This is a genomic window from Nocardioides terrigena, assembly GCF_003047265.1.
Taxonomy (GTDB): domain Bacteria; phylum Actinomycetota; class Actinomycetes; order Propionibacteriales; family Nocardioidaceae; genus Nocardioides; species Nocardioides terrigena.
Map to the genome: position 1 here is coordinate 396,456 of NZ_PZYY01000005.1, position 51,641 is coordinate 448,096.

The following is a 51,641-nucleotide window of genomic DNA, read 5'->3' on the forward strand; positions in this document are numbered from 1 at the left end:
AAGGTCCTCCAGGACGGCAAGAAGCAGGTCGCGCAGCGCATCGTCTACACGGCGCTCGAGGGCTGCCGTGAGAAGACCGGCACCGACCCGGTCGTCACGCTCAAGCGCGCGCTCGACAACGTCAAGCCCGCCATCGAGGTCAAGTCCCGCCGCGTCGGTGGCGCGACCTACCAGGTCCCGATCGAGGTCAAGGCCAACCGCAGCACCACGCTGGCGCTGCGCTGGCTCGTCGGCTACGCCGCTGACCGCCGCGAGAAGACCATGGCCGAGCGCCTCATGAACGAGATCCTCGACGCGTCCAACGGCCTCGGTGCCGCTGTGAAGAAGCGCGAGGACACCCACAAGATGGCCGAGTCCAACAAGGCCTTCGCCCACTACCGCTGGTGATGCTGGTGGAGCACGTCGCAGGCGCGGCGTGCTCCGCCTCCCACCGCCCACCAACTTTTTCGAGGGACTGAGACCCAACAGTGGCTGTCGACATCACCACCGACCTCAACAAGGTCCGCAACATCGGCATCATGGCGCACATCGACGCCGGCAAGACCACCACGACCGAGCGCATCCTCTTCTACACCGGTATCTCCTACAAGATCGGTGAGGTCCACGACGGCGCAGCCACGATGGACTGGATGGAGCAGGAGCAGGAGCGTGGCATCACGATCACCTCTGCTGCGACCACGTGCTGGTGGAAGGACCACCAGATCAACATCATCGACACCCCCGGCCACGTGGACTTCACGGCCGAGGTCGAGCGCTCGCTGCGCGTCCTCGACGGCGCCGTCGCGGTGTTCGACGGTGTCGCCGGTGTCGAGCCGCAGACGATGACGGTGTGGCGCCAGGCCAACAAGTACTCGGTCCCCCGCATGTGCTTCGTCAACAAGCTCGACCGCACCGGAGCGGACTTCTTCCGCTGCGTCGACATGATGGTCGAGCGCCTCAACTCCACCCCGCTGGTCCTCCAGCTCCCGATCGGTGCCGAGAGCGACTTCCTCGGTGTCGTCGACCTGGTCGGCATGCGCGCCCTCACCTGGCGCGGCGAGACCACGATGGGCGAGGACTACGAGGTCGAGGAGATCCCGGCCGAGCTCGCCGAGCAGGCCGCGGAGTACCGCGAGAAGCTCATCGAGACGCTGGCCGAGGCCGACGACGAGATCATGGAGAAGTACCTCGAGGGCGAGGAGAACTTCACCGTCGAGGAGCTCGAGACCGCGATCCGTCGCGCGACCCTCGCCGACAAGCTCAACCCGGTCCTCTGCGGCACCGCGTTCAAGAACAAGGGCGTCCAGCCCCTGCTCGACGCCGTCGTGAAGTTCCTGCCCTCGCCGCTCGACATCGACGGCATCCAGGGCCACTCGGTCAAGGACGAGGACGAGGTCATCGTCCGCCAGCCGTCTGACGACGAGCCCTTCGCGGGCCTCGCCTACAAGATCGCCTCCGACCCGCACCTCGGCAAGTTGATCTACGTCCGGGTCTACTCCGGCAAGCTCGAGGCCGGCACGTCCGTGATCAACTCGGTCAACGGCCGCAAGGAGCGGATCGGCAAGGTCTACCAGATGCACGCCAACAAGCGTGAGGAGATCGCGTCGGTCGGCGCCGGCCAGATCGTGGCCGTCATGGGCCTCAAGGACACCAAGACCGGGCACACCCTCTGCGACCCGCAGAACCAGGTCGTGCTGGAGTCGATGACCTTCCCGGCCCCGGTGATCGAGGTCGCGATCGAGCCCAAGACCAAGGGCGACCAGGAGAAGCTCGGCACCGCGATCCAGCGCCTCTCCGACGAGGACCCCACCTTCACGGTCAAGGCCGACGAGGAGACGGGCCAGACGATCATCGCCGGCATGGGCGAGCTCCACCTGGAGATCCTCGTCGACCGCATGAAGCGTGAGTTCCGCGTCGAGGCAACCGTCGGCAAGCCGCAGGTGGCCTACCGCGAGACGATCCGTCGCAAGGTCGAGAAGCACTCCTACACGCACAAGAAGCAGACCGGTGGTTCGGGTCAGTTCGCCAAGGTCGTCATCGACCTCGAGCCGAACATCGACCCGGAGACCGGCACCGGCGCCGGCTACGAGTTCGTCAACTCGGTCAGCGGTGGTCGCGTGCCCAAGGAGTACATCCCCTCGGTCGACCAGGGCGGCCAGGAGGCCATGGAGTTCGGCGTCCTCGCCGGCTACCCGATGGTCGACGTGAAGTTCACGCTGCAGGACGGCGCCTACCACGACGTCGACTCCTCCGAGCTCGCGTTCAAGATCGCCGGCAACCAGGCGTTCAAGGAGGCTGCGCGCAAGGCCAAGCCGGTCCTGCTCGAGCCGATGTTCGCCGTCGAGGTCACCACCCCGGAGAGCTTCCTCGGCACCGTGATCGGCGACATCAACTCCCGCCGCGGGCAGATCCAGGCCCAGGAGGAGCGTCACGGGGACATGGTCGTCAACGCCCTCGTGCCCCTCTCCGAGATGTTCGGGTACGTTGGCGACCTGAGGTCCAAGACCTCCGGGCAGGCGTCGTACTCGATGGAGTTCGACTCGTACGCCGAGGTTCCCACGAACATCGCCGAGGAGATCGTCAAGAAGGTCCGCGGCGAGTAGTTCGCCCCGGGCCCTCGGCCCCGCACCACCCCGTTCCACACCCATGAGTTCAAGTACAAACCCAACCAGGAGGAGCCCCAGTGGCTAAGGCGAAGTTCGAGCGGACCAAGCCGCACGTCAACATCGGCACGATCGGTCACATCGACCACGGCAAGACGACGCTGACCGCGGCGATCACCAAGGTGTTGCACGACAAGTACCCGAACCTGAACGAGGCCTCGGCCTTCGACCAGATCGACAAGGCTCCCGAGGAGCGTCAGCGCGGCATCACGATCTCGATCGCGCACGTCGAGTACCAGACCGAGGCGCGCCACTACGCGCACGTCGACTGCCCGGGTCACGCGGACTACATCAAGAACATGATCACCGGTGCCGCTCAGATGGACGGCGCGATCCTCGTGGTCGCCGCCACCGACGGCCCCATGCCGCAGACGCGTGAGCACGTGCTGCTCGCCCGCCAGGTCGGCGTCCCCGCCCTGGTCGTGGCGCTCAACAAGTGCGACATGGTCGACGACGAGGAGCTCATCGAGCTCGTCGAGATGGAGGTGCGCGAGCTCCTCTCCGAGTACGAGTTCGACGGCGACAACATCCCCGTCGTGCGCGTTGCCGCCTTCCCCGCCCTGCAGGGCGACGAGAAGTGGGGCGAGTCGATCCTCGAGCTGATGAACGCGGTCGACGACTCGATCCCGACCCCCGAGCGCGAGACCGACAAGCCGTTCCTCATGCCCGTCGAGGACGTCTTCACGATCACCGGTCGCGGCACGGTCATCACCGGTCGCATCGAGCGCGGCATCGTCAAGGTCAACGAGGAGGTCGAGATCATCGGCATCCGCGAGACCTCGCAGAAGTCGACCGTCACCGGCGTCGAGATGTTCCGCAAGCTGCTCGACGAGGGCCAGGCCGGCGAGAACGTCGGTCTCCTCCTCCGTGGCACCAAGCGCGAGGACATCGAGCGCGGCATGGTCGTCATCAAGCCGGGCACCACGACGCCTCACACCAACTTCGAGGCGTCCGTCTACATCCTCAGCAAGGACGAGGGCGGCCGTCACACGCCGTTCTTCAACAACTACCGTCCCCAGTTCTACTTCCGTACGACTGACGTGACCGGTGTTGTGACCCTGCCCGAGGGCACCGAGATGGTCATGCCGGGTGACAACACCGAGATGTCGGTCGAGCTCATCCAGCCCATCGCCATGGACGAGGGCCTCCGGTTCGCGATCCGTGAGGGTGGCCGCACCGTCGGCGCCGGCCGGGTCGTCAAGATCACCAAGTGATCTGATCCTCAGGCTTCACCAGCGAGGCCCCACTCCTTCGGGAGTGGGGCCTCGTTGCACGTTGCGGACCTCATCCGCGGGTGAGGTCCGCCAGGATCTCCGGCCAGTGCTCGAGGAGCGTGGCCAGGTGGGTGCTCCCCGGTCTCACCACCACCTCGGCGTGCGGGACCCGCTCGGCGAACCACGCGGCTCCCGGCAGCGCACGCCCGTCGCGCTCGCCGTACCAGAGGTGCACGGGGCAGGAGACGGAGGCGACGTCGACGCCCCACGGCCGGCAGAGCAGGGCCGCGTCGCGCAGGTAGCCGTGGTGGTCGGCGAGCGCCTCGCGGATCGAGGCGGCCACCTCGTCGACGGGCATTCCTCGGACCAGCGCGGCGTCCCGGTCCGGGAGCGCGGCGGCCCAGCGGCGGGCGAGGGCCGCGTCGTCCGGGTCGTCGGGGTGCACCCGGGCGACCCACGCCTCGAACTCGGGACGGGCCCGCTCCATCGCGTCCTCGACCGTCCCCTCGGGCGGGGTCCCGCTCATCGGCAGGGTCGCCACGACGCCGAGCGCCGTGGTGCGCCCGGGGTGCCGGACGACGAAGGTCGCGGCGTACCCGCCGCCGACGGACATGCCGAGGGCGGCCACCTCGCGGATCCCGAGCAGGTCGAGCACCGCGGCAGCGTCGTCCGCGGCGGTGGAGTACGTCGAGTCGGCGCGTGCCGAGAGGCCGTAGCCGGGACGGTTGACGCACAGCAGCCGGACGCCGACCTCGCGCGCCGCCTCCTCGCCGGACCGGGCGGCCCACCGCGTGTCGGGGGTGCCGTGGAAGAACAGCACCACCGGTCCGGTGTCGGCTCCTCCCAGCCACAGCTGGACCGGCCGGCCGTCGGGCAGGATGAGCGACTCCACGGGCCCAACCTAGGCCCGGCCAGGACCCGGCTGGGAGAATGCCGTCGTGTCCGACTCGCCCCAGGGCCCCGCCCGCCCCGCCCGTCCCCACCACAAGCTCACCGACGACGGTCGCCGGATGCGCGAGGTCCTCACCTACTCGCGACGCGGGAGCCGCTTCACCCCGCGGCAGGCGGAGGGGTGGGCCGCCCACCAGGCCGACTGGGTGATCCCGGACGAGGCCGTCGACCGCCCGGACTTCGACCTGCTGTCGTGGTGGCCGGACCGGGACGCCCCGCTCGTCGTCGAGGTCGGCTCGGGCGTGGGTGAGGCCACCGCAGTGCTGGCCGCGCAGCGCCCCGACGTCAACGTCCTGGCCCTCGAGGTGTGGACGCCCGGGATCGCCGACGGCCTGTGGCGCGTCGCGGAGGCCGGCGCCGACAACGTCCGCTTCTGCGGGGTGGATGCCGTGTGGTTCCTGGAGCACCTGCTGGCACCCGGCAGCATCAGCGAGCTGTGGACCTTCTTCCCCGATCCGTGGCACAAGAAGAAGCACCGCAAGCGCCGTCTCGTCACGGGACCCAACGCAGCGATGATCGCCGGCCGGCTCGCGCCCGGGGCGCACTGGCGCCTGGCCACCGACTGGGGCGACTACGCCCAGCAGATGATCGAGGTGCTCGACGCCGAGCCGCTGCTCACCGGTGGCCGGGTCGAGCGCTGGGCGGACCGGCCGGTGACCCGGTTCGAGCGCAAGGGTCTCGAGAAGGACCGCGAGATCACGGACCTCACCTACACGCGCACCTGAGTCGACAGGGGCCTGCGGGTCCGCGAGGGGGTCACCGCGGCGAGGTGACCGGCACGCCCGCCTGCTCGAGGAGCCACTCCGTGTGCAGGCGCTCCGCCTCCCGCTCGGTGCCCGGGGGCACCGCGGTGAGGTGGTCGGGGACGCCCAGCGCCCGGCAGGCCTCGGCGAGCACGTCGTCGTACGCCGCGAGCGTCGCGTCGCGTCGCACCTTGCTCGCCCCGGGGACCGGGGCGAGGACCTCGGCGCGGATGCGGTGCAGGTCCGCCACCACGCGCTCGAGGGGGCGTCCGACCGGCTGCGGCGGGCGGTGCCGGTGCCGGCGCGCGAGGCGACCCAGGGAGCCGGCGTACAACGCCCCTCCCACCACCAGGCCGAACACCGCGGTGCACCCCACGACGACCAGCAGGCCGATCACCATGCAGCCACGGTACGCCGCGACCGGACGGGAGTCACCGGCGTGCGGTGAGCCGGTCGCGCAGGGCCGCGTCGCGTCGCAGCCGGACCAGGTCGCGCTCGCGGCGCGACGCGACGACCGCGGCGAGGTAGGCCTGCGGGGAGGTGCCGGGCGGGGGCGGCGGCGCGACGTGGGTCGCCACCAGGTCGGCGAGGCGGACCCCCATCTCGTGGCGGTGCTGCGGGTCCAGGCTTGCCTGCCGGCCGAGGTACTGGCGGACCGCCAGGGCCAGCCCGGTCGGCAGGGCGGACATGTCCGCGGTGCGGGCCCACCGGGCCAGCTCGGGCGGCATCAGCGCCGGCGGTGCCAGCTGGAGCCGGACCCGGCTGCGCACGACGTACGTGCCGGCGGCGTAGTCCCCGAGCCGCTTGCCCTTGGACGACAGCATGGCGGAGAAGAAGGCCGGCACCCCGGAGAAGACGTAGATCTCCACGAACCCGATGAGGGCCCTCACGAAGGCGTGCTGCGCGGTGATCGGCCCGGCGTCGTCGCGCACCGTGCGCAACCCCATCGCCAGCTTGCCGAGCGAGCGGCCACGGGTGAGCGTCTCCACCGTCGTGGGCAGCACCAGGAAGACGAGGATGAGCGTGCCGATGAGGGCCACGTGCGCCAGGGCCCCGTCGGACTGCAGGGACGCGATGCCCAGGACGAGGATCGCGACGACGAGGACGGCGAGGGTGAGCAGCACGTCGACGAGACCGGAGACGATGCGGGCGCCGAGGCTGGCCGGGGGCAGGTCGAGGGCCACGGCCTCGCCGGTGACGTGGTCGTCGGCGGTGAGGCTGGCAAAGGTCGGGCCGGGCTCGGACATCGCCGCCAGCATAGGCTGGCGGCGTGGACCTCGACGCCTACGTGCTCACGCACTCGGCCGACTGGCGACGGCTCGACGAGCTCGCCGGCCGGCGCCGCCTCAGCGGTGCGGAGAGCGACGAGCTGGTCGAGCTCTACCAGCGGGTCGCGACCCACCTGTCGGTGGTGCGCACGTCCGCGCCGGACGCGAGCCTCATCGCGCACCTGTCCTCGCTGCTCGCCCGGGCCCGCCAGCGCACCGTCGGCACCCGCGCGACGACCTGGCGCGGCGTGCGGGACTTCTTCACCCAGCGCTTCCCGGCGGCCCTCTACCGGTTGCGGTGGTGGTGGCTGGGGACTCTCGCGGGCAACGTGGTCGTCATCGCCGTGATGATGTGGTGGCTTCTCGGCAACCCGGCCGTGGAGCAGTCCCTGCTCACCCCCGACGAGGTGGACCAGCTGGTCAGCACCGACTTCGAGGGCTACTACAGCGAGTACGCCGCCTCGCACTTCGCCGCGCAGGTCTGGATCAACAACGCCTGGGTCGCCGCGCTCTGCATCGCCCTGGGGATCCTCGGCGCACCGGTCGTCTGGCTGCTCTTCCAGAACATCGCCAACCTGGCGATCATCGGCTCGATCATGACGCGCCACGACCACGCCGGGCACTTCTGGGGACTGATCCTCCCGCACGGGCTGCTCGAGCTCACCGCTGTCTTCGTGGCCGGGGGAGTCGGGCTGCGGCTCTTCTGGTCCTGGATCGAGCCCGGGTCGCTGACCCGGGCCCAGTCGCTGGCCCACGAGGGACGCACGGCCGGGACGATCGCCCTCGGGCTGGTCGCGGTCCTGGCCCTCAGCGGGGTCATCGAGGGGTTCGTGACCCCGTCGTCGTTGCCCACGTGGGCCCGGGTGGGCATCGGGATCCTGGCCGAGATGGCGTTCTTCGCCTACGTCTTCGTGCTCGGGCGCAACGCGGCCCTGCGCGGGCACACCGGCGACGTCGACGCCGCCCTGCTCGAGGACCGGGTCGCCACCCAGGCCTGAGGTGCGCGGCCGCCTCAGAGCAGGCCGCGTGCCTTGAGGGCCAGGTAGTGGTCCGCGAGGAGCGGCGGCAGCCGCTCGGCGTCCGCGTCGAGCACGTCGACCCCGAGCGTCCTGAGCACGCGGGCCGCGCGCTCGCGCTCGCCGAGGACCTGCGACGCCGCGGCGGCGGCGTACACCTCGTCCAGGGATCCGCGCGTCCCCACCAGGTCGCCCAGGGCGGGGTCCTGCACGGACGCGACGACCACCCGGTGGTGGCGGACGAGCGTCGGCAGGACCGGGAGCAGTCCCTCGTAGACCGCCGCGGGCTCCAGCGGTGTCAGCAGCACCACCAGCGCCCGCTGGCGGCCGAGCCGCGTCACCTCGCCGGCCAGGGCCGACCAGTCGGCCTCGGCGATCACCGGCTCGAGGTCGGCCATCGCCTCCTGCAGCCGGGCCGCGATGTCGCGGGCCCCGGCGGCCCGGACCCGCGACCGGACGGTGCGGTCGCCGGCGAGGAAGTCGACGCGGTCGCCGGCGCGGGCGGCGAGGGCGGCGAGCAGCAGCCCCGCATCCATCGCGGAGTCCAGCCGGGGCACGTCGCCGATGCGCCCGGCCGAGACGCGGGACGTGTCGAGCACGAGCACCACCCGGCGGTCCCGCTCGGGCTGCCACGTGCGGACGACGACCGACCGGTTGCGCGCGCTGGCCCGCCAGTCGATGGAGCGCACGTCGTCGCCGCGGACGTACTCCCGCAGCGAGTCGAACTCGGTGCCCTGGCCGCGCACCCGGACCGCCGCGCGGCCGTCGAGGTCCCGCAACCGGGCCAACCGTGAGGGCAGGTGCTTGCGGGACTCGAAGGCCGGCAGCGAGCGGACCGTGCCCGGGACGTCGAGGGTCGCCTGGCGGCAGGCGAGCCCCAGCGGCCCGGGCACCCGGACCGTCACCCCCACGGCCCGCAGGTCGCCGCGGCGCCGGGGGAGCAGGGGGGTGGTGAGCAGGGCGCGGGCACCGGGACGGAGCACGACCCGGTGCCGGTTGTCGCTGGCTCCGGCGCTGGGCTGCCAGGCGTCGCGGACCAGGGCGCGCACGCCCCGGCCGGTGGCGGAGACGGTGAGGCGCGAGTCGGCGGGCGTCCCGGTCCGGACGGTGCCGGGAGGGCGGCGGGTCACCTCGAGCGTCGCGGGTCGCGGCGCCAGCAGCCAGTCGGCGGCCGTCACCAGGCCGACGAGCAGCAGCCACATCCACACGGTGCTCGCGGCGGGTCGCAGCACGACGGGCACCAGCCCGGTGAGCAGCAGGAGGGGGACGCGCCCGGTGATCGTCATGCTCAGCGCGGCACCGGGACCGAGCCGAGCGCGGAGGCGAGCACGGCGCTGACGTCCACGCCCTCGAGCTCCGCCTCGGGACGCAGCCCGAGCCGGTGGGCCAAGGTGGCGTGGGCCAGGGCCTTGACGTCGTCGGGAGTCACGAAGTCGCGACCGGTCAGCCACGCCCAGGCGCGGGCCGCGCGCAGCAGTGCGGTGGCCCCACGCGGGGACACCCCGAGCGAGAGCGAGGGCGACTCGCGGGTGGCGCGGGCGATGTCCACGATGTAGCCGGTGACCTCGGGGGAGACCTGCACCTCCCGGACGGCGTCCTGGCCGGCGGCGATGTCGTCGGGTCCCGCGACCGCGGTGACGCCGGACGCCGCGACGTCGCGCGGGTCGAACCCCGCGGCGTGCCGGCGCAGGATCTCCAGCTCGGCCTCCCGGTCGGGCACCGGGAGCACCAGCTTGAGCAGGAAGCGGTCGAGCTGGGCCTCCGGGAGCGGGTAGGTGCCCTCGTACTCGACGGGGTTCTGGGTCGCCGCCACCAGGAAGGGGTGGGGCAGCCGTCGCGACACCCCGTCCACCGAGACCTGGCCCTCCTCCATCGCCTCCAGCAGTGCCGACTGGGTCTTGGGCGGCGTCCGGTTGATCTCGTCGGCCAGCAGCAGGTGCGTGAACAGCGGGCCCTCGCGGAAGGTGAGCTCCCCGGCCCGTCCCTCGATGACCATCGACCCGGTGATGTCACCGGGCATCAGGTCCGGGGTGAACTGCACGCGCTTGGTGCCGACGGACAGCGACTGGGCCAGGGTGCGCACCAGGAGCGTCTTGGCCACGCCGGGCACCCCCTCGAGCAGCACGTGGCCGCCGCACAGCAGGGCGACGAGCAGCCCCGACACGGCGGCGTCCTGGCCGACCACCGCCTTGGCCACCTCGGTACGGACGGCCGCGAGGCGGGCGCGGGCCTCCTCGGCCCCGATGGGTCCTGCGGTCATGTGGCACGTACCTCTCTGTCGAGCTCGGCCAACGCGGTGGCCAGGCGGATGAGTTCGTCGTCGCTGCGCGGTGGGGGAGCGGTGTCGTCGAGGAGGGCGGCCACCTCGTGGGCCGGTCGGCCGACGGCGTGGGCGACGTCCCGCACGAGGGCGTCGGTGTCCTGCGGCGGGAGGCCCAGGTGGGCCGCCGCGGTGGTCCGGGTGTGCTGTCGGAGCGCGTGCACGGCGTGCTCCCGGTCGGCGGCGTCGCGGTAGAGACGTCCGCGCGCGTGGGTCGTCTCCAGCGCCCGCACCGTCACCGGGAGGGGCTCGGTGGCGAGCCGTCCGAGCCGGCGACCGCGCCACCAGGCCACGGCCACCATCGTCAGGCCGCAGAGCCACACCGCGGGGAGCAGCCACGGTGGCACGAGGCTGCGCAGGCTCACGCCGTCGTCACCGCTGAGGTCGGCCAGGTCCGGGACGTACCAGACGAGGCGGTCGTCCCCGCCGAGGAGGCGCAGGGCGGCGGTGGCGTTGTCGGCCCGCAGGACCTGGTCGTTCTCCAGGATGCCCGGGGCCCCGAGCAGCAGCAGGCCGTCGTCGGCGGAGGCGAGCCACCAGCCGTCGGGACCGCCGAAGCAGCCGGCGGTGGTGGGCCACGCGGTGGCGAGGTCCACGTCCACCGCCAGGCCCGACAGCACCTCGAGGCCGCCCTCGGTGCAGCCCGCGCTGCGCGGGGAGTCCGGGACCGCGGTGGCGCCCTCGACATCGACGCCCAGCGCGGCGACCGCCCCCGGACCCGGGCCGGCGACCACCACGGTCGCCGCACCCGCGTGGGCCAGGAGGCGTCGGGCGGTGCTGCGGCCGAGGTTGTCGGGGGAGGTGACGAGCACGGTCGTGCCCGCGTCGACCTCCGCGTCCTCGAGCTCGGCGGCCGAGCGGGCCACCTCGACGTCCACGCCCTGGTCGGCGAGCACCCGCGCCACCGCCTGGGCGCCCGTGCCGCCGGGGTTGTCGGGGTCGTGGCTGGCGGAGGTGCGGTTGCCGGTCCCGAGCAGCACCGCCACCAGCAGGGCGGCCAGCGTGCCGGCGCCGATCAGCACCGTGGTGCGGTGGCGCTCCCACCACCCCCTCATGCGGTGCCCGCCAGCTCGTCGTCGAGCGCGAGCACCGATCGCGCCTGGTCCTCGGTGGCCACGCGGTCGCCGTACAGGACGAGGTCGAAGAGCCGGGCCCCCTCGTCGACGTGCTGCGCACGGTCGGGGTACCGGGCGCGGAGGGCGACGGCCAGCTCGTGGGCGGTCGCCCCGGGGGCGTCGTCCAGCAGTCCACGCTCCACCTGGCGCACCGCCAGCGCCCGGAAGCCGTCGACCAGGGCGGTGGAGTGGTCCCCGGAGGAGTACGCCGCCTCGGCACGCGCGCGCCACTCGTCCGCGCCCACCGTGTCGTCGGGGACCGCGGCGGCCCCCTGCCGTCGTACCCCGCGGGAGGCGCGGGTGCGCGTCACCAGCCACACCAGGGCGAGCACGAGCAGCAGGCCGACGAGCATCGCGAAGAACGTGGAGAGCGGCGGCGCGGACGAGGCCGCGTCGAGCGTCCGCACGATCAGTCGCCGCACCCAGTCGAGCACCCTGCCGAGGACGTCGTCCTCGCGGTAGTCGGCCTCCAGCAGCTCGCGGCGCAGCAGCGAGCGCCCCTCGTCCGGCGAGGGGACGAGGGGCGGTTCGGCCGGCACCAGCAGGGTCACGCGCCGATGACCCCGGCCTGCTGCATGAGGGTGATGTCGTGTCCCTCGGTGCGCATCCGCAGGTCGAGGTACTGCAGCGAGGCGACGGCGGTGGTGAACGGTGCCACGAAGGCCGCGGTCACCACGGAGCCGAGCGCCTGGCTCAGGACGAGGACGAGGAGCCCGGCCTCGCTCGGCAGGCCGCCCAGCAGCGCGGCCTGGGAGAGGAAGCTGATGGGCAGGGCGAGCACCGTCCCGGCTGCCTGGGCGATGACCACGGTGAGCAGGGCGATCCCGAAGGTGCGCCAGAAGGCGCCCCGGGTCAGGTGGTAGCCCCGGCTGATCGCACCGAAGACCCCGACCGGCTCCAGCATGAGCGCCGGCACCGGCAGGTAGTAGATGCGCACCCAGAACCACACGACGAAGGCCACGAACAGCGGCACGCTGACGAATCCGTAGACCAGCGGCTCTCGCCAGCCGTCCGCCAGCAGCACGACCGGGATCCAGCTCAGCGCGTAGACGACGATGATGAGGGTGAGGGTCAGCCCGAGCGTGGCGGTGAGGCCGACGAGCCGCCACCGCTTGCCGCGGGTCACGGCCCAGGCCTGCTCGAGGCTGAGACGGCGGCCGATCGCCGCGGCGGCGACCACGTGGGCGATCATCCCGCCGACCAGGATGAGCCCGATGGTCTGCAGGGCCGTCCCGAGGCCCAGCGACCCGAGGGAGCCGACCAGCCCGCCGACGTCGCCGCTCAGCTCGCCGGTGTCGTCGACCTGCAGGGACAGGTCGAGGCCGAGGCTGAGGAACGTCGTCACGAGGACGGGGATCGCCATGGCGACCGCGGCGACGAGCACCGCGGAGCCGACGGTGGCCTTGGGGTTGAAGCGGATGATCCGGAACGCCGCGTCGTACATGTCCGAGAGCGTGAGCGGGCGCAGCGGCACCGCGCCGGGCTTGTGGGCGGCGCCGAGCATCCCGGGTGGTGCCGGGCGGGGGACCGTCGCCGGCTGCTGTCCGTACGACGCGACGTACGGCGCCGCGGGCTGGCTGCCGGGCGGTGGTGGCTGCTGCCCGGGGGACCCGGGCGGCGGGAACTGCTCGGTCATCGGACCCCCGTCTCGTGAGTGCGCCAATCCTGTCAGGTCCGGTGACACCGCGCCCCGGGACGGGCGTTCCGGTGCCGCGGACGTTTCGATTTGGCGCACTCCCGGATCTCTGCCAAGATATCCAGGTTGCTCCGGCGGGTCCCACCAGACCACGTGCACGGATGCGGCACCACATTGATCACTGAATCGCGTCTCCCGGATCGATCTCAGTGCTCTGCGTGCGCCGCACCGGCTCGATCGTCTGGCGGAGGCCCGATCAGCCCGACGAACCGGTCGGGTGCCACCCGCAACACCGTCGAGACTCGCGTCTCGTGTCGTGCCAACACCGGCGACACGCCCGACCGCGGGGGTCGGCGGAGGTGGTGGAGAGACAGGCGGTGCGGCCTCACCCGACGAGGCCGTGTCGTGAAACAAGGACCAGAACGCGGTACCTCCTGGCGGGGTACGAGATCGATAAGGACGAGAGAGACCTATGGCGGGACAGAAGATCCGCATCAGGCTCAAGGCCTATGACCACGAGGTGATCGACACCTCGGCGCGCAAGATCGTGGACACCGTCACCCGCACGGGTGCGAAGGTCGCCGGCCCCGTGCCGCTGCCGACCGAGAAGAACGTGTTCTGCGTCATCCGCTCGCCCCACAAGTACAAGGACTCACGCGAGCACTTCGAGATGCGCACGCACAAGCGCCTCATCGACATCATCGACCCCACGCCGAAGACGGTCGACTCGCTCATGCGTCTCGACCTGCCTGCTGGTGTCGACATCGAGATCAAGCTCTGAGGTATCTGCGATGACCGGAACTTTTGAACGCAATGTCAAGGGACTGCTGGGCACCAAGCTCGGCATGACCCAGCTCTGGGACGAGAACAACATCGTCGTCCCCGTGACCGTGATCGCTGCTGCGACCAACGTCGTGACCCAGGTCCGCTCGCCCGAGACCGATGGCTACAACGCCATCCAGGTCTCGTACGGCGAGATCGAGGCCCGCAAGGTCAACAAGCCCGAGGCCGGCCACTTCGGCAAGGCCGGGGTGACCCCGCGTCGTCACGTCGTCGAGATCCGCACGTCCGACGCCGCGTCGTACTCCGTGGGCCAGGAGCTCTCTCCCGAGCTCTTCGCGGCCGGCGACGAGATCGACGTGACCGGCACCAGCAAGGGCAAGGGCTACGCCGGTGTCATGAAGCGTCACGGCTTCCATGGTGTCGGTGCCTCCCACGGTGCCCACCGCAACCACCGCAAGCCGGGCTCGATCGGTGCCTGCGCCACGCCGGGCCGTGTCTTCAAGGGCACGCGCATGGCCGGTCGCATGGGTAACGACACCGTCACGACCCAGAACGTCACGGTCCACGCCGTCGACGCCGAGAAGGGCCTGATCCTGCTCAAGGGTGCCGTTCCCGGCCCCCGCGGCGGTCTCGTGGTCATCCGCTCGGCTGCCAAGAAGACGCAGGAGGCCTGAGCATGGCTGTCAAGACCGTCAAGGTTGACTTCCCCGCCGACATCTTCGGCGTCGAGGTCAACGTCCCGCTGATCCACCAGGTCGTCGTGGCCCAGCAGGCCGCGGCCCGCCAGGGCACGCACTCGACCAAGCGTCGCGGCGAGGTTCGCGGCGGTGGCCGCAAGCCCTACAAGCAGAAGGGCACCGGCCGCGCCCGTCAGGGCTCGACCCGCGCTCCTCAGTTCGCCGGTGGTGGCATCGTGCACGGCCCCAAGCCGCGCGACTACGACCAGCGCACGCCCAAGAAGATGAAGGCCGCCGCCCTGCGCGGTGCCCTCTCGGACCGGGCCCGCAACGGTCGCATCCACGTCGTGGACGGCCTGGTCTCCGGTGACAAGCCGTCGACCAAGCTCGCGCTCACCTCGCTGGCCACGCTCAGCGACCGGGTGCGCTTCCTCGTGGTGCTCGAGCGCTCCGACGCGCTGACCTGGCTCTCGCTGCGCAACGCGCAGCAGGTGCACATCGTCGCCGTCGACCAGCTCAACACCTACGACGTGCTGGCGTCCGACGACGTGGTCTTCACGCAGGGCGCCTACGACGCCTTCGTGAACGGCACCGCGAGCAGCTCCCAGGCCCAGGAGGACGACAAGTGAGCACCCTGCACAAGGACCACCGCGACATCCTGATCGCGCCGGTCGTCTCCGAGAAGAGCTACGGGCTCCTCGACGCCAACAAGTACACCTTCATCGTCCGTCCGGACGCCAACAAGACCGAGATCAAGATCGCGGTCGAGAAGGTCTTCAACGTCAAGGTGACCTCGGTCAACACGATCAACCGCCAGGGCAAGACCCGCCGTACCCGCACCGGGCTCGGCAAGCGCGCCAACACCAAGCGCGCCATCGTCAGCCTGGCTGAGGGTCACCGCATCGACATCTTCGGCCAGGTCGGCTGACCGCCGGAATAGGACTGATCACACATGGCAATCCGCAAGTACAAGCCGACCACCCCGGGCCGTCGCGGCTCCTCGGTGGCCGACTTCGTCGAGATCACCCGGACCACGCCGGAGAAGTCGCTGACGCGTCCGCTGCCCAAGAAGGGCGGCCGTAACAACCAGGGCCGGATCACCACCCGGCACCAGGGTGGCGGCCACAAGCGCGCGTACCGCATCATCGACTTCCGTCGCTACGACAAGGACGGCGTTCCGGCCAAGGTCGCTCACATCGAGTACGACCCCAACCGCACCGCGCGCATCGCGCTGCTGCACTACGCCGACGGCGAGAAGCGATACATCATCGCGCCGAAGGACCTGTCGCAGGGCACTGCCGTCGAGTCGGGCGCCAACGCCGACATCAAGCCGGGCAACAACCTCCCGCTGCGCAACATCCCCGTCGGTACGACGATCCACTGCGTGGAGCTGCGTCCCGGCGGCGGCGCGAAGATCGCCCGCTCGGCCGGCAACTCGGCCCAGCTGGTCGCCCGTGAGGGCAGCCGCGCGACGCTCCGCATGCCCTCGGGCGAGATGCGGTACGTCGACGTCCGGTGCCGCGCCACGGTGGGCGAGGTCGGCAACGCCGAGCAGTCCAACATCAACTGGGGCAAGGCCGGCCGCATGCGCTGGAAGGGCAAGCGCCCGACCGTCCGTGGTGTCGTCATGAACCCGGTCGACCACCCGCACGGTGGTGGTGAGGGCAAGACGTCCGGTGGTCGCCACCCGGTGTCGCCCTGGGGCCAGCCGGAGGGCCGCACGCGCAAGCGCAAGGCCTCCGACTCCCAGATCATTCGTCGTCGCAAGTCCGGCAAGGGTAGGAAGTAACCGACATGCCTCGCAGCCTGAAGAAGGGCCCCTTCATCGACGACCACCTTCAGAAGAAGGTGGACGCCGAGAACGCGAAGGGCAGCCACAACGTCATCAAGACGTGGTCGCGCCGGTCGATGATCGTGCCCGACATGATCGGCCACACCATCGCCGTGCACGACGGTCGCAAGCACGTTCCCGTGTTCGTCACCGACTCGATGGTCGGTCACAAGCTCGGTGAGTTCGCTCCGACGCGCACCTACAAGGGTCACGTCAAGGAAGACCGGAAGGGGAAGCGTCGATGAGTGTCACCGAGCGCCGGCGCACCAGCGCCCGCCGCGAGACCCTGCTGGGTGACCAGCCGGGCGCCTTCGCGGCCGCCCGCTTCGTGCGGATCACCCCCATGAAGGCCCGCCGTGTCGTCGACATGGTCCGCGGTCTTCCCGTCGACGAGGCCCTGGCCCTGCTGCAGTTCGCTCCGCAGGCCGCCTCCGAGACCGTCTACAAGGTGCTGGAGAGCGCCATCGCCAACGCCGAGACCACCGAGGGCCTCGCCACCGACGACCTGGTCGTCTCGGTCGCGATGGTCGACGAGGGCCCGACGATGAAGCGTTGGCGTCCGCGTGCGCAGGGTCGTGCGACCCGGATCAACAAGCGCACCAGCCACATCACTCTCGCGGTGCAGCCGGCCGAGGTCGCCGCTGCCAAGACCGTGAAGAAGAACGGAAAGGGTGCCTGATGGGCCAGAAGATCAACCCGAACGGCTTCCGTCTCGGCATCTCGACCGACCACAAGAGCCGCTGGTACGCCGACAAGCTGTACAAGGCGTACGTCGGCGAGGACGTCGCCATCCGCAAGCTGCTCTCCAAGGGCATGGAGCGGGCCGGCATCTCCAAGGTGGAGATCGAGCGCACCCGTGACCGCGTGCGCGTCGACATCCACACCGCGCGTCCCGGCATCGTCATCGGTCGCCGTGGCGCCGAGGCCGACCGCATCCGCGGCGAGCTCGAGAAGCTCACCGGCAAGCAGGTGCAGCTCAACATCCTCGAGGTCAAGCAGCCCGAGATCGACGCCCAGCTCGTCGCCCAGGGTGTCGCCGAGCAGCTCGCGGGTCGCGTGCAGTTCCGCCGTGCCATGCGCAAGGCCATGCAGACCTCGATGCGCTCGGGTGCCAAGGGCATCCGGATCCAGTGCTCCGGTCGACTCAACGGCGCCGAGATGTCGCGCACCGAGTTCTACCGCGAGGGTCGCGTCCCGCTGCACACGCTGCGTGCCGACATCGACTACGGCTTCTACGAGGCCAAGACGACCTTCGGCCGCATCGGCGTGAAGGTCTGGATCTACAAGGGCGAGGTCGCCGGCACCCGTGCCGAGCGCCAGGCCCAGGCTGCTGCCCGCGCCGGTGCGCCGGGTCGCGGCGGCAGCAACCGTCCCGCCCGTGGCGGCGAGCGTCCGAGCCGTGGCTCGCGCGCCGACCGTCCGGCCCGCAGCGACCGTACCGACGCTCCGGCGACCGAGGCTCCGGCCGAGGCGACCGCCGGTGCCGGTGAGGCCGCCTCCACCGGACAGGAGGGCTGAGGACCATGCTGATGCCCCGTCGTGTCAAGCACCGCAAGCAGCACCACCCCAAGCGGACCGGTGCGGCCAAGGGTGGCACGAAGCTCGCCTTCGGCGACTTCGGCATCCAGGCGGTCGAGGGTCACTACGTCACGAACCGCCAGATCGAGTCGGCTCGTATCGCGATGACCCGTCACATCAAGCGTGGCGGCAAGGTGTGGATCAACATCTACCCCGACCGCCCGCTGACCAAGAAGCCTGCCGAGACCCGCATGGGTTCCGGTAAGGGTTCCCCCGAGTGGTGGGTTGCCAACGTCAAGCCCGGCCGCGTCATGTTCGAACTTTCCGGTGTCGACGAGGTGACTGCTCGTGAGGCCATGCGCCGCGCGATGCACAAGCTTCCGATGAAGTGCCGGTTCGTCTCCCGCGAGGCAGGTGAATTCTGATGGCAACAAGCAAGCTGAACGCCCACGAGCTCGACGAGCTCAACCCGGTCGACCTCGAGGCCAAGCTGCGGGAGGCCAAGGAGGAGCTGTTCAACCTCCGCTTCCAGGCGGCCACCGGCCAGCTCGAGAGCCACGGCCGGCTCCGCACGGTCAAGAAGGACATCGCCCGGATCTACACCGTGGTGCGCGAGCGTGAGCTCGGAATCCGCGCCACCCCGGGCACGAGCACTGAAGAGGCAAGCGCATGAGCGAGACGACTGAGAGCACCCCGCGCAACTCGCGCAAGGTCCGTGAGGGCCTGGTGGTGAGCGACAAGATGGACAAGACCATCGTCGTCACCGTCGAGGACCGTGTGAAGCACGCCCTCTACGGCAAGGTCCTGCGCAAGACCTCGCGCCTGAAGGCACACGACGAGGACAACCAGTGCGGCATCGGCGACCGGGTCCTGATCATGGAGACCCGCCCGCTGTCCGCCACGAAGCGCTGGCGCCTGGTCGAGGTCCTCGAGAAGGCCAAGTGACCTGAGACCGACAGCCTCGTGCTGCTCGGCCTCCCGCTACATCTTCCACACATCAGTTCGGCCAGGCTCGCTCCCCGCTGAGAGGGCGAGAACCAGCTCGACAACCAGGAGAAATCAATGATCCAGCAGGAGTCGCGACTCAAGGTCGCCGACAACACCGGTGCGAAGGAGATCCTGTGCATCCGTGTTCTCGGTGGCTCGGGCCGTCGCTACGCCGGCATCGGTGACGTCATCGTCGCCACCGTCAAGGACGCGATCCCCGGTGGCAACGTCAAGAAGGGCGACGTCGTCAAGGCCGTGATCGTGCGCACCGTCAAGGAGCGCCGCCGCGCCGACGGTTCCTACATCCGCTTCGACGAGAACGCCGCCGTCATCCTCAAGAACGACGGTGAGCCTCGGGGCACGCGCATCTTCGGCCCCGTCGGTCGTGAGCTGCGCGAGAAGCGCTTCATGAAGATCATCTCGCTCGCCCCGGAGGTGTTGTGAGAGATGGGTAAGAACACCATGAACATCAAGAAGGGCGACACCGTCAAGGTCATCGCCGGCAAGGACAAGGGTGCCCAGGGCAAGGTCATCTCGGTGCTCCGCGAGGAGCAGCGGGTGATCGTCGAGGGTGTCAACCGCGTCAAGCGCCACACCAAGGCCGTCCAGGGTGGCAACACCGGCGGCATCATCACCGCCGAGGCCCCGATCCACGTCAGCAACGTGATGCTGGTCGAGGGTGACGACGTCACCCGCCTCGGCTTCCGTCGCGACGAGGTCACCAAGCGTCGCCCCGACGGCTCGACGTACTCCGCGGAGCGCTCCGTGCGCATCTCGCGCAAGACCGGGAAGGAGATCTGAGATGACCGAGACCACCGACAAGGTCACCCCGCGTCTCAAGACCCGCTACCGCGAGGAGATCATCCCCGCGCTGCAGTCCGAGTTCGACATCAAGAACATCATGCAGGTCCCCGGTCTCACCAAGATCGTGGTCAACATGGGTGTCGGCGAGGCCGCTCGCGACTCCAAGCTGATCGAGGGCGCCATCAAGGACCTCACCGCGATCACCGGTCAGAAGCCGTCGGTCACCAAGGCCCGCAAGTCCATCGCGCAGTTCAAGCTCCGCGAGGGCATGCCGATCGGTGCGCACGTCACGCTGCGCGGCGACCGCATGTGGGAGTTCCTCGACCGCCTGCTCTCGCTGGCGCTGCCCCGCATCCGTGACTTCCGTGGGCTCTCGCCCAAGCAGTTCGACGGCCGCGGCAACTACACCTTCGGTCTCACCGAGCAGGTCATGTTCCACGAGATCGACCAGGACAAGATCGACCGGTCGCGAGGCATGGACATCACCGTCGTGACCACCGCGACCACCGACGACGAGGGTCGTGCGCTGCTCAAGCAGCTCGGCTTCCCCTTCAAGGAGAACTGACATGGCAAAGACTGCGCTCAAGGTCAAGGCCGCCCGCAAGCCCAAGTTCGCGGTGCGCGGCTACACCCGCTGCCAGCGCTGCGGCCGTCCGAAGGCGGTCTACCGCAAGTTCGGGCTGTGCCGCATCTGCCTGCGGGAGATGGCGCACCGGGGCGAGCTGCCCGGCGTGACCAAGTCCTCCTGGTGACCTGTCCTCCCTCCTCACCCCTTCTAAAACGATCGCTGCAGGTCGCGCCTGAGATGCAGGCGCGAAACCACGGTGGAGAAAGGGCCTCACGGCCATGACGATGACTGACCCGATCGCAGACATGCTCACGCGTCTGCGCAACGCCAACCAGGCGTTCCACGACGAGGTGTCGATGCCTTACAGCAAGATGAAGGCCGGCCTCGCCGAGATCCTCCAGCAGGAGGGCTACATCACGTCGTTCGACGTCAAGGAGCCCTCCGAGGGAGAGGTCGGCAAGACGCTGACCGTCACCCTGAAGTACGGCCGCAACCGCGAGCGTTCCATCGCAGGTGTGCGCCGCATCAGCAAGCCCGGCCTCCGGGTGTACGCCAAGAGCACGGGCCTGCCCAAGGTGCTCGGCGGCCTGGGTGTCGCGATCATCTCGACCAGCCAGGGCCTGCTCACCGACCGTCAGGCGAACCAGAAGGGCGTGGGCGGCGAAGTCCTCGCCTACGTCTGGTGACCCCGGACCACTGAGACCAAGAAGGAGATAGAGAAGCATGTCGCGTATTGGCAAGCTCCCCATCACGGTCCCGTCCGGTGTCGACGTCGCGATCGACGACGCGCTGGTGACCGTCAAGGGCCCCAAGGGCACGCTGAGCCACACCGTGGCCCAGCCCATCAAGGTGGCGAAGTCCGAGGACGGCGTCCTCGAGGTGACCCGCCCCAACGACGAGCGTGAGAGCCGTTCGCTCCACGGTCTGACCCGCACCCTGATCAGCAACATGGTGGTGGGTGTCACCGAGGGCTACGAGAAGAAGCTCGAGATCGTGGGCGTGGGTTACCGCGTGCTGCCCAAGGGCCCCACGCAGCTCGAGTTCCAGCTCGGCTACAGCCACCCCATCGTGTTCGACGCCCCCGAGGGCATCACGTTCACCACCGAGGGCCCGACCAAGCTCGGCGTCGTCGGCATCGACAAGCAGCTCGTGGGTGAGGTCGCGGCCAAGATCCGCAAGCTGCGCAAGCCGGAGCCCTACAAGGGCAAGGGCGTCCGTTACTCCGGCGAGCACATCCGCCGCAAGGTCGGAAAGGCTGGTAAGTGACCATGGCGATCTCGCTGTCCAACAACAAGCACACCGCCGCACGCGTCAAGTCGCGCCTGCGTCGTCAGGTCCGTGGTCGCAAGCGCGTCTCCGGCACCGCCGAGCGCCCGCGCCTGGTGGTCACCAAGTCGGCCCGGCACCTCACCGTGCAGGTCGTCGACGACCTGCAGGGTGCCACGCTCGTCCACGCCTCCACCATGGAGGCCGACGTGCGCGCCGCCGACGGTGACAAGACCGCCAAGGCCAAGAAGGTCGGCGAGCTCGTTGCCGAGCGTGCCAAGGCCCAGGGTGTCGACGCGGTCGTCTTCGACCGTGCCGGCAACAAGTACCACGGTCGCATCGCGGCCCTCGCCGACGCCGCCCGTGAGGGCGGACTGTCGTTCTGATCGCCGAACCAGTTTTTCGAAAGAGGAGAATCTCATGAGCGGAGCCCAGCGCGGACAGCGTGGTGGCGAGCGCCAGGGCAACGACCGTCGCGGACGCGACAATGGTCGGGGCCAGGGTGCTGAGAAGACCGCCTACATCGAGCGCGTCGTTGCGATCAACCGAGTCGCCAAGGTCGTGAAGGGTGGTCGTCGCTTCAGCTTCACCGCCCTCGTGATCGTCGGCGACGGCGATGGTCTGGTCGGCGTCGGCTACGGCAAGGCGAAGGAAGTTCCTGCGGCGATCGCCAAGGGTGTCGAGGAGGCCAAGAAGGCATTCTTCAAGGTCCCCCGCATCCAGGGCACCATCCCGCACCCGGTGCAGGGCGAGAAGGCAGCGGGCGTCGTCCTGCTGCGCCCGGCGTCCCCCGGTACCGGCGTCATCGCCGGTGGCCCGGTGCGCGCCGTGCTCGAGTGCGCCGGCATCCACGACGTGCTGAGCAAGTCGCTCGGCTCGTCCAACCAGATCAACATCGTGCACGCGACCGTCGAGGCGCTGCGGATGCTGGAGGAGCCCGAGGCCGTGGCGGCTCGCCGCGGCAAGCGGGTCGAGGACGTCACCCCGGCTGCGATCCTGAAGGCCCGCGAGGCCGGTCGCGAGGAGGCCGCTGCGGCGGCCGCTGCGGGGGTGTCCTCCTGATGGCGCAGCTCAAGGTCCAGCAGAAGCGCGGACTGGTCGGCCTCAAGGCCAACCAGCGCGAGACGCTGCGCTCGCTCGGTCTCAAGCGGATCGGCGACGTGGTCGTCAAGGAAGACCGCCCGGAGATCCGGGGCATGGTCAACACTGTCCGTCACCTGGTGACGGTCGAGGAGGTCGACTGACATGACGCTCAAGCTGCATCACCTCCGGCCGGCTCCCGGCTCCAAGACCGCCAAGACCCGCGTGGGTCGCGGTGAGGGCTCCAAGGGCAAGACGTCCGGTCGCGGTACCAAGGGCACCAAGGCCCGCTACCAGGTTCCGGTCGCCTTCGAGGGTGGCCAGATGCCGATCCACATGCGGCTCCCCAAGCTGAAGGGGTTCAAGAACCCCTTCAAGGTGGAGTTCCAGGTGGTCAACCTCGACAAGCTGAACGAGCTCTTCCCGCAGGGTGGCGCCGTCTCGGTCGAGGACCTGGTCACCAAGGGCGCGGTCCGCAAGGGCCAGCCCGTCAAGGTGCTCGGCCAGGGCGACATCTCGGTCGCCGTGCAGGTCACCGCCGACGCGTTCTCGGGCTCCGCCAAGGAGAAGATCGAGGCCGCCGGCGGCACCACCACGGTGGTCTGAGGCTCGTCCTCTCGCACGACGTACACAGGCCCGGCCTGGCAGTGGGAACTGTCGGGCCGGGCCTCATCGTTCACCGGGGCAGAAGTCTGACGGGCGACTGTTAGGCTTCCCCGGGCCTTCACGCAGGTGTGTGGAGGCGTAGTCCGCCGAGACGGGGACCAGACCCTGTCCCGGCACCAGTAACCGAAAGGCCGATCCTGTGCTAGGCGCGTTCGCCAACGCTTTCCGCACGCCGGACCTGCGGCGCAAGCTGCTGTTCGTCCTGCTGATCGTCACGATCTTCCGGCTCGGCTCCCAGGTGCCGACGCCCGGCGTCAACGTCGCCAACGTGCAGGCGTGCCTCAGTGACGTGGAGTCCAACGGCCTCTACCAGCTCGTCAACCTGTTCTCCGGTGGCGCGCTGCTCCAGCTGACGATCTTCGCGCTGGGGATCATGCCCTACATCACCGCCAGCATCATCCTGCAGCTGCTCGTCGTGGTCATCCCACGGCTCGAGGCGCTGAAGAAGGAGGGCCAGGCGGGCCAGACCAAGATCACGCAGTACACGCGCTACCTCACGCTCGGCCTCGCGCTCCTCCAGGCGACCGGCATCGTGGCGCTGGCGCGGTCGGGCAACCTGCTCCAGGGGTGCACCCGCGACCTGCTGCACAGCGACAGCACCGCGACGTTCCTGACCATGGTCATCACCATGACCGCCGGCACGGCCGTCATCATGTGGCTCGGCGAGCTCATCACCGACCGCGGCATCGGCAACGGCATGTCGATCCTCATCTTCACCCAGGTCGTGGCGACCTTCCCGGGCTCCCTGTGGCAGGTCCAGGTGACCCAGGGCTGGTGGGTCTTCGGCATCGTGATGGTGATCGGCCTCATCCTGGTCGCCGCCGTCATCTTCATCGAGCAGGCGCAGCGCCGGATCCCGGTGCAGTACGCCCGCCGCATGGTGGGCCGCAAGATGTTCGGTGGTTCGTCCACGTACATCCCGCTCAAGGTCAACCAGGCCGGCATCATCCCGGTGATCTTCGCGTCGTCGCTGCTCTACCTGCCCGCGATGGCCGTGCAGTTCAACCAGACGAGCTCGTCGCCGGTGATCACCTTCATCAACAACTATCTCGTCGGCGGCGATCACCCGCTCTACATGGCGATCTACTTCGCCCTCATCATCTTCTTCACGTACTTCTACGTCTCGATCACCTTCAACCCCACGGAGGTCGCGGACAACATGAAGAAGTACGGCGGCTTCATCCCCGGGATCCGGGCGGGCAAGCCGACCGAGGACTACCTGTCCTACGTCCTGTCCCGCATCACGTTCCCCGGAGCCCTCTACCTCGGTCTGATCTCGCTGGTGCCCCTGATCGCGTTCGCGCTGATCAACGCCAACCAGAACTTCCCCTTCGGCGGCACCTCGATCCTCATCATGGTCGGAGTCGCGCTGGACACGGTGAAGCAGATCGAGAGCCAGCTCCAGCAGCGCAACTACGAAGGGTTCCTGCGTTAATGAGGCTGATCATCATGGGGCCGCCCGGTGCCGGCAAGGGCACGCAGGCCAAGTTCATCGCCGAGCACTTCGGCATCCCGGCGATCTCGACCGGTGACATCTTCCGCGCCAACGTGTCGCAGGGCACGGAGCTCGGCGTCGAGGCCAAGCGCTACATGGACGCCGGCGAGTACGTCCCCGACGAGGTCACCAACCTCATGGTGCGCAACCGCATCGACGAGCCCGACGCCGAGCCCGGCTTCCTGCTGGACGGCTACCCGCGCACGCTCGCGCAGGTCGAGGAGCTCGACGGGATGATCAAGCACACCGGCCATGCGCTCGACGCCGTCGTGGTGCTGACCGTCGACCAGGACGAGGTCGTCGAGCGGCTCCTGCAGCGTGCCGAGACCGACGGCCGGGCCGACGACACCGCCGACGTCATCCGTCGTCGCCAGGAGATCTACGGCGAGGAGACGGCCCCGCTCGTCGAGGTCTACCGCGACCGCGGCCTCCTCATCGAGGTCGACGGCCTCGGCGAGGTCGACGAGGTCACCCAGCGCATCTTCACCGCGCTCGACGTCGTCCCCCAGTCCTGAGCTGAGCCCTGTGGTGTTCGCCAACCGGGGCCTGGAGATCAAGACGCCGGCCCAGATCGCGCAGATGCGGGTCAGCGGGCTGCTCGTCGGTCGCACCCTCGAGCTGCTGCGCGGGGCCGCTGCCCCGGGCGTGACCACCGGCGAGCTCGACCGGCTGGCCGAGTCGCACATCCGCGACCACGGCGGCATCCCGTCATTCAAGGGCTACAGCCAGCCGCCCTTCCCCGCGACGATCTGCGCCTCCGTCAACGACGAGGTCGTGCACGGCATCCCGGGGGACCGGGTGCTGCGGGACGGCGACGTCATCTCAATCGACTGCGGCGCCATCGTCGACGGGTGGCACGGCGACGCGGCGATCACCGTACCGATCGGGGACGTCGCCCCCGAGACCCTCGAGCTGCTCCGGGTCACCGAGGAGGCGCTGTGGCGGGGCATGGCCGCCGCCCACCTCGGCGGGCGGGTCGGCGACATCGGTCATGCGATCGAGCGCTACGTCGTCAGCCAGGGCCGCTACGGCATCCTCGAGGACTACACCGGCCACGGCATCGGCACCGAGATGCACATGGCTCCCAACGTGCCCAACTACGGCAAGCGCGGCAAGGGCCCGACCCTCGTCGAGGGCCTCGCCCTGGCGGTCGAGCCGATGGTGACGCTGGGCAGCAAGGAGACCGACCTGCTCGAGGACGAGTGGACGGTCGCCACCGTGGACGGCTCCATGGCCGCCCACTTCGAGCACACCTTCACCCTCACGCCCGCCGGCGCATGGGTGCTCACCGCCGTGGACGGTGGCGCCGCGGGGCTCGCCGGTCTCGGCGCGCCGTACGGCGGGTCCTGACCCGACCGTCGACCGGACGGTTCGACCCCGGTCGAGGGTCCGTGCCAGACTGTGGCCACCAGGAGGGGAGTATTCCCCCGCGGTGGTGTCGTCAGTACGGCGTGGGTCTCGGTCCGCTCCCGGTGCCATCGGCCCCTGCGGCCACGGCCCAGGTGCGGAAGAGACCTCCGGAGTGACCGCCCCACGCGGCGGCGCCGGTGCCCGCACATCCCCCTACCCCTCCCGGAGGAAACCTCGTGGACGTACCCACCTGGGTCTGGATCGCCACTGCCGTGGTGACCATCGCCATCTTCACCTTCGACCTCGCCGTCGTCGGCCGACGACCGCACGAGCCCAGCATGCGGGAGTGCGCGACGTACCTGTCGATCTACGTCGGCCTGGCGGTGATCTTCGGCCTCGGCGTCTGGTACACCTCCGGCGGCACCTACGCGCTGGAGTTCTACTCCGGCTGGCTGGTGGAGTACTCGCTCTCCATCGACAACCTGTTCATCTTCATCATCATCATGGCCAAGTTCGCCGTGCCCCGCGAGCTGCAGCAGTACGCCCTGATGATCGGCATCGTGATGGCGCTGATCATGCGCGCGATCTTCATCGCCGTCGGCGCGGCCGCGATCAGCAACTTCAGCTGGATCTTCTACATCTTCGGCCTGTTCCTGGTCTACACGGCCTTCAAGCTCGCCAAGGAAGGCGCGGAGGACGAGGACGAGGAGTTCGAGGAGAACAAGCTCGTCGCCTTCATCGAGCGTCGCTTCCCCGCCACGTCGGAGTGGCACGGCAAGTCCCTGTTCATCAAGGACGCCGGCAAGCGGATGATCACCCCGATGTTCATCGTGATCATCACGCTGGGCACGACCGACCTGCTGTTCGCGCTCGACTCGATCCCGGCGATCTTCGGCATCACCAAGGAGCCCTACCTGGTGCTCACGGCCAACATCTTCGCGCTGATGGGCCTGCGCCAGCTCTACTTCCTCATCGGCGGCCTGCTGCAGCGCCTGATCTACCTGTCGTACGGCCTGGCGTTCCTGCTGGCCTTCATCGGCGTGAAGCTCTTCTTCCACGCGCTGCACGAGAACGAGCTCCCGTTCATCAACGGTGGCGAGCCCCTCGACTACGCCTGGCTGGAGATCCCGATCTGGCTCTCGCTGGTGGTCATCCTGGCCACCCTGGCCATCACCGCGGTGCTCTCGCTGTGGGCCTCGAGCCGGATGACGGAGGAGGAGCAGGACGCCGCGACCGGACCTCGTCGCGACTGGGACGACGACTGATCGTCCCCGCCCCACCGTGAACGCGTCCCCGTCGGCCTAGCCGGCGGGGACGCACTCGTTGGTGGCGGGGGACTGGTCGCTGCCCCGCACCAGGCGCACCTCGACGCAGATGTCGTCCGGGGTCCGGATGACCACCTGGTCCTTGTCGGTGCGCTCGAAGTCCCCGGAGTCGAGGCGCTGCCACAGCCACGTGTCCCCGGGCTCGAGCTCCTCGGTGGTCTGCCAGCGGAAGACGACCCCCGCGTCGGTGCGGGTGCCCGTCACCGAGGGGGCGGTGCCGAGGTCCTGCGGGACCAGGTCCGACGGGGTCGTCTCCGTGGGCGTGAGCGGTCCGTCGGCCTCGCGGTCGTCGGGACGGTCACCTCCGCCCAGGACCAGGGCGACCACCGCGGCCGCGACGGCGACGACGCCCGCCGCCGCCCACACGACCCCGGAGACGCCGCGGGACTGCTCCTGCTCCTCGGCCTCCTGCTCCTCCTGGGCCGTCGCGATCCGCCGCGGGCCCGACGCGGAGATCACCGTGACGGCCTTCATGACCGTCCGGTCCTCCTCGGGCTCCGGGGCGACGGCGCGCACGGTCGAGTCGGGACGGTCGCCCTCGACCGCCACGGCGGTGCGCGACCACCCGGCGGCGGACTCGACCTGCTGGAGGCTGCGGGCCAGCTCGAGGGCGCTCTGGGGCCGGTGCGCGGGCTGCTTGGCCAGGCACTGCTGCAGCAGCCTGTCCAGGGCCGGGGGCACGTCCGGGCGCTGGGTGGCCGGGGGAGCGGCGTGCAGGATGCGGGCGCTCAGCGCCCGGGTGGAGTTGTCGCCGGACGGGATGGAGAACGGCGAGCGACCCACGAGCAGGTGCCAGATCGTCGCGCCGAGGGAGTAGACGTCGGAGGCGACCGAGCCGTTGGATCGTCCGTCGAGCAGCTCCGGCGGGGACCACGGGTAGGAGATGCGCACGTCGCTCTCGCCCTCGATGTCGGCCATGTGGCCGGCGATGCCGAAGTCGGTGAGCGCGGGCTCGTGGTAGGTCGTCACCAGCACGTTGCTGGGCTTGATGTCGCGGTGCAGGATCCCGGAGCGGTGCGCGGTCTCGATGGCGCTGGCCAGCTTGATGCCGGTCGCGACGGCGTCGACGACGGGCATCGGGTTGGAGCGCACCCGGATCCCGAGGTCGGGCGGCGGGCAGTAGCGCATCACGAGGTAGGGGCGGCCGCCGTCCTGGGTCACCCCGGCGGTGATCACCGAGACGATGTAGGGATGGTCGGCGAGCCGGGCCATGGCGTTGGCCTCGGCGGTGAAGAGCTGCTTCTCGCGCTCGTTGAGGGGTACGTCGGGCCGCACGACCTTGACCGCGACGCGCTGTCGCGGCCACTGCTGCTCGTAGAGGAAGACGTCGGCGAAACCGCCGCTCCCGAGGTGCTCGACGAACTGGAACCCCGGGATGACCGGCGCGCTCACCGCTCGCCCACCGTGGCGGCCGCGGAGCCGACCTCGAAGCGGACCTCGTAGACCTCGGCGAGGTCGAGCGACGCGCCGGGGTCGAGGACGTACGCCTCGCCCGCGCGCATGCGTTCGGCTGGGCGTCCGGGCATGGTGAGCATGGTGCCACCTCGCGAGTCGAGGTCGCGCGCGAGCACCTGCCAGCCGTCGAGCTCGATGTGCAGGTGCATGCGCGACACGAAGGTGTGGTCGGAGGGCAGGTGCACGAGGTGCGGCCAGTCCCCGGCGCCCTCGAGCGGTGCGGGCCTGCGACCGAGCACGACACCCCGGTCGAGCGGCACGACCTCCCCGGTCGGGAGTCGCAGGCCACCGAGGGTGGGACGGGCCACCCGGCGCGGCTCCTGCGGGGCGACCCGCTGCCGGCACACACGGCAGGAGGGCTGCGACGGCGACGTCAGGTGGCCCAGGGGGCAGCTCACGGCCAGCACCGTCTCGTGGGTCCCGTGCCTCAGGTGGGGGACGGGTCCCGGACGGTGCACGGTGGAGCCGTCGTGGTCGTCGACCTCCGGCTCCCCGGAGTCCGCACCGGAGTCCTCCCCGGCGTGCTGCCCGGGGTCCGTCGACCGGATCGTCGTGTGGCCGCCCTCGCTGATGCGCTCCATGAAGGCCGGGTCCGGCTCGGTGGTGTCGTGCAGCGACCCGGTGTCCTCGGACACCTGCGCGGGATCGCGACGCCGTGGTCGCGGGGGTGGGGGGCCGGCGGGGCCGGTGGCGGCCAGGATCGAGGCCGGGATGCCGTCGATCATGCCGGGGGCGGCGGCCTGCGCCGGGACGGCGGGCGCGGCGGAGGTCGGGGCCACCTTGTGGGCCAGGGGCCGGATCTCCGCCCGGGAGGCGGCGACCACGCCGGCCACCAGACGACGGGTCGGGACGAGAGCCACGGGGTCGGCGCCGCCGTCGAGGGACAGGATGCGGTCCGCACCGAGCACGCGCACGTGGCCGTGGCCGCGCGAGAGGCTGGCGGAGCCGCCGGCAGACAGGTCCACCACGGCCAGTGCCGGCGGGTCTCCCTCGAACGCCTTCTCGAGGAGGGCGAGGACCTCCTCGGTCACCGAGCCCGTGGCCGCCCGCGAGCGGGACACCACGACCCAGATCTCGTCGAGCACGTCGTCGTCGTGCGGGTCGGTGACGAGGACCCAGTGGTCACCCGCGCCCAGCAGGACGCCGTCCCCTGCGGCGTACCTGGTCTCCACGACCACGAGCCTCTCCTCACGAAAGCGAGTGCCATCCGGACTAGCACGATAGTGTCATCCCCCGGGGCCCCAGCGTGCCGGTTGTGCCGAACTTGTCCGACGTGCGCGCTTGTACCTAGGCTCCATCCTGCGCCGTCGGGGGACGGGCTCATTCTCGCGGTAGGGGGCTGCCAGTGGCACGGGTGGGATTCCTGCGACGGCACCGCACGGCCATCGCCTCCAACACCGCGCTCGCCATCGCCGCGGTCGCCGTGCTCGTCTACGCGGTCTCGGCCGACGGCTACCAGGCCCACGAGGCCGAGCTCAACGACGGCGGCATCTGGGTCGTCAACGGCAAGGAAGGTCTCTACGGCCGCATCAACAAGCCGATCAACCAGCTCGACACGGTGGTCTTCGCCGACCGCGACGACCTGCCGCTCGACGTCGTCCAGGACGGCGCCGCGGTGCTCGCGGTCGACGAGCGCGCCAGCACCGCCCAGCTGGTCAACCCCGCCACCTCGGAGGTCGAGCCGAGCGGCACCATCTCGGTGCCCTCCCGCGGCGACCTCCAGCTCGCCGGCGGCACGCTCGCCTCGGTCGACGCGGAGACCGGCGCCGTCTGGGCCGCTCGCGTCGACCCCGTGACGGGCCGGTCGATCGTCAGCGAGGTCGACCGCCAGTCCGACCCCCTCGACGAGGTCGGCGAAGGTGCCGCGCTCGCGGTGAGCCAGGCCGGCACCGTGGTCGTGACCTCGGGCACCGAGCGCACCGTCACCTACCTGGTCCCTCGCGAGGACGGGATCGGCAAGCCCCGCACCGAGGACCTCCCCGAGGCCGCCGGAGAGCCGACCGCCGTGACGACGGTCGGCGACACCGTCGTCACGCTCGACTCCGCCACCGGGGCGCTCGCCGTGCTCGGCGGCGGCACGGCCACCGTCCCCGAGGGCGCGGTCCTGCAGCAGGCGGGGCCCGCCTCGGACGCCGTCCTGGTCGCCAGCCGCGGCAGCCTGATGAGCGTCGACCTCACCAGCGGCGAGGCATCCGTCCTCGCCGAGGGCCTCAACGGGCAGCCGGCCGAGCCCGTGCGCCTCGGCGCCTGCCAGTACGCCGCGTGGTCCGGCGGCCTGGGCCACGTCGCCGTCCGGTGCGGTGACGACGAGGCCACGGTGTCCGACCTGGGGGGCAAGGGCCGCACCCTGTCCCTGCGCGTCAACCGCGGCGAGATCGTCCTCAACGACGGCACCACCGGCACGGTGTGGGACGTCGAGGACCTCCAGCCCCAGCGGATCGACAACTGGAACGCCTTCACCGCCTCCAAAAAGGTCGAGGAGGAGGACAAGGAGAACCAGGAGCAGAGCAACGGCGACCGCCGCCCGCCCAAGGCCGAGCCGGACCGCTACGGAGCCCGTCCCGGACGCACCACGGTCCTCCACCCGCTCGACAACGACTCCGCGCCCGACGGCCGCCTGCTGAGCATCGTGCAGGTCGACGACCCCACCGGAGGGGCCCGCGCCGAGATCAGCCCGGACGGTCAGACCATCGTCCTCTCCCTGCCCGACGACGCGCGGAGCACGAGCTTCGAGTACCACATCAACGACGGGCGAGACACCTCCGCGCACGCCACGGTGACCGTGGCGGTCCGGGGTGCCAGCGACAACAGCGCACCGCAGCCGCGCTCCGGCTACAAGCCGCGGGTGTGGCGGGTCCCCGCCGCAGGGTCGCTGTCGGTGCCGGTGCTCGCCGACTGGCGTGACGACTCGGACGGGGACGCCGTCGTCCTCGACTCGGCGACCGCCGTCGGCGGGGACGTGTCGGGCGCCGTCGCCCGCACCACGTCCGACGGCCGGGTGCGCTTCACGGCTCCGCGCGACGGAGGGGAGCCGGTCCAGGTGGCCTACACGGTCACCGACGGCCGCTCCGCACCGGTCCGGCGCACGATGACCTTCCAGGTCCAGGACAAGCTCGACCAGGAGGCCTTCGCCGCGACGGCCGAGCCCGACGTCGTACGCGGCGAGGTGGGGCAGCCGATCAAGATCCGTCCTCTCCTCAACGACCTGCCCGGCTCGGACCCGGCCGACCCCGACGCCGAGCTCGCCCTCGGCGGCAAGCTCCCGGGGCAGGGAGGCGCCGTCGTCAAGACCGACACCGAGAACGGCGTCATCACCTTCACCGGGTCCAAGGCGGGCACGTTCTTCCTCGACTACGACGCGGCGTACGGCAACGCGCCCCTCGACGGCAGCACCGTCCGGGTCGACGTGCAACCGGCCCGCGGTGACCGCGACCCCATCGCGATGCCCGACGCGCTGACGGTCTACGGGCAGTCGGCCGCCATCGTCGACGTGCTCGCCAACGACCTCGACCCCGCCGGCGGGCTGCTGGCCGTGCAGCGTGCGGTCGCCGACGACCCCGGCCAGCTCGACGTGGCGATCATCGACGGTCGCTGGCTGCGCATCTCCGCGCGGCAGGGGTCGCTGGCTCCCAACCCGCAGCTGGTCTCCTACACGATCAGCAACGGCACGCGCTCCGGCGTCGAGGGCGAGGTCTCGGTGAGCCTGCGCCCGGTGCCCAAGGACAACTCGCCGATCACGGCCGCGGACCGGGTGATGGTGCGTGCCGGCACCTCGGTGACCGCGCCGGTGCTCGACAACGACCTCTCGCCGTCCGGGGACCGGCTCTCCCTGTTCGGCGACGTCGTCGAGGGGTCCCCGGGGGAGCTCGAGGTCGTCGCGCCGATCGACGTGAAGGGGGACGTGGGCCAGGCCTTCGTCACCGGCCGCACGGTGCGCTACGTCGCGCCCGCCGGCCTCGCGGAGCGCGACAGCTTCACCATCCCCTACGTCGCGGTCAACACCACCGGGCAGACCTCCCCGGGTCGGCTCACCGTCGTCGTGACGCCGGCCGACGCCCCCAACACCGCCCCCGAGCCGCCGACGCTGGAGTCGCGCGTCGTCTCGGGCGACACGGTCAAGGTCCGCCTGCCCGGCAGCGGGGTCGACCCCGACGGCGACCCGGTCACCATCGCGGGTATCACCTCCGCCCCCCGCAAGGGCCGCCTGCTCTCCTTCGGCGGCAACTTCCTCGAGTACCAGGCCTACCCGCGCACGGCGGGCACCGACGAGTTCGAGTACTCCGTCGTGGACACCCAGGGAGGGGTCGCCACCGCCACGGTGCGCATCGTCGTCGTGCCCCTGGAGGAGCCGCAGAGCCCGTTGGCGGTCGACGACCAGCTGACCGTCGAACCGCGGCGCACCGCCACCTTCGACCCGCTGGCCAACGACTACGTCGCACCCGGTGACGACGTCCGGATCGAGCTCGTCGACGCGCCGGAGGGGGTCGAGCTCGACCGGGAGACCAGCCTGGTCACGGTGCCGGCGCCCGAGCGGGTCGACGCCGCCGCGATCACCGTCGTCTACTCCATCAGCAACGGCCTCGACACCTCCCGGGCGGTCATGAGGCTGGAGACCGCTGCCTCGATCAACAACCCGCCGGTCGTGTACGACGCCTTCGGACGCGCCGACGACAGCGAGAGCGTCACGGTGGGGGTCCTCGACGGCGCCTATGACCCGGACGGCTCCGTCGACGACCTCGTCGTGGCCGAGGTGCTGGGCGCCGCCGAGGTCGCCCGCATCGACGGCGACCGCATCAAGGCCAACCGGGCCGCCTCCCCCCAGGTCGTGCCCTTCCGCGTCGAGGACGCCGACGGTGCCTCCGCCACGGCGTCGCTCTACGTGCCACCCACCGGGACCGGCATCCCGTACGTCGAGCCCGACGCGCTCATCGAGATCGAGCGCGGCGGGAGCTTCTCCGGGTCGCTGGGCGACTACATCGCCAACCCCTCGGGCGGGTCCATGCGCCTGACCGGGAAGCGCGCGGTCAGCGCGTCACCCGCGAACCTGCAGCCCGCGCCCGACGGAGAGCGCGGCTTCACGATCGACACCGACGCCGACTACCGCGGCCCGGGCGCGCTGCTGCTCGAGGTCACGACCGCGACCGACCCGAGCGGCAACGAGGACCCGCTGGACCCGACCGACGGCTACACCGCGCTGCTCTCGATCCCCGTGCAGGTGGGTGACGACACCCCCGAGCTCACCTGTCCGGCGACCACGATCCCGATCTCGTCGGGCCAGGTCTACGACCTCGACCTCGGGTCCCTGTGCACGGTGTGGACCCTCGACCCGGCGGACGCCGACGACCTCACCTACGCGGGCTCGTTCACGCAGCCGGTCGAGGGGGTCTCCGTCACCGGCACCGGCACCTCGGTGCTGCAGGTGGCCGCGGCCGACGACGCCACCGAGGGCGGCACCGCCGTCCTCACCGTGACCGCCGGCGACAGCAACGCCCAGGAGATCCGCTTCCGCCTCGACGACGCGCCGCCACCGTCCCTGCTGCCGATCCGCGTCGACGACCTGCAGGCGGGCCAGTCCCGGACCTACGACCTGGCCGCCTACCTCGAGCCGGGCGTCTCCAGCCCCGACCCCACGGTCGTGTCCGTCGACGCGATCAGCGGCGCGGGGGTGTCGGCGAGCAGCAGTGGCTCGTCGGTCACCTTCAAGGCGGGCCCGGACGCCCAGGGCACCTCGACCTTCCGCATCGTGATGAGCGACGTGGCCGACTCCGACAGCCCCCGACGCACGGCCGAGGGCCGGATCCAGTTCGAGGTCAGCGGCACCCCGGGTGCGCCCGGGCCGCCACGGCCCTTCCCGGCGCTGCAGTCCAACAAGATCTCGATGGGCTGGGAGCCGCCCTCCGACGACGGCGGGTCCCCGATCACGGGCTACCAGGTCCAGGCGCTGGGGACCAACAAGCAGATCACCTGCCGCACCAACGAGTGCGACTTCGGCGGCCTCGAGAACGGGAAGTCCTACACGTTCAAGGTCCGCGCGGTCAACAAGATCGGCCCGGGGGACTGGAGCGACGTCTCCAAGTCGGCGTTCGCGGACACGGCGCCGGGACGGGTGGAGAACATCCGCATGAAGTCGCGCGGCGACCGCACGATCACCGTCGCCTGGGACCCGCCCACGACCGTGACCTCCAAGGTCGTCAGCTACACCGTCACCTGGCTCGGTGCCCAGCCGCAGACGGTGCCCGGCACCCAGACCTCGCTGGTGGCGGGCAACCTCGACAACAACACCCAGTACACCTTCACGGTGAAGGCGCTCAACAAGGTCAACTACTCCCCGCCGCGCACGTCCGAGCCGTTCCAGTCGCTGGGGACCCCGCTGCCTCCCGGGACGCCGACAGTGACCGACCTGGAGTCGGGGTCCGACCGCACGTCCACCCGGATCTCGTGGCCCTCGACCCTGCCGGAGGGGCCCGGACCGACGCTCTACACGCTGTCCTACACGTCCAGCCGGGGAGCCGCCAACGTCCCCGGGTGCGTGCGCGTGCAGGCCACGACCTGTGTGCACGGCGGTGTCGACTACGACGGCACCACGTACGCCTACTCGGTGCGGGCACACAACGTGGAGAAGACGTCCGGCGCCAGCCAGCCCGCGACCTTCCAGGCATCGAGCAGACCTGCCGACTGGGGTGTGTGGTCGGCGACTGCGACCGGCGTCGACCAGGAGATCCGCGTCGAGGCCGTTGCGCCTGACCCGCGAGGCAGGCAGGGACGGGCGGCGATCCTCGTTGCGGGCCAGGTGGCCTGGGAAGGAGCGGTCTCCACAGGCCAGGGGCTGAGTCGGACCGTGAGCGCTCCGAGCAACGGCGCGCCGGTGGCGGTCCAGCTCCGTCTCTGCAACGAGCTCGGGAGTGACGCAGGCTGCACCTCGTCCGACCAGCGAAGCGTCCAGACCTTCGGCCCCTTGGGGCGTGAGCACATCACAAGCATCCAGCCGGTGCCGCAGCGCGAATACATGAGCTGGGTCATCCAGGGCAACTCCAACGGTCGCCCGGCGCGGCTGACCATCTCCTCGGCCCACCGCAACCAGACCATCTCGGTACCCGCCGGTGCGTGGTCCGTCCAGAGCGAGTCCGTGCTGCTGGGGTGGGAGGCATCTGAGACGATCACGGTGACCCTCAGCGACCCTGCCAACGGTCGCCCGGGCGTGACGGCCGACGGCTCGGCGCGGACCGAGAGTCCACCCCCGCCCGCCATCGTCCTGGCGAAGGGTGACGCGTGCCGCGACGGGGACCCCACATGGACCGGTCCGTCCTGTGCCTCGCGCGGCTGGAACTACGAACAGTGCACCGAGATCAACTGCGCCTTCATCGAGTTCACCGTCTCGGGATTCGTGAGCCGTTACACCTGCAACATCACCCGACCAGGGCGCAGCCCGATCCAGTTCGCAGTCGATCCCGCCGCCAACATCAGCCGGTCGGACTTCCACTACGGGAATGCGTCGCTCCTGGGGGACAGGGTCTCGATGGAATGCAGGACGCCACCACAGGACGCGGTTGACCAGGAAGCCTTCAGCAACCAGGTCATCTGGTAGCACCGGACTGCGGGCACCGAGATCCCTGGACATCCATCCATCACCCAAGGAGACGCATGACGATCAGTCACGAGCAGGCCGACTGGTTCAAGCAGACCTTCGACCAGCTGACCGACAACATGGAGAAGGCCGTGCTGGGCAAGCGCCACGTGGTGCGCCTGGCGCTGACGTGCCTGCTGTCGGAGGGCCACATCCTGCTCGAGGACTTCCCCGGCACCGGCAAGACGATGCTGGCGCGGTCGCTGGCCAACACGGTCCAGGGCAGTCATGCGCGGATCCAGTTCACGCCCGACCTGCTGCCCTCGGACGTCATCGGCGTGACGGTCTACGACCAGCACAAGGGCACGTTCGACTTCCACCCCGGCCCGATCTTCCACACCATCGTCCTGGCCGACGAGATCAACCGCGCATCGCCCAAGACCCAGTCGGCGCTGCTCGAGGTGATGGAGGAGAGCCGGGTCACCGTCGACGGCGTCGCGCACTCGGTCGGCAAGCCGTTCCTGGTCATCGCGACCCAGAACCCGATCGAGCAGGCCGGCACCTACCGGCTGCCCGAGGCCCAGCTGGACCGCTTCCTGATGAAGACCTCGATGGGCTACCCCGACCGCGCGGCCACCGTCGAGCTGCTCGTCAACGCGGCCGTGCGCGACCGCGCCTCGCTCGTCACCCCGGTCATCACCGCGGCCACCATCTCCCAGATGAGCGGCCTCGCCGACCAGGTGTACGTCGACCCGGCCGTCGTCGGCTACGTCGCCGAGCTCGCCGAGGAGTCGCGCCGCCAGCCGCACGTCAAGCTCGGCCTGTCGCCGCGCGGTTGCCTGGCCCTGGTGCGGGTCGCCAAGACCTGGGCCGCGGCCGACGCCCGCGACCACGTCGTGCCGGACGACATCAAGGAGCTCGCCGAGCCCGTGCTGTCGCACCGCGTGCTCCTCGACGCCGAGGCCCAGTTCAGCGGCGTCAGCGTGCAGACCGTCATCGGGCGTCTCCTCGACTCCGTCGCGCCGCCCACGGACCGGGTGGCCTGATCTGCTGATGGAGCGCGTGAAGGAGCTGCTGGCGATCGTCCGCCCCACGGGCTGGCTGGTCCTCGGCATCGGGGCAGGTGCGGCGTACCTCGCCGCCCTCGTGGGCTGGCGGGAGATGGCCGTGCTGGCGGCCGCCTGCCTGCTGCTGCTCGCGCTCGCGGCGCCCTTCCTGCTGGGACGAACCTCGGTCGACGTGGACCTGCGGCTCGAGCCGGAGCGGGTGGCCGCCGGCGACTCGGTCGCGGCCGGCGTCGTGGTGCGCAACATCGCCTCCCGGCGGCTCCTGCCCACCACGCTGGAGGTCCCGGTCGGGTCGTCGACGCACCGCTACGGGATCGGAGCCCTGCCGGCCGGGGGAGTGCACGAGGAGTCGTTCACCATCCGTACGGAGCGCCGTGGCGTCATCCGCGTCGGGCCGGCCACCACACGTCGGGGTGACCCGGTCGGCGTCTTCTCGCGCGACATGGTGTGGACGCCCGTGCGCGAGGTGCTCGTGCGCCCGCCGATGGTGCCGCTGGACTCGCTCGGCGCCGGGCTGCTCCGCGACCTGGAAGGCGTGTCGACCGACGCGGTCTCCCAGAGCGACCTCGCCTTCCACGCCCTGCGTGAGTACGTCCCCGGCGACGACCTGCGCCACATCCACTGGCGCTCCTCGGCCAAGGTGATGGCCTCGACGGGGGAGTCCGCCCTGCTGGTCCGGCAGTACCTCGACACCCGCCGCAGCCACGCGGCCCTCGTCGTCGACGACCGGCGCGCCTCCTGGAGCAGTGACGAGGTCTTCGAGGACGCGATGTCGGTGGCCGCGTCCATCGCGGTCCGGGCCGTGCTCGACGAGTTCGACGTGTCCTTCGTCTGCGGGGCCACCGCCTCGACCGGCACCGACGGCCACCTGGCGCTCGATGCCGTCTGCCGTGCCGACTTCGGCGACACCGGCATCGTGGCGGCGAGTCGTCGGGCCACGATGGTCGCGCCCGACTGCAGCCTGCTCTTCCTGGTGGGCGGCAAGGACACCTCCTTCACCGACCTGCTCCGCGGCTCGGCGGCCTTCCCGCCCGAGGTGCGCCGCTTCGCGATCGTGCTCGACCCCGAGGGCACCAGCAGGGTGACCGAGACCGGGGGCCTTCCCGTCCTGCACCTCGCTGCCCGCGAGGACCTCGGCGGACTCCTCCTGTGGAGCCTCAAGTGAGTCACGTCGACACCCAGACCCGCACCCGGCCCAGCCACCTGCTGCCGGACGGCCACGCCGCGGTCGACCTGGTCTTCGTCCTGCTGCTGACGGCGGTGGCCCTCAGCGGTCTCGCGACCTCCTTCACCGGGTGGGCGTTCCTCGTCATCGGCCTGACCGGGAGCGTCATTGCCATGGCCGTGACACACCTGAGCCGGGCGCTCGGCTGGCCGCTCGTCGCCCCGGTGCTCATCCTCACCGTGGTGTTCTTCCTGCTCGGCGGGCCCCTGTGCCTGCGGTCGGTCGGCGACACGGCCTTCGTCCCCGGGGCCGAGACGATGTCCACGCTGGTCGACCAGGCGATCCACGGCTGGAAGGACCTCCTCACGACGCTGCCGCCGGTCGACGGCGACGGTCCGCTGCTCGTGCTCCCGTGGCTGCTCGGCCTCCTCGCCGGGCTGGTGGGGACGTCGCTGTCCCACCTCCGCCTGCGGCGTGCGTGGCTCACCGCCCTGCTGCCCGTCCTCGGGATGACCGCCGTGCTCGCTGCGGTCATCCTGCTCGGCGTGCGCCACCCGCAGTCCCTCCTCGTCCAGGGAGCGGCGTTCGCCGGCCTGGCCCTGGGCTGGCTCGCGCTGCGCGCCCGGCGGGCGTCCGCGACGGTGCACGGAGGCACGTCCGGCTGGGGCCGCCTCGCCGTCGGGACCGGGCTGGTCGCGCTGGCGTCGGCGCTCGCCGTACCCGCCTCCGCGCTCGTCATGGGTGACGACGACGGCGACCGGACCGTGGTGCGCAACTGGGTGGAGCCGCCGTTCGACATCGGGCAGTACCCCTCGCCCCTCGCGGGGTTCCGCAAGTACGTCGACCCCCTCGGCCAGGAGAGCTCGGCCAACGTCTACGACCGCACCCTCTTCACCGTCGACGGCGTGCCGGAGGGCACGCGCGTGCGCTTCGCGGCCATGGACCACTACGACGGCATGGTGTGGGGCGCCTCCGACAACGCACTGCCGGAGCCGGCCGCCGACTCGTTCCAGCGGGTGTCGTCGACCATCGACAACCCCGTCGAGGGGGAGGAGGTCGAGGCCACCGTCACCATCGGGGAGGCGTACGACGGCGTCTGGCTGCCGACGGCCGGCGCGCTCCAGTCCCTCGACTTCCGCATCGGCGACCCCGACGGCAAGGCCGAGTCCTTCCGCTACAACCTGGCCACCTCGACGGCCGTCGTCCCCACCGGGCTGACCGAGGGGGACACCTACTCCTTCACCGCCGTCCTCCCCGACGACAGCCTCGACGCCTCCACCGTCGCGTCCAGTGCCGTCGTGCCGGCGCCCCAGGGGACGGCCTTCCTCAAGACGCCGGCGGCGCAGTGGACGACCAGGGCGACCACGCCCATCGAGCGGGTCAGGGCCATCGCGCAACACCTGCGGACCGAGGGCAAGTACTCCGACGGGGTCCGCCGCTCCGAGCAGGTCTACCACCCCGGCCACAGCGTCCAACGCCTGTCGGAGGGCTTCGTCCAGGCCCCGCAGATGGTCGGGAACGACGAGCAGTACGCCGCGACGATGGCCCTCCTCGCCGGCGAGGTCGGCGTGCCCGCCCGCGTCGTGCTCGGGGCCGAGGTGCCGGAGGGCGGCGTCGTGACGGGCAAGGACGTCTCGGCCTGGGTCGAGGTGCGCGCCGCCGACGGCTCGTGGAAGACCCTGCCGACCGAGGACTTCATGTCCGACGAGCCGCCCGCCGACGAGCTGCCCGAGACCAACACCCCCATGACCGGCACGGTCGTCCCGCCCCCGGCGCCGATCCCGCCGCCGTCGGACGCCGGCGACCAGAGCGACGCCGACCTCAAGGAGCGCAAGGCCGACAAGAAGGAGGCCGACGAGGAGGACGAGGACTCCCTCGTGGCCGGCCTGCCCGGCTGGGTGCGGGTCGTCGTGACGTACGTCGGGGGCCCGCTGCTGGTGGTGCTCCTCCTGGTCGGCGCGATCGTCGGGCTCAAGCTGCTCCGCCGCCGCCGGCGACGCAACGCGACCGTGGTCTCCGCGCGCTTCGTGGGCGCCTGGCGCGAGCTGGTCGACCACGCACGCGACCTCGGCCAGCCGGTGCCCCTGGGTCCGACCGTCACCCGCCGCGAGCAGTCCGGATCGATCGGGTCCGAGCAGGCACCCTCGCTGGCCCGCCGGGCGGACGGCTTCGTCTTCGGCCCGAGTGCTCCCGATGCGGGTGCTGCGGCGTCCTACTGGCAGACTGTCGATGCCGAGCGGCGTGCGATGTCCCAGTCCGTGGGTCGCCGGCAGCGGCTGATCGCCGCGGTCAACCTCCGTTCGTTGCGGCCCACCGGCCCACGGGTGCGGGGGAGCCGCAGGCGCCCGCGCTGATTGGTCTTTTCAGACAGCGACTGACTAAACTGGCGTGTCGGCCCAACGTGGGTTGCGTTTCGTGGTGCCTCGCGGCTGCCGGATCACGCCTCGACCGTCCTGAAAGGCGGTTCGTGTCGTGCCCGGGATGAGGTCCACGGCACCGCTTCACGAGGTCCACCGGTCCACCCGGACCGGAGGTTCCCGGGCCACCCGCGTCACCTCGGTGACGCGGTGCAGCAACGGTAGACATACGACCAACAGATTGTGGAGGACATGCCGAAGAAAGAAGGCGTGATCGAGCTCGAGGGCGTCATCACTGAAGCCCTCCCCAACGCGATGTTCCGGGTGGAGCTGAGCAACGGACACAAGGTGCTCGCCCACATCAGCGGCAAGATGCGCCAGCACTACATCCGGATCCTCCCCGAGGACCGTGTGGTGGTGGAGCTGTCTCCCTACGACCTGACCCGCGGTCGGATCGTCTACCGCTACAAGTAACCAGCCGATCCGAAAGGTCCTTCTCATGAAGGTCAAGCCCAGCGTCAAGGCGATGTGCGACAAGTGCAAGGTCATCCGTCGTCACGGCCGCGTCATGGTCATCTGCGAGAACCCGCGCCACAAGCAGCGGCAGGGCTGAGCTGAGGCTCACCTCGCAGCACCCGACGTACAAATGAACACCCCACAACGTGATCGCTAGGCCAGGCACTCCCTGGCCGAAGCCACCTCCGGAGCACTGGCCGGAGCCCACCCGAGGCGGGATGGGACGCGACACGACCAGAAACCACTGCGAGTACAGACAAGGAAAGCCACATGGCACGCCTCGTTGGTGTTGACCTCCCGCGCGACAAGCGCATCGAGATCGCACTCACCTACATCTACGGCATCGGCCGTACCCGCGCCCAGCAGCTGCTCGCCGCCACCGGGGTCGACCCGAACGCGCGAGTGCACACGCTCGGCGACGAGGAGCTGGTCAAGCTTCGCGACGAGATCGAAGCCAACTTCAAGATCGAGGGTGACCTCCGTCGCGAGGTCCAGGCAGACATCCGCCGCAAGATCGAGATCGGCAGCTACCAGGGTCGCCGCCACCGCATGGGCCTCCCGGTCCGCGGCCAGCGCACCAAGACCAACGCGCGCACCCGCAAGGGACCCAAGCGCACTGTCGCCGGCAAGAAGAAGGCGAAGTGACCCGGCGCTGACGCGCTGAGTCCCGCCCCTTCACTCGAAGCTTCCAGACCAGAACCTCACAGGAGATACCTGAATGCCTCCCAAGAGCCGCGCGACCAAGGTCCGCCGCAAGGAGAAGAAGAACGTCGCTCAGGGCGAAGCCCACATCAAGAGCACGTTCAACAACACCATCGTCACGATCACCGACCCCACCGGGGCGGTGATCTCGTGGGCCTCGGCCGGCACCGTCGGCTTCAAGGGCTCGCGAAAGTCCACGCCGTTCGCCGCGCAGATGGCAGCCGAGGCTGCGGGTCGTCGGGCGATGGAGCACGGGATGAAGAAGATCGACGTCTTCGTGAAGGGCCCGGGTTCGGGCCGCGAGACGGCGATCCGTTCGTTGGGTGCCATCGGCCTCGAGGTCGGCACCATCCAGGACGTCACCCCCACGCCCCACAACGGATGCCGGCCGCCCAAGCGCCGCCGCGTCTGACCCGACACCCGAGAAAGAGAGACTTCCAGCCATGGCCCGTTACACCGGCCCGATCACCCGCAAGTCGCGCCGCCTCGGTGTCGACCTCGTCGGCGGCGACGCTGCTTTCGAGAAGCGTCCCTACCCCCCCGGCCAGCACGGCCGTCGCCGCATCAAGGAGAGCGAGTACCTCCTCCAGCTGCAGGAGAAGCAGAAGGCCCGCTTCACCTACGGCGTGATGGAGAAGCAGTTCCTCCGCTACTACAAGGAAGCCAACCGTCGCCAGGGCAAGACCGGTGACAACCTGCTCCAGCTCCTCGAGTGCCGCCTCGACAACGTGGTCTACCGTGCCGGGTTCGCCCGCACGCGCCGCCACGCCCGTCAGCTCGTCGTGCACGGTCACTTCCTGGTCAACGGTCACAAGGTCGACATCCCGTCGTTCCAGGTGTCGGCCCACGACATCATCGACGTTCGCGAGAAGTCGCTGGAGATGACCCCGTTCATCGTCGCCCGTGAGACCCACGGCGAGCGCCACGTGCCTGCGTGGATGGAGGCCATCCCGACCCGGATGCGCATCCTCGTCCACCAGGTGCCGACCCGCGCCCAGATCGACCTGCCCATCACCGAGCAGCTGATCGTCGAGTACTACTCCAAGAAGTAATCCCTTGCCGGTGGCCGCCCTCGGGTGGCCACCGGTCCCTCCCTTTCACAACAATCCTGTGAGTTCGGGCCCGTCAAATGGTGGGTGGGTCCGGAAAGGAAAGAATCAGTGCTTATCGCTCAGCGCCCGACCCTGTCGGAAGAGTCCGTCGACGAGTTCCGTTCGCGGTTCGTCATCGAGCCCCTGGAGCCCGGTTTCGGGTACACGCTCGGCAACTCGCTGCGCCGTACCCTCCTGTCGTCCATCCCGGGTGCGTCGGTCACCAGCATCAAGGTCGACTCCGTGCTCCACGAGTTCTCGACCATCGAGGGTGTGACCGAGGACGTCACCGAGGTCATCCTCAACCTCAAGGGCCTCGTCGTCTCCTCGGAGCACGATGAGCCCGTCGTGATGTACCTGCGCAAGTCCGGTGCCGGTGACGTCACCGCCGCCGACATCACCCCGCCCGCCGGTGTCGAGGTCCACAACCCCGACCTGAAGATCGCCACGCTGTCCGACAAGGGCAAGCTGGACGTCGAGCTCGTCGTCGAGCGTGGCCGCGGCTACGTCTCGGCCGTGCAGAACAAGGGCGCGGACAACGAGATCGGCCGTATCCCGGTCGACTCGATCTACAGCCCGGTCCTCAAGGTCACCTACAAGGTCGAGGCCACCCGTGTCGAGCAGCGCACGGACTTCGACAAGCTCGTGATCGACGTCGAGACCAAGCCGTCGATGCGTCCCCGTGACGCCATCGCCTCGGCCGGCAAGACGCTCGTGGAGCTCTTCGGCCTGGCCCGTGAGCTCAACGTCGAGGCCGAGGGCATCGACATCGGCCCGTCGCCCGTCGACGAGCAGCTCGCAGCCGACCTCGCCCTCCCGGTCGAGGACCTGCAGCTGACGGTCCGGTCCTACAACTGCCTCAAGCGCGAGGGCATCCACACCGTGGGTGAGCTCATCAGCCGCTCGGAGCAGGACCTGCTCGACATCCGCAACTTCGGTGCGAAGTCGATCGACGAGGTCAAGGCCAAGCTGGTCGAGATGGGTCTGTCCCTCAAGGACAGCGCGCCCGGCTTCGACCCGCACGCCGCTCTCGCGGCGTACGGCGACGACGACGACGACGACGCCTTCGTCGAGGACGAGCAGTACTAATTGAATTGCGCGAGCGTGTCGCCTTCGGCGCCACGCCTGCCGCGCCGCGGTTGACGTTCGTTGTGGTTGCGGTTGCGGGGCGTCTCACCGGCGCCTCGCTGCCGTACCGCACTCGAGGTCTGGCTGTGGTCGTGGTTGCTGGGCGTCTCACTGGCGCCCGCTTCCGCGCCGCGGTCTGCGTCTGACTGGGGTTGCGGTTGCTTGGCGGCTTGCCGCCGCCAGGCTCGCGCTGACATCCAAAAACCGTCCGCCGATTCCGGCGGACGTCTACCCCGGTACCTGACACGGCCGGAGAGAAGCGAGAGATCACATGCCCAAGCCCAAGAAGGGCAAGCGCCTCGGCGGTAGCCCCGCCCACCAGCGCCTGATCCTGGCGAACCTGGCCACCAGCCTGTTCGAGCACGGCCGGATCACCACGACCGAGACCAAGGCGCGCATGCTTCGCCCGTACGCGGAGAAGCTGATCACCAAGGCCAAGCGTGGAGACCTGCACAACCGCCGCGAGGTCCTCAAGACCATCCGCGACAAGTCGGTCGTGCACACCCTCTTCACCGAGATCGCGCCGACGTTCGCCGAGCGTCCGGGTGGCTACACCCGCATCACCAAGATCGGTCCGCGCAAGGGCGACAACGCCCCCATGGCGGTCATCGAGCTGGTGACCGAGGCGTACAGCCCCAAGGCTGCCTCGACGAAGAAGACGCAGGCTGCTGCTCCGGCTCCGGCCGCTGCGGAGGAGGAGGCTCCCGCCGAGGAGACCACCGAGACCGAGGCGACCGAGACCGAGGCCACCGAGGCTCCGGCCGAGGAGACCACCGAGACCGAGGCTCCGGCCGAGGACGAGGCGGCGACCGACGCCGAGGCCGAGGACGACAGCTCCAAGTGAGCTGACTGCACTCGATCGACGGCCCGTCACCCCGCTGGGGTGGCGGGCCGTCGTGCGTCCGGAGCACCTAGGTCCCCGGCAACGACCTGCGCGAGCCGCCGAGCCGGCTGCCACCGAGGTCGGCGCGCTGCCCGGCCGCCCACCCGTCGTGCCGTCCAGTGCCCGAGAGGCGTCGCGCGCTGGCCTGCTGCAGGTGCGGGTAGGTCTCGTCCCGCGCGGCCACGACCGCGTGGGACCGGTCCGCCAGGACGAGGGTGCTCGAGGTGCCGTGCTCGGTGAACCGGTCGGCGGCGTCCTCGGCCGCGGCCGCCTCGGCCCGGTCGAGGCGGCGACCGACCGACTGGGTGAAGCCGGCGAGCCAGCTGCGCCGGAACGCGGCCGGGTGGTCGTAGGACGGCACCGGTGTGCGGGCCAGGGCGTGCAGCGCCTGGACGAGCAGGCTGGTGAAGAGGATCTCCACGCGCTGGAGGTCCGAGCGGTGCCCGAAGAGGTGCAGGGACAGCTCCTTGGTGCCGTCGGGGTAGCGGGTGCGGCGGACACCGCGACATCCCAGGGCCGCCGCGACGGTGGCCAGCAGGTCGGCCTTGTCGGCGGCGTAGGGGCGCTCCACCAGCACCACCAGGTCGCCGACGACGTCGAGGGAGGGGTCGCTCAGGGCGAGGAGGGCTCGGTCGATGCCGTAGGCCGCCATCAGGGCGGCCGCCTTGGCGGTGTAGGTCTCGGCCTCGGCCGGCGTCGCTGCCGGGTCCTCGGCCTTGGCCAGCAGCTTGCGCACCTTGGCCAGCATCGTGGTCGATTCGTCGGTATGGTCCATGTCAGCTCCCCGGGATCAGTGGTGGTGCCGGGTGAGACTGGCACGACGCACCGACAGCCCGTGCGGCTCCTCCACAGGGCGTCACCGGAGCGCGGCCATGACCTCGTCGGCGGAGAGGCTGCGTGGGTCCCCGCCGGTCCGGGTCAGCCGGTGGGTGGCGGCCACCACGGCCTCGCAGGCAGGGGTGGGCACGGCGTGCAGCCGCCCGAGGAGGACGACCTCACCGGCCAGGTAGTCGACCTCGGTGTCGCCCGTGCCGCGGCGCAGGCTCTGCCAGGTGGAGCCGCCCGCGGGGGGCAGGTCGTCGCGGCGGCGCAGCAGGTCCCCGCGGCGTTCCCGGTCGTCCTCCGCGCTGGTCACGGTGAGCCCGGCGGCGGCCAGCACGCGCTCGCCCTCGCGCTGGGCGAGGTCGGCCAGCGCGTCCGCGGCGGCCCCCGGGACGAAGGATGCGTCCACGCCGTTGCCGACGTTCAGCAGCAGCTTGCGACGCTTCCAGGCCATCACGTCGTCGCGCTCGACGGACTCGAAGCCGGCCGACCGCAGGTCCGAGGCCACGGCCGCCGTGCGGTCGTCGGTCCCCGCCGGGATGCGGCCCACGTCGAGGAGGCCGGGGACGGGATGGCACTTGGCGACCACCAGCCCCGGCTCCAGGTGGGTGGACGGCAGCATCACGCACACGGCGTACGTCGCGGGGAAGCGGCGGAGGGCGGCCACCTCGGTGGCGACGCCGTTGGTGGCGCAGACGACGGTCGTGCCGGGCGGGGCGTGCGCGGCCAGGTCGTCGAGGGCCGCGGCGACCTGGTGCGACTTCACGGCGAGCAGGACGGCGGTGTCGTCGGTCCACTCCACCTCGGCGGCGGTGTCGGTGGCCGGTGCCACGATCCGGTGCATGCCGTCACCCGAGTCCAGCCGCAGCCCCCCGTCGTGGATCGCGGCCAGGTGCGCGCCGCGGGCCACCAGCGTGGTGGGCAGGCCCGCGAGGTGCAGGTGGCCGCCGATCACACCACCGACGGCCCCGGCGCCGTGGACGACCCACCTCATCGCGTCCAGCCCTGCTCGAGCAGCCGCGTGGCCTCGGCGAGGGTGAGACCGGCGCGCCGCGCCTCGAGGGCCAGCGCCGCGGCGGCCTCCCGGGCCTCGGTCGGCGTGGTTGCCCGACCGGTCACCCGCGTGCCGCGACGCCCCTCGGTGGCCACGAGCCCGTCGGCCTCGAGCTCCTTGTAGACGCGAGCCACCGTGTTGACCGCGAGCCCGAGGTCTCCGGCCAGCGCGCGCACGGTCGGCAGGCGGCTGCCGGCGGGCAGGCGCCCGTCACCGATGCGGGTCGCGAGCTGGACGCGCACCTGCTCGTACGGCGGGGTGCCGGAGTCGGTGTCGAGGGGATCGAGGTCGACCGGGGCGAGCTCCATGGGCGCCAGCCTAGGCGCGGAGGTGGTAGAACCTCGTCATGGAGCAGGTGGCACTGGTGGCCGGTGAGGCACTCGTCGACGTGGTGCTGGGACGTGACGGCACCGAGCGCGACCACGCAGGCGGGAGCTCCGCCAACGCGGCCGTGGCGATGAGCCGGTTGGGCCGCCAGGTGTGGTTCGCGAGCGCGTGGGCTGACGACGCGCACGGACGGCTGCTGGCCGGGCACCTGGCCGACAACGACGTGCGGATGGCGGTCGACCCGCTGGCGCTCGCGCGCACGGCGACCGCGGTGGCGACGCTGGCCGAGGACGGCTCGGCGAGCTACGAGTTCGACATCGAGTGGCGGGTCCCCGCCGTCTCGCTGCCCGCGCACGTGGCGCCGGTCGTGGTGGTCTACGGCTCCATCGGGGCGGCTCTGGCTCCGGGGGCCGACGACGTCGCGGCCCTGGTCGAGGCGTCGCGGGGGAGTGCATTGACGGTCTTCGACGTCAACGCTCGCCCGGCGATCACCGGTGCCGGCGACGAGGTGGTCGCTCGGGCCGAGCAGATGGCGCGCCTCGCGGACGTCGTCAAGGCGAGCGACGAGGATCTGGAGGTGCTCTGGCCGGGACGGACGCACCGCGAGGTCGCGAGCCACCTCATCGCGGCCGGCGCCGGGGCGGTGGTGGTGACCATGGGCGGGGACGGGGTCAGCTGGTACGCCGAGGCCGACGAGGTCACCGTGCCGGCACCCCCCGTCGAGGTGGTGGACACCATCGGCGCCGGGGACACGGTGACGGCAGCGGTCGTGCACGCCCTGTGGGAGCTCGACGTCGTGGGCCCCGGTGCGGGCGAGAGGTTGCGCGCGCTGGTCGCCGCCGAGCGCACCTCGGTGCTGGCCTTCGCGGCCCGGGCCGCGGCGGTGACCGTCAGCCGACCCGGCGGTGACCCGCCCCGGCGGCACGAGCTCGACTGACGGCCGTCAGCCGGCCGGGGGAGCCCAGTACGGGTCGCGGCCGATGAAGCCCATCAACCGGTCGACCACCGGGGCGTCGTCCGGGACCGGCACCGGGGTGCCGTACTGGCCCGAGGAGCGCAGCACGTCCTCGATCGGCCTCATCCCGTCGAGCAGGGTGGCGGCGAAGTCCTCGTCGAGGCGCAGCTCCTGGCCGGTGGCCCGGGCCAGGTCCCAGCTGTGCATGAAGACGTCGGCGGTGTAGAACCGGTCGACGGCGTCCGCGAGCCGGTGCGTGCCGGCGTACGGGTGGGTGAAGGACTCGTCGCCACGCTCGTCGACGAGGTCCTGGACGGAGCGCGCGTGGTGGTGCCACGCGGCGGCCGGGTCGTCGGCGACCGGCGGGCCGGCGGGGAGCGAGACCCCGCCGCCCGCGAGGAAGCCGGGGAACCACTCGACGAGGTGGGCGACCACGTCGCGGGCGGTCCACCCGTCCACGGGAGCCGGCGCCTGCCAGGAGCCGGCACCGTCGACGAGCCGTCCAAAGGTGGCGGCCACCTCGCGGTGCCGCGCCGCCGGGTCGTCAGGCAGCGCCATCGGCCAGGAGCCCGTCCAGCTTGGCGTAGCCCTCGTGGATGCCGACCTCCATGCCGCTGGCCAGCATCCCGTCGCGCGCCTCGAACGAGTCGCACAGGGAGAACCCGTGGAGGCGGGTGATGCCGTTGCCGAGGTCCTCGAAGGTCATCGTCTCCAGGGCGATGGCCTCGGGCATGCCCTCCCAGGTGAACGTCTGCACGATCTTGTCCTCGCCCACGTGGGGGAAGGTGCCGCGGAAGGCGTACTCCTCGCCGTCGCGCTCGGCGACGTACCGGTAGGAGCCGAGGGTGCGGCAGTCCCAGTGGTCGATGCGGGTGGTGAGCGAGGAGGGACCGATCCACCGGGCGAAGAGCTCGGGGTCGGTGTGGGCCCGCATGAGCTGCGCGGGGGTGGCGGCGAAGTCGCGCCAGATGTGGACGGCAGGGACGGTCGGGTCGGCCTCGATGGCGGCCTCGCTGTAGCGGTGGTCCTGGGTGGTGGTCATGATGCGGTTCCTTCCTCGGCGGTGGGGATGTCCTTGTCCTGCAGGGAGGCGAGCACGGCGTCGAGGCGCGTGAAGCGCTCCTCCGCCTGTCGCTGGTAGCGCTCGATCCACTTCGTCATCAGGTCGAACACCTCGGCTTCCAGGTGCACCGGGCGGCGCTGGGCGTCCCGGCTGCGGGTCACCAGGCCGGCCTCCTCGAGCACCTTGAGGTGCTTGGAGACGGCCTGGAGGCTCACGTCGTACGGCGCGGCGAGGTCGCCCACCGTCGCGTCGGCGACGGTGAGGCGGGCGACCATGTCGCGCCGCGTGGGATCGGCGAGGGCGGCAAAGACCCGGGAGAGCTGGTCGGTCATGACGCCCACCTTTCTCAACTGTTCGGTTGAACAAAGGTAGATCGCGGTGCGGACTGTTGTCAACCGTTGTGTTGAATTCGCAGGTCAGATCGGCGTCGGCATCGTCAGCCGAGCCAGTCGTGCACGAGGGAGACCACGGACGCCCCCTCCCCGGAGGCGGACGCGACGCGCTTCATCGAGCCGGACCGGATGTCGCCGGCAGCGAAGATGCCGGGCACCGTCGTGGCCAGGTTGGCCGGCGGGAGACCGTCGCGCCAGGCCCCGGCGGGGACGTCACGCCCGGTCAGCACGAACCCGCGCTCGTCGCGAGCGACCTCGTCGGGCAGCCACTCGCAGTGCGGGTCGGCCCCGAGGAGCAGGAAGAGTCCCCGGATCTCGCGGCGGTGCGTCGTGCCGCTGGTGACGTCCTCGACGTCCACCCACTCCAGCCGTCCGTCCCCACCCCCGTCGACCACGCGGGCGCTGCCGAGGACCTCGATGCGGGGGTTGTAGCCGATCTCGTTGACCAGGTAGTGCGACATCGTGGCCGACAGGTCGGGGCGTCGGACCATGATCGTGACCGAGCGGGCGAAGCGCGCCAGGTGGACGGCGGCCTGGCCGGCGCTGTTGCCGCCGCCCACCACGATGACGTCCGCGCCCTCCATCTCGCGGGAGGCCGTCATGGCTGCGCCGTAGTGGACGCCGTACCCGACCAGGGTGTCGAGGGACTCGATGCCGATCCGGCGGTAGGTCACGCCGGTCGAGATCACCACGGCGCGGGCGTGCACGTCGCCGCCCTCGGTGCGGACGACGTGGGGCTTCCCGTCGGTGCCCGGCTCCAGCGCGAGGACGGGCCAGCCGGTGAAGAAGCGGGTGCCGAACCTGATCGCCTGGTTGCGGGCACGCTGGGCGAGCCGCATCCCGGAGATGCCGCGGGGGAAGCCGAGGTAGTTGCGGATCATGGAGCTGGTGCCGGCCTGGCCGCCGATCGCCTCGCCCTCGACAGCGACGGTGGAGAGGCCCTCGCTGGCGGCGTACACACTGGCGGCCAGTCCGGCCGGGCCGGCTCCGATGACCACCAGGTCGACGACCTGGTCGACCTCGATGTCGTCGGGGCGGCCGTAGAGGGTCACCGCGAGGTCGCGGGTGGTGCGGGGCACGAACGGCGCCGGTGAGGTGAAGGCCTCCACCACCGGCCACTGGTCCGGCTCGCCGACGTGGCGGGAGAGGACGTCGCGGCCGTCGTCGCTGTCGGGGTGGAAGACGCCGCACGGCAACCCGACGCGCTCGAGGTAGTCGCGCAGCTGCAGGGTGAGGATGTCGTGCTCGGGCGTGACGATGCGGACCGACACCACCTCCGGCACCGCGACGGTGGCCGCCCAGTCGTTGAGCAGGTCGATGATCGCGCTGTGGAACTCCTCGTCGCGGACCCCGCGCGGCATGAGCAGGAACGCGTCGTACTTGCCGGTGGCCTGGCCGGCACGCAGGGCCTCGGCGTCGCGGCGGAAGTTCTCGTAGTGGGCGACGACGACCCGGCGTGCGGTCGGGACGGCCTGCCGGATCTTGGCGATGGCCGGGTAGACGGCCATGTCGGGCAGCTCGGACTCGATGACGAACAGCGCCACCTGGCCGCCCGCGTCCAGGACGTCGAGGGCCTGGTGCTTGGCGTCGGCCGCGCCGGCGGCGGAGCGGACGTCGTACTCGAGGGCGTAGCGGGAGAACTGCTGCTCCAGGACGTCGAGGTGGTTGCCGGAGACCAGGATGATCGCGGGGTTGCTCACCACTCGAGTATGGCGGCCCGGGGCACAGCAGGGAGGGCCTGCGAGGGCCACCTAGACATCCCACGGGTCTAGGCCGTCAAGCGGCGGTGGGGTCTGCTGTGGCAGTGCGGTGGGCCCAGGCGGTGTGCTCGTCGTAGTTGGTGTG

Annotated in this window: 59 protein-coding genes (1 of these 59 only partly in view); 42 read left to right on the top strand and 17 right to left on the bottom strand. The window is 70.7% G+C overall.

What is annotated here, in order from left to right:
- From rpsG to tuf, 3 genes are all read left to right on the top strand, one after another.
- Positions 1-387, top strand: the 3' portion of a protein-coding gene (gene rpsG, locus DAE25_RS13450; RefSeq protein WP_056887101.1) for a 30S ribosomal protein S7. 84 nt of this gene lie to the left of the window's left edge; the window shows 387 of its 471 coding nt (coding positions 85-471); its start codon lies beyond the left edge, outside the window; its stop codon occupies positions 385-387.
- 80 nt (positions 388-467) lie between these two features.
- Entirely contained in the window at positions 468-2,582 is a 2,115-nt protein-coding gene (fusA, locus tag DAE25_RS13455; RefSeq protein WP_082600175.1) for an elongation factor G, read from the top strand.
- 80 nt (positions 2,583-2,662) lie between these two features.
- On the top strand, positions 2,663-3,856 hold the full coding sequence (gene tuf, locus DAE25_RS13460) for an elongation factor Tu (RefSeq protein WP_107766674.1): 1,194 nt from the start codon (positions 2,663-2,665) through the stop codon (positions 3,854-3,856).
- A gap of 70 nt (positions 3,857-3,926) precedes the next feature.
- Here the strand turns inward: tuf and DAE25_RS13465 are convergent, their stop codons facing one another.
- Positions 3,927-4,748, bottom strand: coding sequence for an alpha/beta fold hydrolase (locus tag DAE25_RS13465; RefSeq protein WP_107766675.1), 822 nt, complete (start codon positions 4,746-4,748; stop codon positions 3,927-3,929).
- Between the two features lie 46 nt (positions 4,749-4,794).
- Here DAE25_RS13465 and trmB point away from each other — a divergent pair, with 46 nt between their 5' ends.
- Positions 4,795-5,532 carry a tRNA (guanine(46)-N(7))-methyltransferase TrmB gene (trmB, locus tag DAE25_RS13470; RefSeq protein ID WP_234411034.1) on the top strand — a complete coding sequence of 246 codons (738 nt, stop codon included), beginning with the start codon at positions 4,795-4,797 and terminating at the stop codon, positions 5,530-5,532.
- Between the two features lie 31 nt (positions 5,533-5,563).
- On the opposite strand, the gene DAE25_RS13475 is transcribed toward trmB, so the two are convergent.
- The gene (locus tag DAE25_RS13475) at positions 5,564-5,950 is read right to left on the bottom strand and encodes a hypothetical protein (RefSeq protein WP_107766676.1); all 387 of its coding nucleotides are present in this window, start codon (positions 5,948-5,950) and stop codon (positions 5,564-5,566) included.
- Positions 5,951-5,981: 31 nt separating this feature from the next.
- The gene (locus DAE25_RS13480; protein ID WP_107766749.1) at positions 5,982-6,797 is read right to left on the bottom strand and encodes an RDD family protein; all 816 of its coding nucleotides are present in this window, start codon (positions 6,795-6,797) and stop codon (positions 5,982-5,984) included.
- A gap of 23 nt (positions 6,798-6,820) precedes the next feature.
- Here DAE25_RS13480 and DAE25_RS13485 point away from each other — a divergent pair, with 23 nt between their 5' ends.
- Positions 6,821-7,816, top strand: a complete 996-nt coding sequence (locus tag DAE25_RS13485) for a stage II sporulation protein M (RefSeq protein WP_107766677.1) — start codon at positions 6,821-6,823, stop codon at positions 7,814-7,816.
- A 14-nt stretch (positions 7,817-7,830) separates the two neighbouring features.
- On the opposite strand, the gene DAE25_RS13490 is transcribed toward DAE25_RS13485, so the two are convergent.
- From DAE25_RS13490 to DAE25_RS13510, 5 genes are read right to left on the bottom strand one after another with little or no spacing between them, the layout of a single operon-like run.
- A complete protein-coding gene (locus DAE25_RS13490) occupies positions 7,831-9,120 on the bottom strand; it encodes a DUF58 domain-containing protein (protein ID WP_107766678.1) in 1,290 nt (429 codons plus the stop codon).
- Positions 9,121-9,122: 2 nt separating this feature from the next.
- Positions 9,123-10,094 carry an AAA family ATPase gene (locus DAE25_RS13495; protein ID WP_107766679.1) on the bottom strand — a complete coding sequence of 324 codons (972 nt, stop codon included), beginning with the start codon at positions 10,092-10,094 and terminating at the stop codon, positions 9,123-9,125.
- Positions 10,091-11,209 carry a DUF4350 domain-containing protein gene (locus DAE25_RS13500; protein WP_107766680.1) on the bottom strand — a complete coding sequence of 373 codons (1,119 nt, stop codon included), beginning with the start codon at positions 11,207-11,209 and terminating at the stop codon, positions 10,091-10,093. The genes DAE25_RS13495 and DAE25_RS13500 overlap by 4 nt, the downstream gene beginning before the upstream one ends.
- Positions 11,206-11,820: a DUF4129 domain-containing protein gene (locus DAE25_RS13505; protein ID WP_107766681.1), complete on the bottom strand. Its 615-nt coding sequence runs from the start codon at positions 11,818-11,820 to the stop codon at positions 11,206-11,208. The genes DAE25_RS13500 and DAE25_RS13505 overlap by 4 nt, the downstream gene beginning before the upstream one ends.
- Complete coding sequence (locus tag DAE25_RS13510) at positions 11,817-12,905, bottom strand: hypothetical protein (RefSeq protein ID WP_107766682.1); 1,089 nt, start codon at positions 12,903-12,905, stop codon at positions 11,817-11,819. Before DAE25_RS13510 ends, DAE25_RS13505 begins: the two co-directional genes overlap by 4 nt.
- Positions 12,906-13,377: 472 nt before the next feature.
- On the opposite strand from DAE25_RS13510, the gene rpsJ reads away from it, so the two are divergent.
- From rpsJ to DAE25_RS13635, 25 genes are all read left to right on the top strand, one after another.
- The gene (gene rpsJ / locus DAE25_RS13515) at positions 13,378-13,686 is read left to right on the top strand and encodes a 30S ribosomal protein S10 (protein WP_007078637.1); all 309 of its coding nucleotides are present in this window, start codon (positions 13,378-13,380) and stop codon (positions 13,684-13,686) included.
- Positions 13,687-13,696: 10 nt separating this feature from the next.
- Complete coding sequence (gene rplC, locus DAE25_RS13520; protein WP_056887113.1) at positions 13,697-14,362, top strand: 50S ribosomal protein L3; 666 nt, start codon at positions 13,697-13,699, stop codon at positions 14,360-14,362.
- Positions 14,363-14,364: 2 nt separating this feature from the next.
- The gene (gene rplD, locus DAE25_RS13525) at positions 14,365-14,994 is read left to right on the top strand and encodes a 50S ribosomal protein L4 (RefSeq protein WP_107766683.1); all 630 of its coding nucleotides are present in this window, start codon (positions 14,365-14,367) and stop codon (positions 14,992-14,994) included.
- The gene (gene rplW, locus DAE25_RS13530) at positions 14,991-15,293 is read left to right on the top strand and encodes a 50S ribosomal protein L23 (protein ID WP_056887115.1); all 303 of its coding nucleotides are present in this window, start codon (positions 14,991-14,993) and stop codon (positions 15,291-15,293) included. Before rplD ends, rplW begins: the two co-directional genes overlap by 4 nt.
- Positions 15,294-15,317: 24 nt before the next feature.
- Positions 15,318-16,154, top strand: a complete 837-nt coding sequence (gene rplB, locus DAE25_RS13535) for a 50S ribosomal protein L2 (protein ID WP_056887116.1) — start codon at positions 15,318-15,320, stop codon at positions 16,152-16,154.
- Positions 16,155-16,159: 5 nt separating this feature from the next.
- Entirely contained in the window at positions 16,160-16,441 is a 282-nt protein-coding gene (gene rpsS / locus DAE25_RS13540; RefSeq protein ID WP_056887117.1) for a 30S ribosomal protein S19, read from the top strand.
- A complete protein-coding gene (gene rplV / locus DAE25_RS13545; protein WP_107766684.1) occupies positions 16,438-16,875 on the top strand; it encodes a 50S ribosomal protein L22 in 438 nt (145 codons plus the stop codon). The genes rpsS and rplV overlap by 4 nt, the downstream gene beginning before the upstream one ends.
- A complete protein-coding gene (gene rpsC / locus DAE25_RS13550; protein ID WP_056887119.1) occupies positions 16,875-17,714 on the top strand; it encodes a 30S ribosomal protein S3 in 840 nt (279 codons plus the stop codon). Before rplV ends, rpsC begins: the two co-directional genes overlap by 1 nt.
- A 5-nt stretch (positions 17,715-17,719) precedes the next feature.
- Complete coding sequence (gene rplP, locus DAE25_RS13555) at positions 17,720-18,139, top strand: 50S ribosomal protein L16 (protein ID WP_056887120.1); 420 nt, start codon at positions 17,720-17,722, stop codon at positions 18,137-18,139.
- Entirely contained in the window at positions 18,139-18,387 is a 249-nt protein-coding gene (rpmC, locus tag DAE25_RS13560) for a 50S ribosomal protein L29 (RefSeq protein ID WP_056887121.1), read from the top strand. The genes rplP and rpmC overlap by 1 nt, the downstream gene beginning before the upstream one ends.
- Positions 18,384-18,659 (top strand): 30S ribosomal protein S17, encoded by a 276-nt coding sequence (gene rpsQ / locus DAE25_RS13565; protein ID WP_056887122.1) that lies wholly within the window; start codon positions 18,384-18,386, stop codon positions 18,657-18,659. The genes rpmC and rpsQ overlap by 4 nt, the downstream gene beginning before the upstream one ends.
- 117 nt (positions 18,660-18,776) lie before the next feature.
- Positions 18,777-19,145, top strand: a complete 369-nt coding sequence (gene rplN / locus DAE25_RS13570; protein ID WP_056887123.1) for a 50S ribosomal protein L14 — start codon at positions 18,777-18,779, stop codon at positions 19,143-19,145.
- Between the two features lie 3 nt (positions 19,146-19,148).
- A complete protein-coding gene (gene rplX, locus DAE25_RS13575) occupies positions 19,149-19,502 on the top strand; it encodes a 50S ribosomal protein L24 (protein ID WP_056887124.1) in 354 nt (117 codons plus the stop codon).
- A gap of 1 nt (position 19,503) precedes the next feature.
- Positions 19,504-20,070 (top strand): 50S ribosomal protein L5, encoded by a 567-nt coding sequence (gene rplE / locus DAE25_RS13580; protein WP_056887125.1) that lies wholly within the window; start codon positions 19,504-19,506, stop codon positions 20,068-20,070.
- Between the two features lies 1 nt (position 20,071).
- A complete protein-coding gene (locus DAE25_RS13585; RefSeq protein ID WP_011757321.1) occupies positions 20,072-20,257 on the top strand; it encodes a type Z 30S ribosomal protein S14 in 186 nt (61 codons plus the stop codon).
- Between the two features lie 94 nt (positions 20,258-20,351).
- A complete protein-coding gene (rpsH, locus tag DAE25_RS13590) occupies positions 20,352-20,759 on the top strand; it encodes a 30S ribosomal protein S8 (protein WP_056887126.1) in 408 nt (135 codons plus the stop codon).
- 37 nt (positions 20,760-20,796) lie between these two features.
- Positions 20,797-21,339 (top strand): 50S ribosomal protein L6, encoded by a 543-nt coding sequence (rplF, locus tag DAE25_RS13595; protein WP_056887127.1) that lies wholly within the window; start codon positions 20,797-20,799, stop codon positions 21,337-21,339.
- Between the two features lie 2 nt (positions 21,340-21,341).
- A complete protein-coding gene (gene rplR / locus DAE25_RS13600; RefSeq protein WP_107766685.1) occupies positions 21,342-21,725 on the top strand; it encodes a 50S ribosomal protein L18 in 384 nt (127 codons plus the stop codon).
- 34 nt (positions 21,726-21,759) lie between these two features.
- Entirely contained in the window at positions 21,760-22,401 is a 642-nt protein-coding gene (rpsE, locus tag DAE25_RS13605) for a 30S ribosomal protein S5 (RefSeq protein ID WP_107766686.1), read from the top strand.
- A complete protein-coding gene (rpmD, locus tag DAE25_RS13610) occupies positions 22,401-22,583 on the top strand; it encodes a 50S ribosomal protein L30 (RefSeq protein WP_056887130.1) in 183 nt (60 codons plus the stop codon). The genes rpsE and rpmD overlap by 1 nt, the downstream gene beginning before the upstream one ends.
- A gap of 1 nt (position 22,584) precedes the next feature.
- On the top strand, positions 22,585-23,025 hold the full coding sequence (rplO, locus tag DAE25_RS13615) for a 50S ribosomal protein L15 (protein WP_056887131.1): 441 nt from the start codon (positions 22,585-22,587) through the stop codon (positions 23,023-23,025).
- A 199-nt stretch (positions 23,026-23,224) separates the two neighbouring features.
- A complete protein-coding gene (gene secY, locus DAE25_RS13620) occupies positions 23,225-24,520 on the top strand; it encodes a preprotein translocase subunit SecY (protein ID WP_107766687.1) in 1,296 nt (431 codons plus the stop codon).
- Entirely contained in the window at positions 24,520-25,095 is a 576-nt protein-coding gene (locus tag DAE25_RS13625) for an adenylate kinase (RefSeq protein WP_107766688.1), read from the top strand. The genes secY and DAE25_RS13625 overlap by 1 nt, the downstream gene beginning before the upstream one ends.
- Positions 25,096-25,108: 13 nt before the next feature.
- Complete coding sequence (gene map, locus DAE25_RS13630) at positions 25,109-25,930, top strand: type I methionyl aminopeptidase (protein ID WP_407669383.1); 822 nt, start codon at positions 25,109-25,111, stop codon at positions 25,928-25,930.
- A 236-nt stretch (positions 25,931-26,166) separates the two neighbouring features.
- Positions 26,167-27,195, top strand: a complete 1,029-nt coding sequence (locus tag DAE25_RS13635; protein WP_107766690.1) for a TerC family protein — start codon at positions 26,167-26,169, stop codon at positions 27,193-27,195.
- Between the two features lie 36 nt (positions 27,196-27,231).
- Here the strand turns inward: DAE25_RS13635 and DAE25_RS13640 are convergent, their stop codons facing one another.
- Together DAE25_RS13640 and DAE25_RS13645 are read right to left on the bottom strand one after the other, a co-directional pair.
- On the bottom strand, positions 27,232-28,647 hold the full coding sequence (locus DAE25_RS13640) for a serine/threonine-protein kinase (protein ID WP_107766691.1): 1,416 nt from the start codon (positions 28,645-28,647) through the stop codon (positions 27,232-27,234).
- Positions 28,644-29,882 carry an FHA domain-containing protein gene (locus DAE25_RS13645; protein ID WP_159083728.1) on the bottom strand — a complete coding sequence of 413 codons (1,239 nt, stop codon included), beginning with the start codon at positions 29,880-29,882 and terminating at the stop codon, positions 28,644-28,646. The genes DAE25_RS13640 and DAE25_RS13645 overlap by 4 nt, the downstream gene beginning before the upstream one ends.
- Before the next feature lie 173 nt (positions 29,883-30,055).
- Here DAE25_RS13645 and DAE25_RS13650 point away from each other — a divergent pair, with 173 nt between their 5' ends.
- The 11 genes from DAE25_RS13650 to rplQ all read left to right on the top strand — a co-directional run bounded on the left by DAE25_RS13650 (position 30,056) and on the right by rplQ (position 45,144).
- Entirely contained in the window at positions 30,056-36,295 is a 6,240-nt protein-coding gene (locus tag DAE25_RS13650) for an Ig-like domain-containing protein (RefSeq protein ID WP_107766693.1), read from the top strand.
- A gap of 56 nt (positions 36,296-36,351) precedes the next feature.
- Positions 36,352-37,320: an AAA family ATPase gene (locus tag DAE25_RS13655; RefSeq protein WP_056887139.1), complete on the top strand. Its 969-nt coding sequence runs from the start codon at positions 36,352-36,354 to the stop codon at positions 37,318-37,320.
- 7 nt (positions 37,321-37,327) lie between these two features.
- The gene (locus DAE25_RS13660) at positions 37,328-38,506 is read left to right on the top strand and encodes a DUF58 domain-containing protein (protein ID WP_107766694.1); all 1,179 of its coding nucleotides are present in this window, start codon (positions 37,328-37,330) and stop codon (positions 38,504-38,506) included.
- The gene (locus DAE25_RS13665) at positions 38,503-40,860 is read left to right on the top strand and encodes a DUF3488 and transglutaminase-like domain-containing protein (RefSeq protein ID WP_107766695.1); all 2,358 of its coding nucleotides are present in this window, start codon (positions 38,503-38,505) and stop codon (positions 40,858-40,860) included. Before DAE25_RS13660 ends, DAE25_RS13665 begins: the two co-directional genes overlap by 4 nt.
- Positions 40,861-41,115: 255 nt before the next feature.
- On the top strand, positions 41,116-41,337 hold the full coding sequence (gene infA / locus DAE25_RS13670; protein WP_056887142.1) for a translation initiation factor IF-1: 222 nt from the start codon (positions 41,116-41,118) through the stop codon (positions 41,335-41,337).
- 25 nt (positions 41,338-41,362) lie between these two features.
- Positions 41,363-41,476 (top strand): 50S ribosomal protein L36, encoded by a 114-nt coding sequence (gene rpmJ, locus DAE25_RS13675; RefSeq protein ID WP_056887143.1) that lies wholly within the window; start codon positions 41,363-41,365, stop codon positions 41,474-41,476.
- A gap of 173 nt (positions 41,477-41,649) precedes the next feature.
- Entirely contained in the window at positions 41,650-42,024 is a 375-nt protein-coding gene (rpsM, locus tag DAE25_RS13680; protein WP_056599771.1) for a 30S ribosomal protein S13, read from the top strand.
- Positions 42,025-42,097: 73 nt separating this feature from the next.
- On the top strand, positions 42,098-42,493 hold the full coding sequence (gene rpsK / locus DAE25_RS13685; RefSeq protein WP_056887144.1) for a 30S ribosomal protein S11: 396 nt from the start codon (positions 42,098-42,100) through the stop codon (positions 42,491-42,493).
- A 31-nt stretch (positions 42,494-42,524) separates the two neighbouring features.
- Positions 42,525-43,133, top strand: a complete 609-nt coding sequence (gene rpsD, locus DAE25_RS13690) for a 30S ribosomal protein S4 (protein WP_056887145.1) — start codon at positions 42,525-42,527, stop codon at positions 43,131-43,133.
- Between the two features lie 108 nt (positions 43,134-43,241).
- Positions 43,242-44,261, top strand: coding sequence for a DNA-directed RNA polymerase subunit alpha (locus tag DAE25_RS13695; protein ID WP_107766696.1), 1,020 nt, complete (start codon positions 43,242-43,244; stop codon positions 44,259-44,261).
- A 310-nt stretch (positions 44,262-44,571) separates the two neighbouring features.
- Positions 44,572-45,144 carry a 50S ribosomal protein L17 gene (gene rplQ, locus DAE25_RS13700; protein WP_107766697.1) on the top strand — a complete coding sequence of 191 codons (573 nt, stop codon included), beginning with the start codon at positions 44,572-44,574 and terminating at the stop codon, positions 45,142-45,144.
- A 67-nt stretch (positions 45,145-45,211) separates the two neighbouring features.
- On the opposite strand, the gene DAE25_RS13705 is transcribed toward rplQ, so the two are convergent.
- The 3 genes from DAE25_RS13705 to DAE25_RS13715 form a co-directional block, all read right to left on the bottom strand.
- Positions 45,212-45,958, bottom strand: a complete 747-nt coding sequence (locus DAE25_RS13705; RefSeq protein WP_199907576.1) for a DUF2786 domain-containing protein — start codon at positions 45,956-45,958, stop codon at positions 45,212-45,214.
- Between the two features lie 81 nt (positions 45,959-46,039).
- Entirely contained in the window at positions 46,040-46,999 is a 960-nt protein-coding gene (locus DAE25_RS13710) for a ketopantoate reductase family protein (protein WP_107766698.1), read from the bottom strand.
- A complete protein-coding gene (locus DAE25_RS13715; protein ID WP_107766699.1) occupies positions 46,996-47,367 on the bottom strand; it encodes a GntR family transcriptional regulator in 372 nt (123 codons plus the stop codon). The genes DAE25_RS13710 and DAE25_RS13715 overlap by 4 nt, the downstream gene beginning before the upstream one ends.
- Before the next feature lie 38 nt (positions 47,368-47,405).
- Here DAE25_RS13715 and DAE25_RS13720 point away from each other — a divergent pair, with 38 nt between their 5' ends.
- Positions 47,406-48,323: a PfkB family carbohydrate kinase gene (locus DAE25_RS13720; protein WP_107766700.1), complete on the top strand. Its 918-nt coding sequence runs from the start codon at positions 47,406-47,408 to the stop codon at positions 48,321-48,323.
- Between the two features lie 6 nt (positions 48,324-48,329).
- On the opposite strand, the gene DAE25_RS13725 is transcribed toward DAE25_RS13720, so the two are convergent.
- The 4 genes from DAE25_RS13725 to DAE25_RS13740 form a co-directional block, all read right to left on the bottom strand.
- Complete coding sequence (locus tag DAE25_RS13725) at positions 48,330-48,899, bottom strand: TIGR03086 family metal-binding protein (protein WP_107766701.1); 570 nt, start codon at positions 48,897-48,899, stop codon at positions 48,330-48,332.
- Positions 48,886-49,383 (bottom strand): SRPBCC domain-containing protein, encoded by a 498-nt coding sequence (locus DAE25_RS13730; RefSeq protein ID WP_107766702.1) that lies wholly within the window; start codon positions 49,381-49,383, stop codon positions 48,886-48,888. The genes DAE25_RS13725 and DAE25_RS13730 overlap by 14 nt, the downstream gene beginning before the upstream one ends.
- Positions 49,380-49,736, bottom strand: coding sequence for an ArsR/SmtB family transcription factor (locus DAE25_RS13735; RefSeq protein ID WP_107766703.1), 357 nt, complete (start codon positions 49,734-49,736; stop codon positions 49,380-49,382). Before DAE25_RS13735 ends, DAE25_RS13730 begins: the two co-directional genes overlap by 4 nt.
- A 104-nt stretch (positions 49,737-49,840) precedes the next feature.
- Complete coding sequence (locus tag DAE25_RS13740) at positions 49,841-51,496, bottom strand: FAD-dependent oxidoreductase (protein WP_234411035.1); 1,656 nt, start codon at positions 51,494-51,496, stop codon at positions 49,841-49,843.
- Positions 51,497-51,641 lie beyond the last annotated feature (145 nt).

Bases quoted from the DNA above. Each gene is read 5' to 3' on its own strand.
- DAE25_RS13475 (WP_107766676.1), bottom strand. From the start codon at position 5,950: ATGGTGATCGGCCTGCTGGTCGTCGTGGGGTGCACCGCGGTGTTCGGC.
- DAE25_RS13480 (WP_107766749.1), bottom strand. From the start codon at position 6,797: ATGTCCGAGCCCGGCCCGACCTTTGCCAGCCTCACCGCCGACGACCAC.
- DAE25_RS13490 (WP_107766678.1), bottom strand. From the start codon at position 9,120: ATGACGATCACCGGGCGCGTCCCCCTCCTGCTGCTCACCGGGCTGGTG.
- DAE25_RS13495 (WP_107766679.1), bottom strand. From the start codon at position 10,094: ATGACCGCAGGACCCATCGGGGCCGAGGAGGCCCGCGCCCGCCTCGCG.
- DAE25_RS13500 (WP_107766680.1), bottom strand. From the start codon at position 11,209: ATGAGGGGGTGGTGGGAGCGCCACCGCACCACGGTGCTGATCGGCGCC.
- DAE25_RS13510 (WP_107766682.1), bottom strand. From the start codon at position 12,905: ATGACCGAGCAGTTCCCGCCGCCCGGGTCCCCCGGGCAGCAGCCACCA.
- rpsJ (WP_007078637.1), top strand. From the start codon at position 13,378: ATGGCGGGACAGAAGATCCGCATCAGGCTCAAGGCCTATGACCACGAG.
- rplC (WP_056887113.1), top strand. From the start codon at position 13,697: ATGACCGGAACTTTTGAACGCAATGTCAAGGGACTGCTGGGCACCAAG.
- rplD (WP_107766683.1), top strand. From the start codon at position 14,365: ATGGCTGTCAAGACCGTCAAGGTTGACTTCCCCGCCGACATCTTCGGC.
- rplB (WP_056887116.1), top strand. From the start codon at position 15,318: ATGGCAATCCGCAAGTACAAGCCGACCACCCCGGGCCGTCGCGGCTCC.
- rpsS (WP_056887117.1), top strand. From the start codon at position 16,160: ATGCCTCGCAGCCTGAAGAAGGGCCCCTTCATCGACGACCACCTTCAG.
- rplV (WP_107766684.1), top strand. From the start codon at position 16,438: ATGAGTGTCACCGAGCGCCGGCGCACCAGCGCCCGCCGCGAGACCCTG.
- rpsC (WP_056887119.1), top strand. From the start codon at position 16,875: ATGGGCCAGAAGATCAACCCGAACGGCTTCCGTCTCGGCATCTCGACC.
- rplP (WP_056887120.1), top strand. From the start codon at position 17,720: ATGCTGATGCCCCGTCGTGTCAAGCACCGCAAGCAGCACCACCCCAAG.
- rpmC (WP_056887121.1), top strand. From the start codon at position 18,139: ATGGCAACAAGCAAGCTGAACGCCCACGAGCTCGACGAGCTCAACCCG.
- rpsQ (WP_056887122.1), top strand. From the start codon at position 18,384: ATGAGCGAGACGACTGAGAGCACCCCGCGCAACTCGCGCAAGGTCCGT.
- rplN (WP_056887123.1), top strand. From the start codon at position 18,777: ATGATCCAGCAGGAGTCGCGACTCAAGGTCGCCGACAACACCGGTGCG.
- rplX (WP_056887124.1), top strand. From the start codon at position 19,149: ATGGGTAAGAACACCATGAACATCAAGAAGGGCGACACCGTCAAGGTC.
- rplE (WP_056887125.1), top strand. From the start codon at position 19,504: ATGACCGAGACCACCGACAAGGTCACCCCGCGTCTCAAGACCCGCTAC.
- DAE25_RS13585 (WP_011757321.1), top strand. From the start codon at position 20,072: ATGGCAAAGACTGCGCTCAAGGTCAAGGCCGCCCGCAAGCCCAAGTTC.
- rpsH (WP_056887126.1), top strand. From the start codon at position 20,352: ATGACGATGACTGACCCGATCGCAGACATGCTCACGCGTCTGCGCAAC.
- rplF (WP_056887127.1), top strand. From the start codon at position 20,797: ATGTCGCGTATTGGCAAGCTCCCCATCACGGTCCCGTCCGGTGTCGAC.
- rplR (WP_107766685.1), top strand. From the start codon at position 21,342: ATGGCGATCTCGCTGTCCAACAACAAGCACACCGCCGCACGCGTCAAG.
- rpsE (WP_107766686.1), top strand. From the start codon at position 21,760: ATGAGCGGAGCCCAGCGCGGACAGCGTGGTGGCGAGCGCCAGGGCAAC.
- rpmD (WP_056887130.1), top strand. From the start codon at position 22,401: ATGGCGCAGCTCAAGGTCCAGCAGAAGCGCGGACTGGTCGGCCTCAAG.
- rplO (WP_056887131.1), top strand. From the start codon at position 22,585: ATGACGCTCAAGCTGCATCACCTCCGGCCGGCTCCCGGCTCCAAGACC.
- DAE25_RS13625 (WP_107766688.1), top strand. From the start codon at position 24,520: ATGAGGCTGATCATCATGGGGCCGCCCGGTGCCGGCAAGGGCACGCAG.
- DAE25_RS13655 (WP_056887139.1), top strand. From the start codon at position 36,352: ATGACGATCAGTCACGAGCAGGCCGACTGGTTCAAGCAGACCTTCGAC.
- DAE25_RS13660 (WP_107766694.1), top strand. From the start codon at position 37,328: ATGGAGCGCGTGAAGGAGCTGCTGGCGATCGTCCGCCCCACGGGCTGG.
- infA (WP_056887142.1), top strand. From the start codon at position 41,116: ATGCCGAAGAAAGAAGGCGTGATCGAGCTCGAGGGCGTCATCACTGAA.
- rpmJ (WP_056887143.1), top strand. From the start codon at position 41,363: ATGAAGGTCAAGCCCAGCGTCAAGGCGATGTGCGACAAGTGCAAGGTC.
- rpsM (WP_056599771.1), top strand. From the start codon at position 41,650: ATGGCACGCCTCGTTGGTGTTGACCTCCCGCGCGACAAGCGCATCGAG.
- rpsK (WP_056887144.1), top strand. From the start codon at position 42,098: ATGCCTCCCAAGAGCCGCGCGACCAAGGTCCGCCGCAAGGAGAAGAAG.
- rpsD (WP_056887145.1), top strand. From the start codon at position 42,525: ATGGCCCGTTACACCGGCCCGATCACCCGCAAGTCGCGCCGCCTCGGT.
- rplQ (WP_107766697.1), top strand. From the start codon at position 44,572: ATGCCCAAGCCCAAGAAGGGCAAGCGCCTCGGCGGTAGCCCCGCCCAC.
- DAE25_RS13705 (WP_199907576.1), bottom strand. From the start codon at position 45,958: ATGGACCATACCGACGAATCGACCACGATGCTGGCCAAGGTGCGCAAG.
- DAE25_RS13710 (WP_107766698.1), bottom strand. From the start codon at position 46,999: ATGAGGTGGGTCGTCCACGGCGCCGGGGCCGTCGGTGGTGTGATCGGC.
- DAE25_RS13715 (WP_107766699.1), bottom strand. From the start codon at position 47,367: ATGGAGCTCGCCCCGGTCGACCTCGATCCCCTCGACACCGACTCCGGC.
- DAE25_RS13720 (WP_107766700.1), top strand. From the start codon at position 47,406: ATGGAGCAGGTGGCACTGGTGGCCGGTGAGGCACTCGTCGACGTGGTG.
- DAE25_RS13725 (WP_107766701.1), bottom strand. From the start codon at position 48,899: ATGGCGCTGCCTGACGACCCGGCGGCGCGGCACCGCGAGGTGGCCGCC.
- DAE25_RS13730 (WP_107766702.1), bottom strand. From the start codon at position 49,383: ATGACCACCACCCAGGACCACCGCTACAGCGAGGCCGCCATCGAGGCC.
- DAE25_RS13735 (WP_107766703.1), bottom strand. From the start codon at position 49,736: ATGACCGACCAGCTCTCCCGGGTCTTTGCCGCCCTCGCCGATCCCACG.